53 protein-coding genes and 5 tRNA genes (1 of these 58 running past the window's edge) are annotated in these 57,671 nt (G+C 48.7%); 7 read left to right on the top strand and 51 right to left on the bottom strand.

Annotation, left to right across the window (positions count from 1 at the left end):
• The 11 genes from ruvX to cymR form a co-directional block, all read right to left on the bottom strand.
• Window positions 1-35, bottom strand: the beginning of a protein-coding gene (gene ruvX, locus ACXX53_RS09660; protein WP_458568732.1) for a Holliday junction resolvase RuvX. It extends 382 nt beyond the left edge of the window; the window shows 35 of its 417 coding nt (coding positions 1-35); the start codon lies at window positions 33-35; the stop codon falls past the left edge of the window.
• An 84-nt stretch (window positions 36-119) separates the two neighbouring features.
• Complete coding sequence (locus ACXX53_RS09655; protein ID WP_458568435.1) at window positions 120-380, bottom strand: IreB family regulatory phosphoprotein; 261 nt, start codon at window positions 378-380, stop codon at window positions 120-122.
• 74 nt (window positions 381-454) lie between these two features.
• Complete coding sequence (alaS, locus tag ACXX53_RS09650) at window positions 455-3,088, bottom strand: alanine--tRNA ligase (RefSeq protein ID WP_458568434.1); 2,634 nt, start codon at window positions 3,086-3,088, stop codon at window positions 455-457.
• A 416-nt stretch (window positions 3,089-3,504) separates the two neighbouring features.
• Window positions 3,505-6,891, bottom strand: coding sequence for a SwmB domain-containing protein (locus ACXX53_RS09645; RefSeq protein WP_458568433.1), 3,387 nt, complete (start codon window positions 6,889-6,891; stop codon window positions 3,505-3,507).
• A gap of 203 nt (window positions 6,892-7,094) precedes the next feature.
• Window positions 7,095-8,165, bottom strand: a complete 1,071-nt coding sequence (locus ACXX53_RS09640; RefSeq protein ID WP_458568432.1) for an AI-2E family transporter — start codon at window positions 8,163-8,165, stop codon at window positions 7,095-7,097.
• A 65-nt stretch (window positions 8,166-8,230) separates the two neighbouring features.
• Window positions 8,231-8,698 carry an anaerobic ribonucleoside-triphosphate reductase activating protein gene (gene nrdG / locus ACXX53_RS09635; RefSeq protein ID WP_458568731.1) on the bottom strand — a complete coding sequence of 156 codons (468 nt, stop codon included), beginning with the start codon at window positions 8,696-8,698 and terminating at the stop codon, window positions 8,231-8,233.
• Window positions 8,699-8,700: 2 nt separating this feature from the next.
• A complete protein-coding gene (locus ACXX53_RS09630; protein WP_458568730.1) occupies window positions 8,701-10,551 on the bottom strand; it encodes an anaerobic ribonucleoside triphosphate reductase in 1,851 nt (616 codons plus the stop codon).
• Between the two features lie 260 nt (window positions 10,552-10,811).
• A complete protein-coding gene (locus tag ACXX53_RS09625; protein ID WP_458568431.1) occupies window positions 10,812-11,033 on the bottom strand; it encodes a hypothetical protein in 222 nt (73 codons plus the stop codon).
• Between the two features lie 86 nt (window positions 11,034-11,119).
• Window positions 11,120-11,593, bottom strand: coding sequence for a PRC-barrel domain-containing protein (locus tag ACXX53_RS09620; protein WP_458568430.1), 474 nt, complete (start codon window positions 11,591-11,593; stop codon window positions 11,120-11,122).
• 143 nt (window positions 11,594-11,736) lie between these two features.
• On the bottom strand, window positions 11,737-12,909 hold the full coding sequence (locus tag ACXX53_RS09615) for a cysteine desulfurase family protein (RefSeq protein ID WP_458568429.1): 1,173 nt from the start codon (window positions 12,907-12,909) through the stop codon (window positions 11,737-11,739).
• Between the two features lie 31 nt (window positions 12,910-12,940).
• Complete coding sequence (cymR, locus tag ACXX53_RS09610) at window positions 12,941-13,360, bottom strand: cysteine metabolism transcriptional regulator CymR (protein WP_458568428.1); 420 nt, start codon at window positions 13,358-13,360, stop codon at window positions 12,941-12,943.
• Between the two features lie 199 nt (window positions 13,361-13,559).
• Here cymR and mnmA point away from each other — a divergent pair, with 199 nt between their 5' ends.
• Window positions 13,560-14,678 carry a tRNA 2-thiouridine(34) synthase MnmA gene (mnmA, locus tag ACXX53_RS09605; RefSeq protein WP_458568427.1) on the top strand — a complete coding sequence of 373 codons (1,119 nt, stop codon included), beginning with the start codon at window positions 13,560-13,562 and terminating at the stop codon, window positions 14,676-14,678.
• A 110-nt stretch (window positions 14,679-14,788) separates the two neighbouring features.
• Here the strand turns inward: mnmA and ACXX53_RS09600 are convergent, their stop codons facing one another.
• The 12 genes from ACXX53_RS09600 to ACXX53_RS09545 all read right to left on the bottom strand — a co-directional run bounded on the left by ACXX53_RS09600 (window position 14,789) and on the right by ACXX53_RS09545 (window position 28,419).
• The gene (locus ACXX53_RS09600; RefSeq protein WP_458568426.1) at window positions 14,789-16,114 is read right to left on the bottom strand and encodes a hemolysin family protein; all 1,326 of its coding nucleotides are present in this window, start codon (window positions 16,112-16,114) and stop codon (window positions 14,789-14,791) included.
• A 228-nt stretch (window positions 16,115-16,342) separates the two neighbouring features.
• Complete coding sequence (locus tag ACXX53_RS09595) at window positions 16,343-16,663, bottom strand: ArsR/SmtB family transcription factor (protein WP_458568425.1); 321 nt, start codon at window positions 16,661-16,663, stop codon at window positions 16,343-16,345.
• 157 nt (window positions 16,664-16,820) lie between these two features.
• Entirely contained in the window at window positions 16,821-17,183 is a 363-nt protein-coding gene (gene crcB, locus ACXX53_RS09590; RefSeq protein WP_458568424.1) for a fluoride efflux transporter CrcB, read from the bottom strand.
• A complete protein-coding gene (gene crcB, locus ACXX53_RS09585; protein WP_458568423.1) occupies window positions 17,183-17,617 on the bottom strand; it encodes a fluoride efflux transporter CrcB in 435 nt (144 codons plus the stop codon). The genes crcB (ACXX53_RS09590) and crcB (ACXX53_RS09585) overlap by 1 nt, the downstream gene beginning before the upstream one ends.
• A 23-nt stretch (window positions 17,618-17,640) precedes the next feature.
• Window positions 17,641-18,960, bottom strand: a complete 1,320-nt coding sequence (locus ACXX53_RS09580) for a replication-associated recombination protein A (protein ID WP_458568422.1) — start codon at window positions 18,958-18,960, stop codon at window positions 17,641-17,643.
• Window positions 18,961-19,129: 169 nt separating this feature from the next.
• Window positions 19,130-19,900, bottom strand: coding sequence for a tRNA threonylcarbamoyladenosine dehydratase (locus tag ACXX53_RS09575; RefSeq protein ID WP_458568421.1), 771 nt, complete (start codon window positions 19,898-19,900; stop codon window positions 19,130-19,132).
• 18 nt (window positions 19,901-19,918) lie between these two features.
• Window positions 19,919-21,703 carry an aspartate--tRNA ligase gene (gene aspS / locus ACXX53_RS09570; RefSeq protein WP_458568420.1) on the bottom strand — a complete coding sequence of 595 codons (1,785 nt, stop codon included), beginning with the start codon at window positions 21,701-21,703 and terminating at the stop codon, window positions 19,919-19,921.
• Window positions 21,704-21,740: 37 nt separating this feature from the next.
• Window positions 21,741-22,988, bottom strand: coding sequence for a histidine--tRNA ligase (gene hisS, locus ACXX53_RS09565; RefSeq protein ID WP_458568419.1), 1,248 nt, complete (start codon window positions 22,986-22,988; stop codon window positions 21,741-21,743).
• A 666-nt stretch (window positions 22,989-23,654) separates the two neighbouring features.
• Entirely contained in the window at window positions 23,655-25,256 is a 1,602-nt protein-coding gene (locus ACXX53_RS09560) for a coproporphyrinogen III oxidase (RefSeq protein ID WP_458568418.1), read from the bottom strand.
• Window positions 25,257-25,477: 221 nt separating this feature from the next.
• Window positions 25,478-25,621 carry a hypothetical protein gene (locus tag ACXX53_RS09555; protein WP_458568417.1) on the bottom strand — a complete coding sequence of 48 codons (144 nt, stop codon included), beginning with the start codon at window positions 25,619-25,621 and terminating at the stop codon, window positions 25,478-25,480.
• A 99-nt stretch (window positions 25,622-25,720) separates the two neighbouring features.
• Window positions 25,721-26,167: a D-aminoacyl-tRNA deacylase gene (gene dtd, locus ACXX53_RS09550; RefSeq protein WP_458568416.1), complete on the bottom strand. Its 447-nt coding sequence runs from the start codon at window positions 26,165-26,167 to the stop codon at window positions 25,721-25,723.
• Between the two features lie 62 nt (window positions 26,168-26,229).
• A complete protein-coding gene (locus ACXX53_RS09545; protein WP_458568415.1) occupies window positions 26,230-28,419 on the bottom strand; it encodes a RelA/SpoT family protein in 2,190 nt (729 codons plus the stop codon).
• Between the two features lie 282 nt (window positions 28,420-28,701).
• On the opposite strand from ACXX53_RS09545, the gene uraA reads away from it, so the two are divergent.
• Window positions 28,702-29,967 carry a uracil permease gene (gene uraA, locus ACXX53_RS09540; RefSeq protein ID WP_458568414.1) on the top strand — a complete coding sequence of 422 codons (1,266 nt, stop codon included), beginning with the start codon at window positions 28,702-28,704 and terminating at the stop codon, window positions 29,965-29,967.
• Window positions 29,968-30,021: 54 nt separating this feature from the next.
• Here the strand turns inward: uraA and ACXX53_RS09535 are convergent, their stop codons facing one another.
• The 5 genes from ACXX53_RS09535 to ACXX53_RS09515 form a co-directional block, all read right to left on the bottom strand.
• Complete coding sequence (locus ACXX53_RS09535; RefSeq protein ID WP_458568413.1) at window positions 30,022-30,534, bottom strand: adenine phosphoribosyltransferase; 513 nt, start codon at window positions 30,532-30,534, stop codon at window positions 30,022-30,024.
• Between the two features lie 81 nt (window positions 30,535-30,615).
• Entirely contained in the window at window positions 30,616-32,967 is a 2,352-nt protein-coding gene (gene recJ, locus ACXX53_RS09530; protein ID WP_458568412.1) for a single-stranded-DNA-specific exonuclease RecJ, read from the bottom strand.
• 269 nt (window positions 32,968-33,236) lie between these two features.
• On the bottom strand, window positions 33,237-34,145 hold the full coding sequence (gene secF / locus ACXX53_RS09525; protein WP_458568411.1) for a protein translocase subunit SecF: 909 nt from the start codon (window positions 34,143-34,145) through the stop codon (window positions 33,237-33,239).
• Window positions 34,135-35,400 carry a protein translocase subunit SecD gene (secD, locus tag ACXX53_RS09520; protein ID WP_458568410.1) on the bottom strand — a complete coding sequence of 422 codons (1,266 nt, stop codon included), beginning with the start codon at window positions 35,398-35,400 and terminating at the stop codon, window positions 34,135-34,137. The genes secF and secD overlap by 11 nt, the downstream gene beginning before the upstream one ends.
• 165 nt (window positions 35,401-35,565) lie before the next feature.
• On the bottom strand, window positions 35,566-35,835 hold the full coding sequence (locus ACXX53_RS09515) for a post-transcriptional regulator (protein WP_458568409.1): 270 nt from the start codon (window positions 35,833-35,835) through the stop codon (window positions 35,566-35,568).
• Window positions 35,836-35,995: 160 nt separating this feature from the next.
• Between ACXX53_RS09515 and spoVB the strand changes: the two genes are divergently transcribed.
• The gene (gene spoVB, locus ACXX53_RS09510) at window positions 35,996-37,558 is read left to right on the top strand and encodes a stage V sporulation protein B (protein ID WP_458568408.1); all 1,563 of its coding nucleotides are present in this window, start codon (window positions 35,996-35,998) and stop codon (window positions 37,556-37,558) included.
• A 29-nt stretch (window positions 37,559-37,587) separates the two neighbouring features.
• Here spoVB and ACXX53_RS09505 read toward each other — a convergent pair whose 3' ends face one another.
• Window positions 37,588-38,433, bottom strand: coding sequence for a DUF421 domain-containing protein (locus ACXX53_RS09505; RefSeq protein WP_458568407.1), 846 nt, complete (start codon window positions 38,431-38,433; stop codon window positions 37,588-37,590).
• A gap of 259 nt (window positions 38,434-38,692) precedes the next feature.
• Between ACXX53_RS09505 and ACXX53_RS09500 the strand changes: the two genes are divergently transcribed.
• A complete protein-coding gene (locus ACXX53_RS09500; protein WP_458568406.1) occupies window positions 38,693-39,091 on the top strand; it encodes a TIGR04086 family membrane protein in 399 nt (132 codons plus the stop codon).
• Window positions 39,092-39,207: 116 nt separating this feature from the next.
• Window positions 39,208-40,065, top strand: a complete 858-nt coding sequence (locus ACXX53_RS09495) for a phosphatase PAP2 family protein (RefSeq protein WP_458568405.1) — start codon at window positions 39,208-39,210, stop codon at window positions 40,063-40,065.
• A gap of 92 nt (window positions 40,066-40,157) precedes the next feature.
• On the opposite strand, the gene yajC is transcribed toward ACXX53_RS09495, so the two are convergent.
• From yajC to ACXX53_RS09395, 20 genes are all read right to left on the bottom strand, one after another.
• Entirely contained in the window at window positions 40,158-40,472 is a 315-nt protein-coding gene (yajC, locus tag ACXX53_RS09490) for a preprotein translocase subunit YajC (protein ID WP_458568404.1), read from the bottom strand.
• Between the two features lie 83 nt (window positions 40,473-40,555).
• Window positions 40,556-41,692, bottom strand: coding sequence for a tRNA guanosine(34) transglycosylase Tgt (gene tgt / locus ACXX53_RS09485; RefSeq protein ID WP_458568403.1), 1,137 nt, complete (start codon window positions 41,690-41,692; stop codon window positions 40,556-40,558).
• Window positions 41,693-41,779: 87 nt separating this feature from the next.
• The gene (gene queA, locus ACXX53_RS09480; protein WP_458568402.1) at window positions 41,780-42,811 is read right to left on the bottom strand and encodes a tRNA preQ1(34) S-adenosylmethionine ribosyltransferase-isomerase QueA; all 1,032 of its coding nucleotides are present in this window, start codon (window positions 42,809-42,811) and stop codon (window positions 41,780-41,782) included.
• Window positions 42,812-42,824: 13 nt separating this feature from the next.
• Window positions 42,825-44,999: a SpoIID/LytB domain-containing protein gene (locus ACXX53_RS09475; RefSeq protein ID WP_458568401.1), complete on the bottom strand. Its 2,175-nt coding sequence runs from the start codon at window positions 44,997-44,999 to the stop codon at window positions 42,825-42,827.
• A 56-nt stretch (window positions 45,000-45,055) separates the two neighbouring features.
• Window positions 45,056-46,060, bottom strand: a complete 1,005-nt coding sequence (gene ruvB / locus ACXX53_RS09470; protein WP_458568400.1) for a Holliday junction branch migration DNA helicase RuvB — start codon at window positions 46,058-46,060, stop codon at window positions 45,056-45,058.
• A gap of 13 nt (window positions 46,061-46,073) precedes the next feature.
• On the bottom strand, window positions 46,074-46,700 hold the full coding sequence (ruvA, locus tag ACXX53_RS09465; protein WP_458568399.1) for a Holliday junction branch migration protein RuvA: 627 nt from the start codon (window positions 46,698-46,700) through the stop codon (window positions 46,074-46,076).
• Window positions 46,697-47,200, bottom strand: a complete 504-nt coding sequence (ruvC, locus tag ACXX53_RS09460) for a crossover junction endodeoxyribonuclease RuvC (protein ID WP_458568729.1) — start codon at window positions 47,198-47,200, stop codon at window positions 46,697-46,699. The genes ruvA and ruvC overlap by 4 nt, the downstream gene beginning before the upstream one ends.
• A gap of 269 nt (window positions 47,201-47,469) precedes the next feature.
• Complete coding sequence (locus tag ACXX53_RS09455) at window positions 47,470-48,642, bottom strand: cation:proton antiporter (protein ID WP_458568398.1); 1,173 nt, start codon at window positions 48,640-48,642, stop codon at window positions 47,470-47,472.
• A gap of 180 nt (window positions 48,643-48,822) precedes the next feature.
• Window positions 48,823-49,554 (bottom strand): BofC C-terminal domain-containing protein, encoded by a 732-nt coding sequence (locus tag ACXX53_RS09450; RefSeq protein WP_458568397.1) that lies wholly within the window; start codon window positions 49,552-49,554, stop codon window positions 48,823-48,825.
• Window positions 49,555-49,646: 92 nt separating this feature from the next.
• Window positions 49,647-50,459, bottom strand: coding sequence for an ABC transporter permease (locus ACXX53_RS09445; RefSeq protein ID WP_458568396.1), 813 nt, complete (start codon window positions 50,457-50,459; stop codon window positions 49,647-49,649).
• Window positions 50,456-51,373, bottom strand: coding sequence for an ABC transporter ATP-binding protein (locus ACXX53_RS09440; protein ID WP_458568395.1), 918 nt, complete (start codon window positions 51,371-51,373; stop codon window positions 50,456-50,458). Before ACXX53_RS09440 ends, ACXX53_RS09445 begins: the two co-directional genes overlap by 4 nt.
• A gap of 1 nt (window position 51,374) precedes the next feature.
• Window positions 51,375-51,584, bottom strand: a complete 210-nt coding sequence (locus tag ACXX53_RS09435; RefSeq protein WP_458568394.1) for a PLD nuclease N-terminal domain-containing protein — start codon at window positions 51,582-51,584, stop codon at window positions 51,375-51,377.
• Between the two features lie 21 nt (window positions 51,585-51,605).
• Window positions 51,606-51,818 (bottom strand): sigmaY antisigma factor component, encoded by a 213-nt coding sequence (locus ACXX53_RS09430; RefSeq protein WP_458568393.1) that lies wholly within the window; start codon window positions 51,816-51,818, stop codon window positions 51,606-51,608.
• Window position 51,819: 1 nt separating this feature from the next.
• Window positions 51,820-52,173: a DUF5345 family protein gene (locus ACXX53_RS09425; protein WP_458568392.1), complete on the bottom strand. Its 354-nt coding sequence runs from the start codon at window positions 52,171-52,173 to the stop codon at window positions 51,820-51,822.
• The gene (gene sigY / locus ACXX53_RS09420) at window positions 52,166-52,684 is read right to left on the bottom strand and encodes an RNA polymerase sigma factor SigY (protein WP_458568391.1); all 519 of its coding nucleotides are present in this window, start codon (window positions 52,682-52,684) and stop codon (window positions 52,166-52,168) included. Before sigY ends, ACXX53_RS09425 begins: the two co-directional genes overlap by 8 nt.
• Before the next feature lie 299 nt (window positions 52,685-52,983).
• A tRNA-Pro gene (locus ACXX53_RS09415) sits at window positions 52,984-53,060 on the bottom strand.
• Window positions 53,061-53,066: 6 nt separating this feature from the next.
• A tRNA-Leu gene (locus tag ACXX53_RS09410) sits at window positions 53,067-53,148 on the bottom strand.
• Between the two features lie 15 nt (window positions 53,149-53,163).
• Window positions 53,164-53,240, bottom strand: a tRNA-Arg gene (locus ACXX53_RS09405).
• Window positions 53,241-53,246: 6 nt separating this feature from the next.
• Window positions 53,247-53,321, bottom strand: a tRNA-Gly gene (locus ACXX53_RS09400).
• 259 nt (window positions 53,322-53,580) lie between these two features.
• Window positions 53,581-53,931 (bottom strand): DUF1360 domain-containing protein, encoded by a 351-nt coding sequence (locus ACXX53_RS09395; RefSeq protein WP_458568390.1) that lies wholly within the window; start codon window positions 53,929-53,931, stop codon window positions 53,581-53,583.
• Window positions 53,932-54,082: 151 nt separating this feature from the next.
• On the opposite strand from ACXX53_RS09395, the gene ytxJ reads away from it, so the two are divergent.
• On the top strand, window positions 54,083-54,457 hold the full coding sequence (gene ytxJ / locus ACXX53_RS09390; RefSeq protein WP_458568389.1) for a bacillithiol system redox-active protein YtxJ: 375 nt from the start codon (window positions 54,083-54,085) through the stop codon (window positions 54,455-54,457).
• Window positions 54,458-54,529: 72 nt separating this feature from the next.
• Here the strand turns inward: ytxJ and ACXX53_RS09385 are convergent, their stop codons facing one another.
• Window positions 54,530-56,506 carry an alpha-amylase family protein gene (locus tag ACXX53_RS09385; RefSeq protein WP_458568388.1) on the bottom strand — a complete coding sequence of 659 codons (1,977 nt, stop codon included), beginning with the start codon at window positions 56,504-56,506 and terminating at the stop codon, window positions 54,530-54,532.
• A 127-nt stretch (window positions 56,507-56,633) separates the two neighbouring features.
• Between ACXX53_RS09385 and ACXX53_RS09380 the strand changes: the two genes are divergently transcribed.
• Window positions 56,634-57,506 carry an AraC family transcriptional regulator gene (locus ACXX53_RS09380; protein WP_458568387.1) on the top strand — a complete coding sequence of 291 codons (873 nt, stop codon included), beginning with the start codon at window positions 56,634-56,636 and terminating at the stop codon, window positions 57,504-57,506.
• Window positions 57,507-57,567: 61 nt separating this feature from the next.
• Here the strand turns inward: ACXX53_RS09380 and ACXX53_RS09375 are convergent.
• Window positions 57,568-57,651: transfer RNA gene (locus ACXX53_RS09375), tRNA-Leu, on the bottom strand.
• Between the last annotated feature and the right edge of the window lie 20 nt (window positions 57,652-57,671).

The following is a 57,671-nucleotide window of genomic DNA, read 5'->3' as shown; positions in this document are numbered from 1 at the left end:
TTACGGTCGCCGTAATCCAAGCCTAAAATCTTCATCATCGTCTCCTATTGCTCATGTTCACCATCACGCAAGAAACAGACTCGCCTTAAACCTAAGAAAGAGCAAAGTCTGCTTCTTCCTTATCGATGATGGCTCAGGTAGAACCGGACCAACTCCTCAATCAGCTCATCCCGTTCTTTCTTACGCACAAGACTTCGAGCGTTGTTATGACGCGGAATATAAGCTGGATCTCCAGAGAGGAGGTAGCCGACGATTTGATTAATAGGATTGTACTCCTTCTCTACAAGCGCATCATAGACAGATAACAATATTTCTTGACTTGACGCTGCTTGTTCATCGGGCTGAACATTAAACTTCATCGTTTTATCCATGGAACTCATCGTCGTCACCTCGCTTTACTCTTATCATAACACATACCCTCTCAAACTAAAAAATATTCCTCGGATTGACACAATTACCCATTCAATTGTTCACTGACCAGCTTCTCGACGAGCGCGAGCGCATCATTCAGTTTATCCGCATTTTTACCACCAGCTTGAGCCATATCTGGACGGCCGCCTCCGCCACCGCCGGCAACAGATGCGATTTCTTTAATCATTTTTCCCGCATGATAGCCTTGTTTAACCAATTCCGCAGGTACGGATACAACAAAGTTTACTTTGCCCTCATGAGCTGCTCCCAACACAATGATCGCAGCAGGCAGCTTCGACTTCAGCTCATCCGCCGTCGTACGGAGCGCATCCATACCGTTTGCGTTCACTGCAGCCGCAAGCACTTGTACACCCGCAATGGTGCGAACTTGATCCGTCAAGCTTCCCGCTTCGATACTGGACAGCTTCGCATTCAAGGATTCGTTCTCGCGAGCAAGCTCTTTCTCGCGTGCAAACATCGCCTCTACGCGCTTCGGCACATCATTAACGTTGGATTTAAGCAAAGCTGCTGCCTGCTTAAGCACTTCCAATTGGCTCTCCATATATTGATACGCATGACGACCCGTTACGGCTTCAATTCTTCGCACACCAGATCCGATTCCGCTCTCGCTGACAATCTTGAACAGTCCAATCTCGGACGTATTGCTGACGTGACAGCCGCCGCACAGCTCGATGCTGTACGATCCGACTTGAACGACGCGCACAACATCGCCGTACTTCTCGCCGAACAACGCCATAGCGCCCATTGCCTTGGCTTCATCGATATTCTTCTGTTCAATCTTAACCTGTGTTCCCTTCCAGATCTGCTCGTTGACACGACGCTCGATGTCTTGAAGCTCTTCAGGCTGAATGCTGCCCAACTGGGTGAAGTCAAAGCGCAAACGATCCGGCTCTACGAGAGATCCCGCTTGATTAACATGCTCACCGAGCACATCCTTCAACGCGCGATGCATCAGATGTGTCGCTGTATGGTTCTTCACAAGATCCTCGCGCTCTGCGCGGTTAACAGCAGCTTGAACTGTCGTTCCTACAGTGATTACACCTGACTCAACTTGAACGGCATGCACATGCTGACCATGAGGCGCTTTCTTCACATTCGTTACTTCAGCCTTCATATCTGCGGTATGCAAGGATCCATTGTCACTTACTTGACCACCGCTCTCAGCATAGAACGGAGTGCGGTCGAGTATGATCTGAGCTGTCTGCCCTGCTTCAGCGGAATCTACAAGCGCATCGTCAACGATAATCGCAACAACTTTAGCGTTCGTCACATTCAATTCATCGTATCCGACGAACTCGCTCTTATCCGTCAATTCTGCAAGCGGTCCGCCTTGAACCTTCATGCTCTCCGATTCCTGACGTGCGGAACGAGCGCGTTCACGCTGCTCTTCCATCGCGCGATCGAAGCCATCGCGATCTACAGTCAATCCATGCTCAGCTGCATATTCTTCTGTCAGATCGAACGGGAAGCCGTAGGTATCGTAAAGCTTAAATGCCTCAGCGCCATTAATCTGCGTATGGCCCTCTTGCTTCGCAGACTCTGCCATCTGGGACAGGATAGCCAATCCATCTGTCAGCGTCTCATGGAAACGCTCTTCTTCGTTCTTAACGACCTTCTCGATGAATTCGCGCTTCTCTACAACTTCTGGATAGTACGAGCCCATCACGTCGCCCACAGTCTTCACGAGCTCCACCATAAATGGACGCTCAATGCCGAGCATCTTGCCGTAACGCACCGCGCGGCGCAGCAAACGGCGAATGACGTAGCCACGGCCTTCATTGGATGGCAGAACCCCGTCGCCTGCCGCAAACACCACTGTGCGGATGTGGTCAGCGATAACCTTGAATGCGACGTCCCACTCTTCCTTCTCTTTGTATTTCACACCTGCGATACGGCTCGTAGCTTCAATAATCGGCATGAAAATGTCAGTATCGAAGTTCGAATCCACATCCTGCAGGATGGAAGCGAAGCGCTCCAGACCAGCGCCTGTATCGATATTCTTATTCGGAAGCGGTGTGTAGCTGCCGTCCTTATTGTGATTGAACTGTGAAAATACTAGGTTCCATACTTCCAAGTATCGCTCATTCTCGCCGCTTGGATAGTTCTCTGGATCGTCAGGGTCACCATAGGACTCGCCGCGATCGTAGAAGATCTCCGTACAAGGACCGCAAGGACCCTCACCGATATCCCAGAAGTTATCTTCCGTCTTAATGATGTGGTCAGCAGGAATGCCGATCTTCTCATTCCAGTAGCGATAAGCTTCTTCGTCTTCAGGGAATACCGTCACATACAAGCGGTTCGGATCAAAGCCGATCCATTCCTTGCTAGTGAGAAACTCCCAAGCCCATGTAATAACTTCTTCCTTAAAGTAGTCTCCGATCGAGAAATTCCCGAGCATCTCGAAGAACGTATGGTGGCGGCGTGTCTTGCCGACATTCTCGATGTCGTTCGTACGGATACACTTCTGTGAGTTGGCAATACGCGGATTGTCCGGCTTCACGCGTCCGTCAAAATACGGCTTCAACGGAGCCATACCCGCATTGATCCAAAGCAAGGAAGGATCGTTATGCGGAACAAGAGATGCGCTCGGCTCCAGATGATGAGCCTTGCTTTCGAAAAATGCTAACCACTTTGCGCGAATATCACTAGCTTTCATGTATTAAGAGCCTCCTGAATGTAGAATTATTACGAAATTCCTCGTAATACCCCTATATAAAAATAAATCGCCCCTGTATATACAGGGACGATTATAATCGCGGTACCACCCTAGTTATCACCTAATCAGATACGAGCCAGCAATAATCATCAGCTGTGCAGCATCCAGGCGATCGCCTCAGCGTTGATAACGGGTACGACCCGGTGAAGTACATTCACACTCTGAAACTAGCCTTCGGCAGTTCTTCAAGGGGATGATTCTCTCAGCCTAGCAGCATCTGTATCCCATCCCTTATAAGGAATGATCAACAGGGTAACCGCACGGAATCGTCTCTCTGGCCCTGGGCTTCAGCCTACTCGGTTTCTTCATCGATTTGAAGAGTGATCAATTATAGGTTTACCAATAATATCATTCGATTAGGACCTTGTCAAATATTCAACATGCTCCAGCAATCTCTTCAGCATAACGACCGCTTGGGCGCGTGTTGCTTCACCTTTCGGATCGAACGTATTCGCGTTCACACCAGTGATGAACTCAGCAGATACAGCTTGAATGACTGCTTCGCGTGCGTAGCTGCTGATGCTGCCGCGGTCCTTGAACTTCGACAATGCCGTGCTGTCGTAAGGCGCCTTCTGACCGGCTGCTTCCACAGCGCGCACCAGCATCACTGCCATCTGCTCACGAGTGATATTATCGTTCGGTCGGAACGATCCGTCCTCGTAGCCGCTGATAATGCCTGCTCGCGTAGCTGCGCCGATGCTCGCTGCCATCGGATGCCATGAACCGATGTCGCGGTAGCGGCTAGCAGCGTCAGCATCACCCGGAAGCCCGAACGAGCGCGCAAGCAAGGTAGCGAACTGTCCGCGAGTCAGCTTATCATTCGGCGCGAAGCGATCGCTCGATACGCCCTCGATGATATACTTCGAAGCAAGCTCTTCGATCGCTGCGCGCGCCCAATGCGAGCTCGTATCCGAGAAGCTGCGCTTGCGCTCTGCGGCTGCGTAGATATCATTGCCGCTGCTGATCAAGCGGAATACGGATGTGCCGCCGCTCTGCTTCAATGTGTTTGGCACATATTGAATGCGGTCGGCTCCCTCATCGTAACGGACAACGGTTGAACGGTCGCCTGCAAGACTGTTCGAAGTGCGGAAGCGCGCTTCATAGCTCGCAGTTACCGACTTCGTATTCGTTGAGCTGGTGTACGCCGATAAGTAGAAGTCAACTGGCGCTGCCTTCATCTGACCGCCTGTTGACCGCACTTCTCTAACAAGCTCAGACCCTTTCGACACAGAGCCTGCGGATTCCAGCTGGATAAGCAGATACACGGACGAGTTGGAGCTAAAGTCTTTCTTGATATCGCGGGTATCTAAAGTATCAAGCGGCAGCGTGTACAGTACATCGCCATAGCGTACCGAGAAACGAGCATTGCTGGATTCTTGACGAATATCGTCAAGCACATTGACCGGAACAGCTACCATCGCCGCCTTCTCGGAGGTTGGAACGTTAAACATCAGGTGCTTGCTGCTGCCATAGCGCACGGCGTAACGCAGCGCTTCCTTCAACTTCGATTCCTGGAGCGTATATTTCTTGATCGATTCTCCAAAACGTGAACGATCGCTGCTCGTGTTGGCTGCCGCTGTCTCCAGGTAGTACATGCCGTTCTCCAGGAACCAATCATACGGCACTTGCTTTACATCCGCTGGAAGCCCAACGGAGCCGTCTGTCTGGTTCGATAAACCGTAGTCCGCAAAAAGCTCCACACGATTCCCGCTCTCATCCTGCAGCGGATTGTTGCCAGGCGCATACGTTAATCTAACGCTTGCAACAGAGCTCACCGCGGATTCAAGTGTCAATGTCACTGTGTCTCCATTCAAGGATGTCGATGTAATCGATCGATTCGTGCCATCGACAAACACATAGAAGTTTCCGAGCGGAGAAGTATTGTTAGCCAGCTTCAGCTTCTCCGAGAACTGGAGCGTGATGATCGCATTCTTCACGACGCCCTGCTTCAGAACAGGAACCGTGTTGTCTGAACTATTCGCGACAACAGCAAATGAGAAAGCTGCCGCTCCATTGCCAGACAAATCAGTAAGCCGCGGCTCACCAGGAACATAGGAGAGCAGCACACTGTCAGAGCTGTTTACCGCGGAATTCAACGTCAGCACGACCGAATCGTTTACAATCTCCACTTTATCCACATAACGGGCAGCATTGTTGACGAGCACGGAATAATGGCTGCGCAGCGGAATGCTGTCCGTCTTCAGCGCCTCATTATATTGAATCGTCAATTTATTGCCGCTAACGGTTGATTTCTGATACACGGGCGCTGTTGAATCGTTGCCGCCGCGCGCATAACGATCGCGAAACGCCTGAAGCGGATTGCCTGTTTCATTTTGAAGCGGATATTTGCCTGGTGTATAGTCAATCTTCACCGACTTATTGGAGGCGATCGACTCACTCATGACTAACGTTACCTGCGAGCCGCTATGCTCGATGCGGCGAATGCTCTTCTCTTTGCCGTCTACCCACACCGTAAACTGCTCATCAGCGGATGAGGATACGCTCGCCAGCCGCTCATTGAACTGCAACGTAACACGCGCACCTGAGAACGTTGCGTCAGTCACCTTCGGAGCAGTAACCTCCATATCATTTTTCACCTGAATACCGGAGATGGCTGCTGCGGCATTGCGATCATTGTCTTCAATCATGCGTGTACCTGGTTGAGGTGCATAATATAATATTACAATCTGACCAGCAGAAACACCGCTCGAAAGCTCGATGTCCACTGCCTTCCCCGTAACTGCGGTGCTCTTCAATGCGCGCGCCTCGCCGTTTACGTATACGAGGAAGTTAGAGATTGGCGGCACAGAGCCTTCTCTCAAATTCTCGTTATATTCGAGTCTAATCTTCTTTGAGGTGTCCATACGAGCCTGCTGCAGTACAGGTGCGGTAGTATCCGCGGAAGCCTTCACCGTAAATCTCCAGGCGTTGGTATTAGTTAGGCCTGCGTATGCCATATAGTCCGCGTCTCGGAGCGCATCATCCGTAACAGTAACTCCATACACTTCGCCGCTTCTAAACGTAATATTAGGATTGATATTAATGACCTTCGTACCGCTGCCTGTGACTTGATCAGAAGTAATCGGAATCCGTTCCTCGAGCGTATTGCGTGTTACATTAATGAGCAGGATCTCGCCCGTGTTCTTCCATACCTCTTCATCAAAATAAAGCTGCAGATCCGCATTAGCCGCTACTTGTGTCTCACCATTGGCCGGAACGAGCTTTACCAGCTCAGGAGCCTTCTGCACACCAGCAGTCGTGAACCTCCACTGATTCGCATCATACAGTCCTTGGAATTCTCCTCGCTTGCCTACAAATGTTCCATTATCCAACTGAACACTATACGTTTTGCCAGCCTCTAATCTATTGCGCAGCACCCACTCCACATAGCTTCCATCTACCGATACTCGTTTGCTGCCTACGTCGGTTTGTTCAACCACGTTTCCGTTGCTGTCACGAATAACGAGATTGCCCCCGCCTTTACTGACATTTTCACTAAATGTAAAGCTGATCAGCGAATCTGTCGCTACTTGTGTCGCGCCATTAGCCGGGTACATTTCCTCCAGCACCGGAGCACGCTTAACTGTATCAGGATCTAATGCAACAACGGTGGATGCTTTCAGTGCTTTCTCCGCCCTGCCATGATTGGCATTCATATTGACAGCAGCCTCAGCATACGCCGTCGCAGAAGCGGCTTCCAACATCAGGGTAAAGGCTAGTAACAATGCTGTCGTCTTTTTCAAGTTTAGCTCCTCCTTCAATTCATGAAATCCAATTCCTCTATATACACCTGACGCTGTGAAGGCGAGATAAGTTTCTCTCTTAATTCCAATTTAAGAAAAAAGTACCTTACCCAATATGGCGTGATTGACATAAAAAAAGCACCCTTTTACAAAGGGTGACAGTTAATCAAAAGAATCGACATCAATCAATATTTATCTTATGGTTATGTCGTCTTTCTCCATATGTAATAAGTAAACAGATGCTGCAGCACAACCTTCAACGCAGCGAAGACCGGCACTGCTAGAATCAACCCGATTACTCCCGCGATCTCCCCTCCTACGAGCAGGGCAAAGATGATGGCGAGCGGATGCATATGCAGCGTTCGACCTACAACCTGAGGTGAAATAATATTGCCTTCAAGTATTTGACAGAGCGTATTGACAACTGCAACGAGGATCATCATCTTAACGGATATCGTGGACGCCACAATGAGCGCGGGCGCCGCGCCAAAGTACGGACCGAGATAAGGGATAATGTTGAATATCGCTACAAATAAAGCCAGCAGAAGCGCATATGGCATGCCAATTACGGTATAACCGATGTAAGCCAGCACACCGATAATGACGCAAACGATAAACTGCCCGCGTATGTAATTGCCGAGCGCTGTATCAATATCTTTAAACATCATGACCATATACTTGCGATGACTCTTCGGCACATAGGCAATGACTGACCGCTCAAACACATCAAAGTCCTTTAATATATAGAAAATGAGAAACGGCACGATCAGTGCAATAAACAGAAAGTTCAGCGTGGCTCCGATATTGTTCATGAATTCGGACATCGCAATGCCTAAACGACCCTCCATCGTGTAGATCCACTCATACACACTGGAACGAACGGAGGACGGAAGCAGCGAGGATTGATTAATGCCGTCAATGATATCCTCCGCCTTTGCATTAAGCTGCGGCATCTGAGCGTTTAATTCCTCAAGCTGCTTGATCAGCATCGGAATAATGTTCATCAGAATGACTGTAATCGATATAATGAACACCGCATAGATAAGCAGCACCGCGATCGTGCGCGGTACCTTGCGATCATTCAAGAGCGTAACAATCGGGTTCAGCACATATGCTATGATCATTGCAACAAGAAACGGTGCTAGTATCGCCTTCAGAAAGTCATAAACATTGCCGATAACCGGCCGAAGCAGATACAGCATATAGAGAATTACTAGCCCAAGCAGCGTATATATACCATAGACAAACAGACGATTTTTAAATAGTCGCTCCACCTTTATCCCACACCCCACGTTCGGACATGCATCACACAGTAGAGTATATGTTAACTATTGAAAAATTAACCCGATTGGTTCGCCTGCTTCATCCTCCATATTCGTTGATTGCTGCTGCCGCGGAACTCAAGCCCAAGAGACTTGTGTTCTAGCTGAAATGGTCCGTCTACCAGCACATCAATCTCCGCGAGCAAGTCCAGCATATCTTTATTGCCTATTTGCTGTATCTGCTCCAAGGTATAGCCTGTATACGCCCATATATGGCGCCCATGCTCACGCAGTATACGGGCCAAGCGCTTCACATGCCTGGCCTGCATAAAGGGCTCTCCACCAGACAGCGTTACATCGGTCAGCGGATTAGACAACAGCTCCGCTGCCACCTCTTCTACGCTCATGGGCGTTCCCGCGCTGTATGCCCATGACTGCGGATTGTGGCAGCCTGGGCATTGGTGAGGGCAGCCGCTGAAGAAGACGACGGAGCGAAGTCCTTCGCCGTCCACGACGCTGTCGTGGACGATGGACATGACGCGCAGGCTCATTGATGCTTCACTCGCTCGGCTTCTTCCGCGCGCTTCGCCGAATTCCACTTATCCATGCTGCCGACCAAGTAACCTGTAATGCGGCGAATCCGTTCAATATGCTCGGAGTCCGCGCCGCAGGCAGGACAAGCATCCTCAATCACCGCTTGATAACCGCAGCATCGGCAGCGGTCAACCGGATGATTGATTGAGCCGTAGCCCACGCCGCTCGCAGCCATCGCGCGCACGATTCGATCGAGCGCCTGCGGGTTGGAACGAGCGCTGCCATCGAGCTCCACATATGTGATGTGCCCCGCGTTGCACAGCTCATGAAACGGTCCTTCTATGCGGATCTTATCGTAAGCTCTCGCATTCGCATATACCGGCAGATGGAAGGAATTCGTATAGTATTCCCGGTCTGTCACTCCCTGAATGGTGCCGAATGCGGCGCGATCCTGCTTCGTAAACTTACCGGACAGCCCTTCAGCTGGTGTAGCAATCAGCGAAAAATTAAGTCCTGTACGCGCGGCAGCTTTATCCATCCGCTGACGCATATGCTTGACGATGTACATTCCAAGCAGCCGCGCTTCTTCGGATTCACCATGGTGGCTGCCCGTTAATTGGAATAGCGTTTCTGCTAGGCCGATGAAGCCGATACTCAAAGTCCCCTGCTTCAGCACCTCATGCAGCGTATCATCAGGCTTCAATTCTTTGCTGCCTCTCCAGACACCTTGCTGCATGAGGAAGGAGAAGTCACCAGCTCGTCTGGATGCCTGATAGGACATCCGCTCAAGCAATTGACGCTCCGCGATGTCAATCAGCTTATCCAAGCGCTGCATAAAGTCATTCGTGTCACGGGACAGCAGGCTTAATCGCACAAGATTCAGCGTAGTGAAAGACAGGTTGCCTCGACCGATAGCCGTTTCCGCTCCGTTGACATTGCCCATTACCCTTGTACGGCACCCCATGTAGCAGGCTTCGCTCTCGGCTGTGCCATCATTGTACTGCGCATTGAACGATGCATCTAGAAACGCGAAGTTTGGAAATAACCGCTGCGCAGTCGTTTCAAGCGCAAGCTGGTACAGTTCGTAGTTCGGATCGCTGGGCTCAAAGTTAACCCCGGACTTGACCTTGAAGATCTGAATCGGAAAGATCGGCGTTTCGCCATTGCCTAATCCGCTCTGCGTCGCAAGCAGCAGCTGACGAATGAGAAGTCGTCCTTCGCGAGAAGTGTCCGTTCCGTAATTGATCGAGATAAACGGCACTTGACCGCCGCCGCGTGAATGCATCGAATTCGCGTTATGGATAAATGCTTCACAAGCTTGATATACATCTCGTTCTGTAAGTCTCCAAGCTTCTGCTTCTCTATCAAACGTCTCGCCAAGCGGAAGTGAGCTTAGATAAGCAAAGTGCTTGTTAAACGTCTTGCCCACATAAGGCGCCAGATCATAGTCGAACATCGGGTATGCTTGTCCGCCGTGCTGCTGATTCTGATTCGCCTGCAATATGATCGAAGCGAGTGCCAATGCACTCTTAATATCCTGCGGCTCGCGCATATGACCATGTCCCGTATTGAAGCCGCTTTGCAGCAATTGACCGAGCGGAATCTGGCAGCATGTCGTCGTTCCCGTTGCGTAGAAATCCAGATCATGCGGATACAATAGATTCGCTTCCATCGCTTGACGTGCTTCATCGCTGAGAAGATGGTTGATCGCGTACCAGCGCGAGCTTTCGCTCGCCATTTTCCCCATGATGCCCATTGGAGAACATCCGTCCACATTCGCATTCTCCCGCATAAGGTCGCGATCTGTTCCATCCAGAATACGATCTAATGAGGCTGATAATTCCTGTTCAGGACTGCTGAACATGGTTACTGAGCCTTTCTTAATTCTAGGCTGTGGTCTATGTATATACTGCATGGATTCATCATGCAATGCAGATGCCGTTGAAGTTCTATGTCCCAAACTAATCGCCGCCCCCTCTTTAATAACACAATATATAGTATCTACAATAAACCATCGACACAATATGTATTATGTCACAGCCAAAACAAAAAAAGCGCCTATCCCGCTCCGCAGAGTGAGATTGGCGCTTACACAGTCCAATTCTAATCCTATTGAACATTTTGTTAAGATGTTGCTTGTGACTCCGTAAACCCAGGAGACGCAGAAGATGCCCAATCGTCGCCGAAGAAGAGATCATCTAACGAACTTAACGTTCCATCTTCCTCCACTTGAAACACCGACATCTTATCACCGTTCACCGATAATTCAATATAACAGCCCCAGCAATAAAACTGATGGGAACCAATCTTGCCAATATCCTTAGAATTGCAATTCGGACATCGCATACTCTCACCATTCCGTCCATCCACTATAGATTTGAACTGCCGTCTAGCGAAACAGACTTCATGGACGTGATTCAGTTCCTATCGTGTCAGGTCACGATAATGGCGTCCGTCCCCATAAGGCCTGTCCCTTCGAATTGTATCCTACCTTCCAACAGGTCGGACAACAATCCGTCTGTTATTTCCAGTCCTGTTATTGTATTGCCCAATTGCGGCTGAAAATAAACATCTGCCACTCTTCCAAGCTGGCTTCCTTCAGTTGTGATGACTGGCAATTCCTTAATTCGGTGTGGACCTTGCAGGAAGGTTCGAGCTTGCTCTGTCGAGTTCCCCTTCACCTTATGAACGAGCTCTTGGCTCTTCAGCATAACGGTCTCTTCTCCGCATGCAACCACATGCTCCCACGCGACAACAGGTATGGTACGAGAATATATGGTCCGTCCTTCTAATTCCAGATGAGTAATCTCCCACTGCTCTGACAACCATATATCCCTCACTTTGGACAATCGCTTACCGGTTTCGATATCATACACCGGAAGGCCTATTAATTCGAGCAACTTCAAGGTCAAGCCTCCTCGTGGCTGTTCATGATGATCAAACGAGCGAAGATTGTCGTCTCTTCCATTCATCAGATATGCCGCGAATTTGCTGCGAAGCGAAGTATGTGTCCCATTCCTTGCGTCTGTCCGAACAAGATGTTATCCAGCTAATTTCTTGTACGCACACGCGAAACAATGGTTTCTATATGTTTCACAACTGCTTCAGCTTGTTCCTTAGTATTGCCCATTCCGAGACTGAATCGAACAGCGGTGCTCGTCCGTTCAGCAGAAAGCTTCATCGCTTGAAGAACATGAGATACTTCTAGTGAACCCGATGTACAAGCCGAGCCGCTGGATACTTGAATACCGAGCATGTCCAGATTCATGAGCATCGTTTCAGTTGGCACATCTAGTATACTAACGTTCAAAATATGCGGCACGCTGTGATCTTCATCGCCGTTCAGCACGACGCGATCGCCAAGCAGCGACTTCAACCCGTTCCAGAGCGCGGCACGAACCTCTCTAATGGTAGTTAGCCGCGCGTCAAGTGATTCATAGGCCTGTGCTGCAGCTGCGCCAAAGCCAGCGATACCGACAATATTTTCCGTACCGGCTCGCCGTTTGCGTTCTTGACTGCCCCCGTAGATGAAGGGTTCCCACTCCGCCCCATGCTTGCAATACATAGCGCCGATCCCTTTCGGACCGTTCACTTTATGCGCAGAGAAGCTGGCGAAATCGATAGGCAGCTCGTTCAAATGAAGAGGCTCTATCCCTAGCGCCTGCACCGCATCAGTGTGCATGAGGATGCCGCGTTCCCGCGCCATGCGGCCGATAGCTTCAATCGGTTGGATCGTGCCTACCTCATTGTTCGCATACATCACGCTGATCAGGCATGTTTCTGCCTTCACGGCAGCTTCAATGTCCTCTAGTCGGACGAAGCCTGTCTGATCCGGCTGCACATAAGTAACTTCAAAGCCTAATCGCTCCGCCTGCTGCGCAGCATGCAGCACCGCATGGTGCTCAATCGCAGTCGTGATCATATGCGGTTTCTTATCGCTGATTCCTTCTCTTTGAAGCTTCAGCCAGCGTGACCAGAGCACGCCGAAGATTGCCGCATTATCGCTTTCGCTGCCTCCGCTCGTAAAGACTAGCTCATTCGGCGAACACCCCAGCCTCATAGCAATACTGTCTCTCGCCTGACGCACGACTGCCTTGGCATCTCTCCCCGCTCCATGTACGCTGGAAGGGTTTCCATACACATCTAGGCTTGAGGCCATCGCTTCGCGCACTGCCGGATGCAGCGGTGTTGTAGCGGCGTGGTCCATATATATGCGATTCATTCGTATTCCTCGATTCTACACGATAAAGATGTTAAATATAGAACATATAACTGTCTTGATCGCCTTCATCTTTATATTGGATCAGATCAGCTAATGTCGTTGAATCAAGCACCTCAGCAATGCTGTCCCGTATTCGCATCCACAAGTTGCGTTTAGCAGGGTCATCTTCTTCTGTAAAGTCGACAGGAGAGATCGGACCTTCCAATACGCGAATGATCTCGCCCGCGCTTACATGCTCAGGGTCTTGAGCAAGTATGTAACCGCCATATGCGCCGCGAATGCTCTTCACAAGTCCGGCGTTGCGCAACGGGGCAATCAGCTGCTCCAAGTAATGCTCTGATAACTGGTTCTTGTCCGCGATGCTTTTCAGCGAAGTCGGACCATCTCCGAAACTGCGCGCGAGCTCCATCATGATGGTTAGACCATAGCGACCTTTTGTGGATATCTTCATAAACACACCTCAATAATGTTAATAAAATTCATGGTATTCCTATATGCCACCAAGTATATCCTATCATATATACACCCGTTATGTGCAATTTCGTCCACGTTTATTCCTGAACGCCCTCTTTTACACGTATTATTTCTGAATCTGTACAACGTATGTTACAATACGAATATTATCGAAGAAAGGATTGACGGTGACTCACATGAATAAACCACCAGAACAGACACGCGTAGTCGTCGGCATGTCCGGCGGTGTCGATTCGTCCGTCACAGCGCTGCTCTTGAAGCAGCAAGGATATGATGTCATCGGCATCTTCATGAAGAACTGGGATGATACCGATGAGTTCGGACATTGTACTGCTGAAGATGACGCCGAAGATGTGCGACGCGTCTGTGAACATATAGGTATTCCTTATTATACAGTCAACTTTGAGAAGCAATATTTCGAGAAAGTTTTTGAATATTTCCTAGAAGAATATCGGAACGGCCGGACTCCCAATCCCGATGTGATGTGCAATCGCGAGATCAAGTTCGGGGAGTTTCTCCGCACGGCGCTCGATCTTGGAGCCGAGTATGTCGCAACTGGACACTATGCTCGTGTAATCGAAGAGGATGGCAAGTTCAAGCTGCTGCGTGGAGTTGACAGCAATAAAGATCAGACGTATTTCTTGAATGCGTTGAATCAGGAGCAGTTGTCTCGCGCGATGTTCCCAATCGGACACCTGCCGAAGCCGGAAGTGCGACGTATTGCTGAGGAGGCGGGACTTGCAACTGCGAAGAAGAAAGACAGCACTGGAGTATGCTTTATCGGAGAGCGCAACTTCAAGCAGTTCCTCAGCCAGTACCTTCCTGCGCAGCCTGGCAATATGGTGGATATCCGAACAGGCGAGATAAAAGGGAAGCATGACGGTCTGATGTATTATACATTAGGGCAACGTCAAGGCTTAGGCATTGGCGGCTCTGGCAACGGTCAGCCTTGGTTCGTCGTCGATAAGGACTTGAAGACGAACACGTTGTACGTCGTCCAAGGTGACGATCATCCATGCCTGTATTCGGTCAGCCTTGAGGCTGTTGGCATCAATTGGATTGCAGGCGATATGCCAGAAGGACCTATCCGCTGCAGCGCGAAGTTCCGGTACCGCCAGCCTGATCAAGGCGTTACCTTATCGAAGCTGCCGGACGGCACAGTCCAAGTGGAGTTCGATAAGCCGCAGCGCGCGATTACGCCTGGACAAGCGGTCGTATTCTACCAAGACGAGGTATGTCTGGGCGGCGGCACGATCAATAAGATCAACAAGCTGGAGCCTATTGTACTGCCTTAGAGCACAGCTAATATAACCACCAAAAGAGGCTGCAGGATTAGCTCATCGCCAATCCTACAGCCTCTATTTTATGCAGTATATAATTCAGTTTGATTATTGGAAGTATGAGTTCAGGAAGCTTCTTCAATCACAGTACTACTCTTCATTCTCTTTACAATCAGTCGAGTGATCCGCAAATGGTACGTATCTTCCACGATGAATTCAAATTCCTGATTATACGCAATTCGCTGCCCTTTCTTCGGCGGCAGCTCGACTTGTGAATACATCCATCCGCCTATCGTATCGAAATCCTCCGAATCGATATCCATTCCGAAGTAAGCATTCACTTCTTCAATCAGCATTTTGCCATCAATAGAAAATACATTCTCTTCACGTTTCATAACGGCAGGAAGCTCTTCATCGAACTCATCCTGAATCTCGCCGACAATCTCTTCCATGATATCCTCTAACGTGACCAAACCGGCTGTACCGCCGTATTCATCAATAAGCAGAGCGATCTGCATCTTATTCTTCTGCAGCAGCTTCAGCAATGCGCTGATGGCCATCGATTCAGGCACGCTTAGGATCGGACGAATCAATTCTCGAATATCGGCTACATCGTCTGCAGCTTTAACTAAGTCTTTAATGTGCACGAAGCCAATAATGTTATCCTTATCAGGGTCGCACACCGGATAACGAGTATGCATCTCGCTATACGCAGTCTCGCGATTCTGTTCGAACGAATCTGTCGTATAGATACATACCATTTCAGTACGAGGTATCATAATTTCACGGGCATGTGTGTCTGAGAATTCAAATATGTTGTCCATCAATGTCAGTTCCGTGTTATCGATTAGGCCGCTCTCATGGCTCTCCTTCACTAAGATACGAATCTCTTCTTCTGTGTGGGCATCATTTTCACCAGCAGGCTGTACTTTGAGCAAACGCAGCAGTGAATTGGCAGATCCGTTAAGCAGCCAGATGAACGGAAACATCAGCTTATAGAATGCCGTCAGCGGAATCGCAGTCCACAGTGTGATCTGCTCCGCCTTGCGGATTGCTAATGTTTTAGGCGCCAATTCGCCAAGCACAATATGCATGATCGTAATGAAAATAAATGCAATTGCAGTAGAAATAGTCGTAATAAGTGCTTCTCCCGCTCCTAATGCAGCGAGAGGATCATGAAGGAGCTCGGCGATCGTCTGTTCCCCGATCCAGCCCAAGCCGAGTGAGGCTAACGTAATACCTAACTGACACGCCGATAAATAGGCGTCCAAGTTGTTCGTCATGTTGCGTGCGAACTTAGCTCTCTTGTTGCCGTCCATTACTAAGGCATCGATGCGGCTTCCGCGTACTTTTACCATCGCAAATTCTGCAGCTACAAAAAAACCATTCATAAATACAAGCAATACAACAAACAACAATCCCCAAATAATCGGTAACGGGTCACTATCCAAATTAATTCCCTATCCGCCTCCCATTTACACGGATAGGTACACCTCCCCATATAATAAGATATATAAACCAATACATATCATTATAAACCTTTTGCACCTAACGTCAAACTTACAAGCTGCTATCTCTTGTTGTCACCGGCAGGCAGCACCTCCATACAGAAGGGATTGCCACTATGTATATTCGCTGCATACGCAGTCCTATCACCACATAGCTAATCCTTTGTGCCGTTATTTATTTTGCGATTCTTCCAGAGCATGTCGAACCGCTTCATTCAACAACCCGATGATATGGGCATCATCGCAGGAATACAAGATGTTCTGACCTTCTCGACGGTAGCGTACAAACCGATATGCACGCAGCGTCTTTAATTGATGTGATACGGCAGACTGCGATAGCTGCAAAGCGTCCGCAATCTGATTAACAGCACATTCATCGCGAGCTAGAAGCGTCAGAATCCGAATTCGCGTGGGATCACCCAAAGCCTTAAAGGTTTGAGACACTTGCTCTAGCACGTCTGCTCCCCATTCTTTGCTTTCCAATACATCCATAACATCCGACTCCTTATACTGAACATAACCACATATGTGGAGGATGATTCATGGTTGTAGGATGTGACAACGCGCCGCAAAATAAACATCAACCTACGATGACTTATAAAGTAGGCATTGGTGTAGGCGTTGGCTTAGCGTATCGACACGATTATCCTTATTGTAAAATGAATGACAATTGAAGTCCTATAGCGGCACACAGCAAGCAAACAACGGCAGAAGACAGCATATATAGTGCTGCCGCTCTAAACCGCCTTGCTTGCAATAGCTGCAGCGTCTCAACTGTAAATGTAGAGAAGGTCGTGAAAGCTCCGCAAAAGCCTACTCCAAGCAGTAAGTACACACTTGCAGGCATTGTATACCGCATACCCGCCAACAGCCCGAGCAGCAAGGAACCGCATACGTTAATGATCCATGTCGCCCATGGGTATCGCTTGGAGGTCTGCGCAAGTCTCCCGCTCACATAGAATCGAAGCCAAGCTCCTGCTGCGCCTCCCAAGCTGACAAGCAGCCAATTCATCAGCGATCCCCCCTCGCCTCGTCTAATGGCCTGCTGCTTGCCCTACTGCGTGTTCCTAATGTATAGCCTAACCATGCTGCCGACACGCCACAGGCTATGCTTAGCACTTGATAGAGCAGCGCCATTTCCCATCTGCCTTCCGTCAGAAGCGTGACCGTCTCCAACGAGAAGGTAGAGAAGGTCGTCAACGCACCGGCCAGCCCAGTGCCGAAGGTCAGCTTCCATAACGGCGATAAGCCCTGACGTTTAGCCAGCCATGCCGTCAGCCAGCCAAGAAAGCACGCGCCCACGATATTCACGGCGAATGTAGCGGTTGGAAATGCGCTCTGCGGCTGAAATGGCAGCAGTAAGCTGATGCCATAACGGATATTCGCGCCAATTACGCCGCCAAGCGCGACAGCAAGCGAGGAGCGGGGATTCAAGAAGCTGTTCATTGTAGTGCGCCCTCTTTCCATCATCAACTGCTGTGATCCAGCTTGCGTCTTATTTCCTGATTCACCTTCATCTTTGATTCAGTCCCCTGGTCGCTTGCCATGAAAAATACCCGATTCTTGATCGCGTCAGGCAAGTACTGCTGACTGACATAATGACCTGGGTAATCATGCGGATACTGATACCCTTTATGTCCGAGCTTATCCGCTCCTTTATAATGTGTATCGCACAAATGAAGAGGTACCTCAGCCGAGCGGATCTCCTCGATCGCCTGCATAGCCCGCTGCAGCGCCATCGGAATCGAGTTCGACTTCGGACTCTCAACCGCGAACAGAATAGCCTGCGCGACAATATATTGGGACTCCGGCCAGCCGATTCTATGATAGGCTTCCAACGCACTAACCGCCTGCACCATCGCTTGCGGATTCGCTAGTCCGATGTCTTCGCTGCAAGCCACCGTCAATCGGCGAATAAAGGTCATTGGATCCATTCCGAGCTTCTCGACAGCGTACAGGAACCAGAAAAGCGCAGCATCGCTTGAACCCCGTATGCTCTTATGGAACGCGCTCAATACGTCGTACTGTGTAGACTCGTCAGCGCGCACCGTCGGCCGGCGCACGGATTCCTCCGCCTCTTCTAAGGTGACATGCACGGTGCCGTCCTGCTCCGGCGTCGTCGTCATCGCTGCCAACTCGAGCGCATTCAATGCGCGTCTGATATCTCCGTTAGCCATCTCAGCTATATGACGGATGGCATCCTCATCTACCTTCAGCGGCATGAAGCCTAAGCCGCGTTCCTTATCCTCCATCGCATGCCTCATGGCGGTTATGCAATCTTCCGCTGTTAATGCCTTCAATTGAAACAGAGTAGAACGACTGATTAAAGCTCCGTTTACATGATGAAACGGGTTCTCCGTGGTCGCTCCGATAAAGATAATCGTCCCTTTCTCAACGGCAGGAAGCAGTGCATCCTGCTGTGAGCGATTGAAGCGATGCACCTCATCCAGGAACAGAATTGTCTTCTGCCCGTATAAGGATTTGCGGGATTCCGCCTGCTCGATGACAGCTCGTACATCTTTAACGGAAGCGTCAACCGCATTCAATCGAATAAATTCGCCCTGCGTGCGCTCTGCAATCACATTCGCAAGCGTTGTCTTGCCGCAGCCGGGAGGACCGTACAATAATATCGATGACACGCGATCCGCCTCGATGGCCCGGCGAAGCAGCCGTCCTTGTCCCACTATATGTTCCTGTCCCACATACTCATCCAATGTTCTGGGCCGGATTCTGTCGGCCAACAACCGCATGCCGGGCTGATGTTCTTCTTGATAGGAAAATAAATCCACCGATGTTTCACCACGCTTCTATCTCGCCGCTCTATAGATTGCGGCTGTATTATACTTCATCATTTTACCATAAGACGAGCCTCTTGCATAACACACGAGAACACACGTTCCTGTAAATGTCACAGAAAAAGCCGCTCCCTCATGAAGGGAGCGACTGCTTCAAATACACTTACTGATCTGATTGTTCCTTCTCTTGATCCAATCGCTTCAGCATATCCTTTACGACTACACTGACCATGATCAGACCGGCTACCGGCGGTACAAACGCGTTGCTCGCTGGCGGCTGCTTCACCTTGCGGCGATCCGGAGCGTCCTCAGGAACGATCTTCTCCGTCACATCCATGCGCGGCTTCATCGGCTCTTCCGTCGAGAATACGACCTTGACACCCTTGCGGATGCCTTCCTTGCGCAGCTTCTGGCGAATGACGCGCGCGATCGGGTCAACTGTTGTCTTAGAAATGTCCGCTACCTGGAACCGTGTAGGGTCCATCTTGTTCGCAGCTCCCATGCTCGAGATGAGCGGAATCTTGCGCTTCAGACATTCCTTAATCAGATGAATCTTGTACGACACCGTATCGGAAGCGTCTACGACATAGTCCAGATCGTACTGGAACAGCTGCTCATACGTCTCTTCTGTATAGAACATATTGAGGGCGATTGCATCGCATTCCGGGTTGATCAGCTTAATGCGATCCCGCATTAAGTCTGCTTTCAACTGGCCTACTGTCGTCGTCAAGGCATGAATCTGGCGGTTCACATTTGTGATGTCTACGACATCCTTATCGATTAAGATGATGCGTCCGACCCCGGTACGCGCCAGCGCCTCGGCAGCGATCGAACCGACACCGCCGATTCCAAGCACCGCAACGGTGCTGCGCTTCATCATCTCAAGCCCTTCAGGACCGATAGCCAGCTCCGTACGGGAAAATTGGTGCAGCATAAAGGCTACCTCCTGCTTCTATTCCTTTGATGCTTCTTTCTTCTCTTTCACCTTCGTCTTGATGTGCAGCATGTCGAGCTGACCATCATCAACTACGTTCGGCGCATCCATCATCAGGTCAGTCGCGCTGGCCGTCTTAGGGAATGCGATCGTTTCACGCAGGTTCGTGCTGCCTGCAAGCAGCATCACAAGACGGTCGAAGCCGAATGCGATACCGCCATGTGGAGGCGTGCCGTATTCGAATGCGTTCATCAGGAAGCCGAACTTCTCTTGTGCTTCTTCAGGCGAGAAGCCAAGAGCGTTGAACATCTTCTCTTGTACTTCGCGTTTGTAGATACGCATCGAGCCGCCGCCTACTTCGTAGCCGTTCAGCGTCAAGTCGTACGCTTGTGCGCGGATCTGACCTGGATCTGTGTCGAAGTAGTGCAGATCTTCGTCCTTCGGACGAGTGAACGGATGGTGCTCCGCTACATAACGCTTCGCTTCTTCATCATAGCCGAGCAATGGGAAGTCTACGACCCATGCGAATTTATACTTGCTGTCGTCGATCAGGTTCAGGCGACGTCCTACGAGCAGACGCAGGTTGCCAAGAACATCGTATACGACTTTCTTCATATCTGCGGAGAACAAGAGCAAGTCCCCGTCTTCAGCGCCTAGACGTTCACGCAACGCAGCGATTTCTTCTTCGCTGAAGAACTTCACGATAGGGCCTTTGAATTCGCCGTCTTTCACTTGAACCCAAGCAAGGCCTTTAGCGCCATAGCGTGCCGCAAATGGAGCAAGATCATCGATCTCTTTGCGGCTCCAAGTGCCGCAGCCTTTCGCGTTCAATACTTTAACGACTCCACCTTTTTCAATAACGGAAGCGAATACTTTAACTCCTGAATTCGCTACGATATCGCATACGTCTACCAGCTCTAGGCCGAAGCGCAGGTCCGGCTTGTCGGAACCGTACTTGTCCATTGCATCTTGATACGTGATGCGTTGGAACGGTGTAGGCACATCTATGTTTTTGATCTCTTTGAACAAGCGCACCATAAGCTGCTCCATCATGCCCAGCAATTGATCTTGGGACAAGAAGGAAGTCTCGATGTCGAATTGTGTGAATTCCGGTTGACGGTCTGCGCGAAGGTCTTCGTCACGGAAGCAGCGTGCCATCTGATAGTAGCGCTCCAGACCGGAAACCATCAGCAATTGCTTGAAGATCTGCGGTGATTGCGGCAATGCATAGAATTCGCCTGGGTGCACACGGCTTGGCACCAAGTAGTCGCGAGCGCCTTCCGGCGTGCTCAACGTCAGGATTGGCGTTTCCACCTCGATGAACTCATTTTCATCCAAGTAGTCGCGGAACACTTTAGCCGCTTTGGAACGCATCCAGAGCGTCTTCTGCATTTCTGGACGGCGAAGGTCCAAGTAACGATACTTAAGACGAAGTGTCTCATCGATCTCAATACCGTCTTCGATGAAAAACGGAGGGTTCTTCGCTTGGTTCAGTATTTCGATTTCCGTTACGCGAACTTCGATCTCACCAGTTGGCATATTCTTGTTTACAGTTTCCGCATCGCGTTCTACAACTTTACCACTAACAGCGATAACGAATTCATTGCGGGCACGGTCGCCGATCGCATGAGCTTCTGCTGAAAATTCCGGATTGAATACAATTTGCATCAGACCGCTGCGGTCGCGCAGGTCGATGAACAATACGCCGCCAAGGTCGCGGCGACGCTGCACCCAACCGTTTAATGTTACAGTTTCGCCAATGTTGGCTTTCGTCAAACTTCCGCAATGATGTGTTTTGTGCATCATATGGTACTCCCCATTTCAAGTAATATATTGTTATCTATCCGTGAATGGCTGCCGCCAATTCATCTAACTTCACGATGCGCTGTTCACCTGTGGCCAGCTCTTTCAGCGCGATCTCGCCGCGATCCAGCTCGTCGTCACCGAGAATAGCCGCAAAGCGCGCCTGCATGCGATCGGCTGATTTCATCTGTGCCTTCATCTTGCGGCCCTGATAGTCCTTCTCAGCCGCAATACCTGCTACGCGCAGTTCATTCAAGAGCGCGGTCATCTTCGCTTCTGCTCGTTCGCCCAGCGCGATCATGTACACATCAAGCGGCGGTACATGGTTGCCGCCTACTCCCTGCTTGTCTAGCAGCAGAGCGATGCGCTCCAGTCCGATGCCGAAGCCGATGCCCGGCTCCTCTGGACCGCCGATATCCGCGACAAGCCCGTTGTAGCGTCCGCCGCCGCCAACCGTATCGATGGCGCCGATCCCCTGCGCTTTGTACTCGAACGCGGTATGCGTATAATAATCCAGACCGCGCACAAGGCGGTGATTGATCGCATAATCCACGTTCATCGCGCTGAGGTGCTCCTGCACCTTCTTGAAATGAGTCGAGCACTCCTCATCCAGACTATCGATGATTGAAGGCGCGTCAGCGAACTTCGCTTGGTCAACCTTGCAATCAAGCACACGCAGTGGATTGCGCTCCATGCGCGATTGACAGTCCTTGCACAGCGTTTCCTTCATCGGTGTCAGGAAGTCGATCAGCGTCTGGCGGTAAGCCGCGCGGCTAGGCGCGTTGCCAACGGAGTTGATCTCAACCGTTACTCCGGTTAACCCAACTTCCTTCATAAACTGATAGCCAAGCGCGATCACTTCCGCATCCAGACTTGGATCTGCGGAGCCGAACGCCTCAATGCCAAATTGATGGAATTGACGGTAGCGGCCTGCCTGCGGGCGCTCATATCGGAACATAGGTCCGATATAGTAGAGCTTCGTCAAGTCGGGTTCTCCGTACAGCTTATTCTCCACATAAGAGCGAACAACGCCGGCTGTGTTCTCTGGACGCAGCGTCATGCTGCGGTCGCCCTTATCTTTGAACGTGTACATTTCCTTCTCGACGATATCCGTCGTTTCACCCACTCCGCGCTCAAACAGCTCAGTCGATTCAAAGATCGGCGTACGGATTTCTTTGTAGTTGTATCTGCGGCACAGATCGCGCGCTTTTCCCTCTACCATCTGCCATGTTTCCACCGCGCCCGGCAAGAAATCCTGCGTGCCTGTAGGTTTTTGATATGCCATGGTAATTCCCTCCTAACCTCTATTGCCATGCAAAAACTAGTCTGATACAGAACCAGTGTCAAACTCTTGTCATACTCATCGCGAATTCGCGTCTAACTCACAGGCTGCCGCCTGCGAAAACAGCGCTAATAAACAAAAAATCTCCCGTCCCGCGCAATTGCGCAAGGGACGAGAGATTGGTCGTTTCCATTCACCCGTGGTGCCACCCAAGTTCCGAAGAGTTCGGATGCATCAGCACTGTGCTTATCAGCAACTCGGCTATGCTTCGCGTTCTTCGCTTCAAAGCGTGTAACGTACGCTCTACGCCTAACGGCTACCGCAGAATCAGGCCTATATGCCTGCTGTTTCGCCGCCGGTTCTCGGGGGTGTCATTCAGATAATACTTACATAGGTTCTTCCAGCCTAAGGAACCTATCTCTGCATGTAAGCCATTAACTTACTTCTTCCCGTCATCAAATCGGATATGTGAAGATATAACAAACATTGTAATGATGGAATACTCTAAAGTCAAGTACCGTTCACACAAAGAAAATAACCTACATCGCAAGATGTAGGTCGTCAATAAGTATATATTCTTAAAAGGGGGTCATGTCACTTATTATAGGATTGGTTTATTAAAGGAACATGAAACGAAGATTACAGGAATATTACATTTGTGAAAACGTTTTATTTTGAACACTCCAATTCTAACCCCTGCTCCTGCCCGTACAGCTCCCGCAGCATATCCAGCTTCTTACGCGTTACCTCTACGTAATTGTCATTGTACACCTTTGGTTCTTTCGGGTTCGCAAAGCGCGTAATGACACCTGTTTCAGGATGGACCCATTTGGAGGATGCGCCGCAGCCGAGGCCAAGTATCGTATGAATCTCTTCGATAATCAAGATGTTGTACAAGCTCTCAGCCTCAGGAAGCGAATAGCCTACATTCTCCAAATTGCCTAAAATATTTTTCTGACGGTACAAGTAATAAGGGTTATAGCCGTGCCCATCCGCCCACTCGCTCGCAGCTGTCATCATCCGTGAGATTTCTTCACGATCAGCGACCTTATACTTCGCCTCTCCTCTATGACGAGTCATCTCTGAAGCCCGCTTGAAGGAAAGAGTGTGCACCGTCAGCGATTCCGGCATCAGCGTCTCTGTTTCACGCAGGGAATGCTCGAATTCTGGCAAGCCTTCTCCTGGAAGGCCAATGATCAGATCCATATTGATGTTGTTCATGCCCATTTCACGAGCCAGCTTATACTTCTCAATCGTCTCCTCAACCGAATGATCGCGTCCAATTAACTCCAACGTTTCTTGGATATACGACTGCGGGTTGATGCTGATCCGGTCAATATTCCACTTCTTGAGCACATCTAATTTATCGGGAGTAATCGTATCTGGTCGGCCCGCTTCTACCGTAATCTCTCGAACCTGCTCCACATGCGGGAAGGACGTCACCATCTCTTCATACAGCATATCCATCTCTTCTGCCGTGATGCTGGTCGGTGTGCCGCCGCCGAAGTAGATCGTCGTGACGCGAACTCCCAGCTCCTTCAGCAGCTTGCCTGTTTCACGCATCTCGTAGTGCAGGCCTCCCAGGAACGATTCAACCGTGCCTTGACGACCGTTGATATCATACGCAGGAAACGTACAGTACGCACATTTGGTTGGGCAAAATGGAATACCGATATAGATGCTCAGCTCCTTATGAAGCTGATCGAGATCTGGCAGCGCAGTCAGCTGCCGACGAACGATGCGCTCCATAAGCGCAATCTTATCGTCCGTGACCATATAGTCTTCCTTCAGCATGCGCTTCGCTTCTTCGCTCGAGAGTCCGCGTCGTCTCGCGTCATGCATCAGCTTAGTCGGACGAATACCCGTCAAGATCCCCCATGGCTGCTCAATGTTAGTCCAATCGGTGAGCACGCGCAGCAGTGCCTGACAGAGACTGTTCTTCACCTGCTTGCGGTAGGCTTCATAAGAAGACCCTGATGGCACGACTCGAACATGCTCCATTCGGTACGTTTCATCTTCTCTGCCCTCATGATGCAAGATCAAGGTCCCTTGTGCCAGCAACCGATGCTCAGCCGTCGTTTCTTGACCCTCGGTCAGTACACCCGCCTCATCACGAACACTTAAACGAATCTCAGCATCATAGCCAGGATCAGGAGCCATTTCACCATCATCAACAATATATACAACTTCCGGCTGTTCTACGTACAGCTGGACAATATGAACAAGCGAGCGTTCAAATGCTGCGTCGCTTGCTGTTAAACGTATACGCATATGCGGTTCCTCCATAATGAACAAAAAACCTCTGTCGCAGCGCTCACGCCAAGAAGCAGCCGCGAAAAGAGGTACTTTACAATAAACAAACGCTACAGAAAATAATAACTACAATTTAAATTTAAAGCAATCGCTTCTCCTAAATATGTTCCATGTGTTCACACAGGTAGAAACATCGCAAAAGAGCCGAAGGAGTGATCCTCAGCCCTAACATTGCGTGTTTATTTGCGCTGCCCGGGCTGATCACGTCTAGCTTGATGTTCCTCAGGGCAATCGTTTCGATGCTGATGAAGCGATTCTCTGACGGATTGCTGAAGATCATATCGTCCATATTGAATCGCAAGCTGCTGCAATGACTGACGCATACAGACACCACTTTCACCATGTAAAATGAAAAACTGATGCCCCTATTATGCTCAAATGTGCTGCGTCATACGCTTAGCCCACCAATATGAATCCCGTAATCAACGATTGTGGCTGTCAAGAATAATCGTGACTGGTCCCCAATTCGTAAACTCTACATCCATCATTGCGCCGAATACGCCAGTTTCAACCTGCAAGCCGTGACTTCTCAGTCTGTCGTTAAACTGTTCATACAGACGTTCAGCCATTTCTGGCCGTGCCGCTCCGACAAAGCTTGGACGCTTGCCTTTGCGGCAATCCGCATACAGTGTAAATTGGGATACGGACAGGATCTGTCCGCCGATATCCTGAACCGAGAGATTCATCTTCTCTTCCTCGTCTTCAAATATGCGCAGTCCTGCCACCTTGTCAGCAAGCCATATCAGATCCTGCTCTGTGTCTTCATGCGTAACCCCTACGAGAAGCATCAAGCCCTTGTCAATCGCGCCCACTGTGCTGCCGTCAACTACAACTCGCGCAGCTTTGGATCGTTGTAATACCACTTTCATCAGTAGTCCTCCTCATGCAACAACAGGCCGTCTCTATGTAGAGGCAGCCTGCAGCCTTATAATTATTGCATAATGCGCTGAACCGTATATACGTCTTTTACACGCTTAATCTTCTCTACGACAGCATGCAGATGCTCCGTATTGCGGATAAGTACGGTCATGTGGATCAAAGCGAGCTTATTCTTATCCGAGCGACCGGATACCGCAGCAATATTCGTCTTGCTCTCCGATACGACCTGCAGCACTTCATTGAGGAAGCCCCTGCGGTCCATTCCGGTAATCTCAATATCGACGCTATAATTAGCTTCAATCGAGTCTCCCCATTCCACCTCGATGATACGTTCTGCTTCACTTGCTTCCAGCTCGTTGCGCAGATTCAAGCAATCGGAACGATGCACCGATACCCCGCGGCCGCGCGTGACATATCCAACAATATCATCGCCTGGAACCGGGTTGCAACAGCGTGCAAACCGTACGAGCAGATTGTCGATCCCTTTGACGCGCACACCGTTCGTCGGACGCTTCTTGCGGTCTTGGTCTTTATCCTTCTTAACTTCCTTCACTTCGTTTGTCAGCTCAAGAAGCTTCTCTTCCTCCGCTTCCTTGCGAAGCTTCTCCGTCAGCCGCGTGCACACCTGTGCTGCCGTCAAGCCGCCGAAGCCGATGGCAGACATCATATCCTCAACATCATTGAAGTTGAATTTGCGGCACACTTCCAGCAGTTTATCGTCTGTCATCCACTGCTGCGAATCAAGCGCCAGCCGCTTCAGCTCCCGTTCAATCATCTCTCGACCCTTTTGAACGTTCTCCTCGCGCTTCTCTTTCTTGAACCACTGTCTAATCTTCGATCTGGCATGAGAAGATTGCGCGATCTTTACCCAGTCCGCACTCGGTCCGTAGGAATGCTTGGAAGTGAGAATCTCAACGATATCGCCTGTTTTCAGCTTATGATCGAGCGGCACGATCCGCCCGTTCACCTTCGCGCCTATCGTGCGATTGCCGACCTCTGTATGAATGCGATAGGCAAAATCAAGCGGCACCGAGCCTGCCGGAAGCTCAATAACTTCTCCTTTCGGAGTAAAGACAAACACCAGGTCAGAGAAGAAGTCCATCTTCAGCGATTCCACGAACTCGCTCGCATCCTTCGTTTCCTGCTGCAGATCCAAGATCTCACGCAGAAACGTCATCTTCTCTTCGAAGCTTCCGCCTACCAGGTTCGTATTGCCTTCCTTATAGGCCCAATGGGCGGCGATACCGTATTCAGCAGTACCGTGCATTTCCCATGTGCGAATTTGCACTTCCGTAGGTTCGCCAGTCGGCCCGATAACCGTCGTATGCAAGGATTGATACATATTCGCCTTCGGCATCGCAATGTAATCCTTGAATCGACCAGGCATTGGCTTCCATAACGTATGAATGATGCCCAATGTGGCGTAGCAATCTTTAATATTGTCAACGATGATGCGAATAGCGAGCAGATCATAGATCTCATTGAACTGCTTGTTCTTGTTCGTCATCTTGTTATATACGCTGTAAATATGCTTCGGGCGACCGGACAGATCAGCTACAATCCCCATCTCGTCCAGCTTCTCCTTGATCCGCGCGATGACATCCGTGATGAACATCTCGCGTTCAGCCCGCTTCTTATGCATCAGATTAGCAATACGGTAATACTGCTGCGGGTTCAAGTAACGAAGCGCAATGTCCTCCATCTCCCACTTAATCGCCGATATACCTAAGCGATGGGCAATGGGACAGAAGATCTCCAGCGTTTCATAAGCGATCCGCCGCTGGCTCTCTTCGGACTGATATTTTAATGTCCGCATGTTATGCAATCTATCCGCAAGCTTAATAACGATCACGCGAATATCGTTCGCCATCGCTACAAACATCTTGCGGTAATTCTCGTTCTGCTGTTCTTCCTTCGATCGGAATTGGATTCGTTCCAATTTCGTAAGACCGTCAACCAGCATCGCGCATGTCTCGCCGAATCGCTTATCAATTTCTTCAAGCGAAACAGAAGTGTCCTCAACCACATCATGAAGCAAAGCTGCAACGACGGACGTTGGGTCCATTTGCATACTTACGACGATATCCGCCACCGCGAGCGGATGCAGAATATAAGGTTCACCAGACTTTCTCACTTGTCCCGAATGGGCTCTCTCCGCGAACTCGTAAGCTTCACGTATGCGCGCCAGATCCGGTTCTTTCATATATGCTGAAGCTTTCGTAATTAATTGTTCGATTCCCATTGGACTAGTCTCGATTCCTTTCTATCGGGTCGTTTCTCGTCCCTGTTTACAGATTATCCTATAATTATGCCTTTGAACCGCATCGTTCGTCAATGGTAATCGAGGTTTTTCAATTTAACCATGTCGCTATCTGTCGAAAACGATGTCGTAATGTGTCAAAAAATAGGACGTATGTTATTTTATCTGACGTGAAATAAAAAAAAGGGTTGTGCAAAATAGGCTAATGGTTGTAAATTATATAGTTAGGTTCGACAAGATACAATTCAAAGGAGTGCACCCTAAATGCAACGCGAAATTCAAGTGCTTGAAAAGCCGCCGCTGATTCCTGGCACGCTTCTCAGCCTCCAGCACCTGTTTGCCATGTTTGGCTCAACAGTGCTCGTGCCGAATTTATTCGGTGTCGATCCAGGTATTGTTCTCTTAATGAACGGCTTGGGTACATTGTTCTACCTCATCTTATGCCGCGGGCTCATTCCCGCATACTTAGGCTCAAGCTTTGCCTTTATCTCACCAGTAACTGTTGTATTAGCTGGATCTGCAGATAACTACAGCGAAGCTCTCGGCGGCTTCATTGCTTCTGGTATTGTATTCATCTTAGTCGCATTAATTGTCAAGTGGGTCGGTACTCGTTGGCTGGACGTATTGTTCCCTCCGGCTGCTATGGGTGCGATCGTTGCCGTTATCGGTCTTGAGCTTGTACCTGTTGCGGCTAATATGTCTGGTTTCTTTCCAGATAAAAATGGCGTTTACGACAGCACCAGCATCAAGCTTGCGCTGATCACATTGTCCGTAACCGTAATCGGAAACGTCATGTTCCGCGGTTTCTTTAAGATTATTCCGATCCTGATCGGTATTATTACAGGTTATGTCGCAGCTGTAATGATGGGTGTTGTTGATGTTGGTGCTATCTTGGCTGAAGCTCCGCTTTTCAAAATGCCGACAGTCACATGGCCAACATTTAATATAAACTCCATTGTCATCATTCTTCCAGCAGCATTGGTTGTAGTCGTTGAGCATATCGGTCACTTGATGGTAACGAGCAACATCGTTGGCAGAGATCTGTCCAAAGATCCAGGCCTTCACCGTTCCTTGCTCGGCAACGGTATCTCGACCATCATTTCCGGCTTTGTCGGTTCCACTCCGAACACGACTTATGGTGAGAACATCGGCGTTATGGCACTGACTCGCGTATACTCCGTTTATGTAATAGGCGGTGCAGCTATCATTGCTATTATTATGGCATTCTTTGGAGATGTATCCGCGTTGATCGCAAACATTCCAACACCGGTAATGGGCGGCGTATCTTTGCTCCTGTTCGGTATAATCGCGGCTTCTGGCTTGCGCATTCTCGTTGATTCGAAGGTAGATTTTGGTAAACCGAAGAACATGCTGATGACGACACTTGTTATCGTCATCGGTATCAGTGGAGCTAAGCTAACATTTGGCGCAGTAGAGCTGAAAGGTATGGCATTGGCAACCGTGCTGGCCATCGTACTGAACGTGTTCTTCATGATTATTGACAAGCTTAAACTTAGCAACGGCGAATAATTATTAAAAACGGTATGTCCGCTCACAGCAGGCATACCGTTTTTAGTATAAAACTTAATATTTCATCAAGGAGAACACGTCAATGCCGTTCAGCTTGTCACGACCGTTCAGATCTTCCAACTCGATCAGGAATGCAGCACCGACGACTACCCCGCCTAATTGCTGGATCAGCTTAACCGATGTTGAGATCGTACCGCCTGTTGCGAGAAGATCATCCGCAATTAATACGCGTTGTCCAGGCTGAATCGCATCAGCATGCATAGCCAATCGATCCTTGCCGTACTCCAGATCATAAGCTTCTTCAATCGTCTTGCCAGGCAGCTTGCCGCTCTTGCGAATTGGCACGAAGCCGCAGCCTACTGAGAGTGCGAGCGGAGCGCCTACTACGAAGCCGCGCGCCTCTGGACCTGCGATAAGATCGATTTCTTTATCAATAACGAGCTGATGCATCGCCTTAATCGCTTCCCGGTATGCCTCTCCATCCTTAAGGAGAGTCGTTATATCCTTGAAACTGATGCCTGGTTGCGGGAAGTCAGGAATGACCCGAATGTGAGATTTGAAATCCATGCTTGTATCCTCCTCAAAAAATGACCATGAACTTATCATGATTGCAATGGGTTTATACTGCCATCAAATATTAGGATGGACTTAATTAAACATTTTAGCAATGTCTAGAGCGTCAGCGCTGTACCAGCAAGCTTCCCATTCACTTGCTTCCTGCCACTGTTGGAATGTAGGCGAAGCATCGAGTGAAGTCTTCTGCGGTGATTCAACCATCTGATACGTGTGAACGGAACCCTCTGTACTCACTGTCATGAAGTTCAGGTCCTCGAACATCCGCAGCAGCAGCTCCGTTTCTCTTAGGCTGAAGCCGATCCTCACAGATAGTGCCCGCGGTGACAGCTCATCATCTGTCCACGAACGAAGCTTCTTCATTTCCGCATATGCCGGAATGATTCGCTTACGATCCGGTTGACTTAATCGTCCATTATGCAGCTCGCGAGGCAGAATGAGATGAAGACGTTCCATCTGCGGATACATGCTCTGCAACCACTTCACTGCTTCCAGATCGTTTGGCGCCTCCGTCAGAATGACATCTCGAACGGACATCATCGGCTCACATTCATCTAGGCTGTCTTCATTGACTTTCACGTAAGGTTCAGCTGCAAATACTCCAGCATTCGTGCGTGAAGCTACCCACACTGCTTCGTTCGGACGATCTCCATTCAGCTTGCGCGCTAACTCAACAGCCTTCGCTGTAGGTTCACTCGCGCCGCGGCGATCCAGCACTTGAAACGCGCGGATGCGTATATCCTGCAGCATCATTTGCGGCTTCCGTCTCCCGTTCCATTCATTCACCTGCAGCTCACCAAGTACATCAGCGACAGCTGCTGACGCGATTCGATCGGCCAACATGCCCTTATTAAAAGCCACCGCATCCAATGTAGCACGCTCTTGTGTCAAACTCAACTTCAAATGCTGATTTTCTTTCCCCATCGTTCGTTTCTCATCCACAATGACGTCACGAATGATGACTCTCGGACTGGAATTGCCCATTCCGAACGGCTCAAGTTTGCTAAGCTCATCAATAACCTTCAGCGGAATATCCTGCAGAGTGCATTCAACGTCAACCTCTGTGCTTGGTATCAAATGATCTTGCGACAGCTCTCGATGCGCAATTTGATTCAACGCTCGTTCAAGATCATCCAGCCGATCGGCTGCAATCGTCATTCCTGCAGCTGCGGAATGCCCGCCGTAATGATCGAACAGTTCCGAGCACTCTGTCATTGCTTCATACAGATCTAGTCCCTCGATTGAGCGTGCAGAGCCCTTGCACAAGCCGGTCTCTTCATCGATACCTAATATAAATGTCGGTCGATAATATCGTTCCACGATCTTCGATGCTACGATGCCGATAACGCCAACATTCCAGCCCGCCTTCGCTAGAACGATAACATGAGGCGGCTTCCCGTTCTCGTCAAGCTTGTCCGCAATGAGCTCTTCCGCTTCTTTCACGATAAGCTCGACGATCTTCTGCCGTTCCTTGTTCAAGCGGTCCAGTTCTTCAGCGCAGGCTAGAGCAGCACCTTCATCATCGGTCGTCAGCAGTTGAACCGCTGTATCCGCATGATCCAATCGACCGCTGGCGTTAATGCGCGGAGCCATCGAGAAAGCAATATTCGTTGAAGTCACTTGACCCATATCTACACCGCTAACCTGCAGCAGCGCCTTGATCCCTGGATACTGTGACTTCCGCATCCGCTTTAACGCCTCGCTCACGATAATGCGATTCTCGGACGTCAGCGGCATAAGGTCAGCTACGGTACCGATCGCCGCCAGCTCCAGCAAATGTTCCGGCACTTGACCAAGCAGCGCATGAGCAAGCTTAAACGCAACACCTACACCGGCTAATCCTTTAAAGCTATAAGTGCAATAAGGAAGCTTAGGATTAACTAATGCGAACGCCTCTGGCAACACGTCCGGCGGTTCATGATGGTCCGTCACGACTACATCAATGCCCAACTGCTTAGCATACGCAATCTGATCAACTGCGCTGATGCCCGTGTCCACGGTAATGATCAGTGTAACGCCATCCGCTTTCGCACGATCGATTGCCGCATGGTTTAACCCGTAGCCCTCTAAGGCACGGTGGGGAATATAATAGTCAAAGTTGGCACCCAGCTGCCGCATGAGATAGATCATAAGCGATGTGCTGGACACACCATCCGCATCGTAGTCTCCATATATCCATAATCGTTCTTCCGTCTGCAGCGCCTTCCGGATTCTCGCAACAGCTTCAGTCATTCCAGCGAGATCGAAGGGATCCAGCATCTGGTCCAATGAATCATACAAGAAATGACGCGCGTGTTCGGCATTCTCGATGCCGCGAACGAGCAGCAGCTTGGCGAGCAGCGGGGATGTGCCGGTTTCCTGGGCAAGCTGCTGAGCATGTGCTTCGGATACTTCTGCGCAGCGCCAGCGGGTACGTGCTTGAAGCATAGTGTTCTCCTTTAATCGTTACTTTTGATATCGTTAATAAAAAAATAATGCTATACCAGACTTGCAGCCGCGTCAATGATCAACGTTGATATTTACAAAATCTAACACGATAGTATTATAGTCATTCCATCCATGAAAGAGAATATCGAAATGCCAAGACCGCGTCGACAGCGACGCGGTCTTGGTTTGAGATGACCATTACTACTTCATCTCATTTATCAGTAATAGAAATTCCGTTAGTTTAGAAGAAGTGTAAGAACACGCTTCTGTTAAGCCTTCTGCACTTTCTTACCTGCTTTTTGCTTAATAAGCTGTTTGTTCTTCAACACAGCCCACAGCGGGCTCGCGATAAAGATCGAAGAATACGCACCGAATGCGAGACCGATTAAGATGGCAAGCGAGAACATCCGAATCGATTCGCTGCCGAATATGAACAGGCATAATGCTGCTACTAACACAGTCAATACGGTATAAATCGAGCGTGTCAATGTTTGGTATATACTGCCGTTCACAAGATGTGCCAGATCATCGTAATTGCGAAGCTTCGAAAAGCGCATGTTCTCACGGATACGGTCAAAGATAACGATCGTATCGTTGATCGAGTAACCGATGATGGTCAGTATGGCAATAATGAACGGAAGATTAACCTCCAGACGGAAGATCGAGAACACGCTGATGACCATGAATGCATCGTGCAGCAATGCGATAACCGCAGAGATCGCAAAACGCCATTCAAATCGAATACTTACATAAATGATAATCCCGATTGAAGCAATAAGAACCGACCACAATGCATTTCTCTGCAGCTCACGTGCCATTTCCACGTCAACTGTATTCGATTCGAAGGAAGCTCCAGGCGAGATCTTCTCGATATCAGCCTTCAGTTGGTGTTCCATCTCATTGGTCAGCACATCCGTAAATCGGATTGTCATCCGTTCACTGCCTTCCGTAATGATCGGAGGCTTGGACAAATCATAGTTCTTCAATATTTCTTCAACTTGCTGTTTGGATACTTGCTGCTTCATCGTGATATCGACGTTCGTTCCTGCACTGAAGTCAACACCATAGTTCAAACCGAAGATGGCAAGTGTAGTGACGCCTAAAATCGTCACTACAATGGAAAAGATGAAGAAATACTTGCTTGCATGTACGAAATTGAAATTACCTTTAAAGCGCACGTATTTCACTCTCCTTCACACCGAAGTATTCCGGCTTCAGCTTGTTCTTATCAACCAACAGGTGAAGGAAGCGACGAGACAAGAATACATTTGTAAAAATACTTACGATTACAGTCATCATCAGGATCAGGGCAAAGCCCTTTACTTGGCTTTCACCAAGCACATACATGACAACACCTGCAATCATAGTCGTTACATTCGCATCCATAATCGTGCGGAACGAGTTCTTCGATCCAGCCTTGAGCGAGGATTGAAGCGATTTACCGCTGCGAAGCTCTTCCTTGATGCGTTCATATGTGATGATGTTGGCATCGACCGCCATACCGAGACCGAGAATAAAGGCCGCAATACCCGGCAATGTCAGTGTGATCTGCGCTGCCCAGAATCCTAGCAGCAGAATCCATGTAAATAGAACGAGCGAGAAGCTCGCGATAATACCTGGCAAACGATAAACCACAATCATAAAGATCAGAATAAGCGCTGTACCGATTAATCCAGCAGTGATCGTTTGGTTCAACGATAATTGTCCTAATGTAGCGGATACACTCTGTGAATATTTCTCTGTCAGCTTGAGCGGCAGCGCGCCGAGATTAATCTGATCTTTCAGCTCGTTGGCTTCCGCCACAGTACGCGATCCAGTTATCGTTGCTTCACCGCCGGTAATCTCAAACGTTACCGCTGGTGCCGAGATTAAATCCTCGTCCATATAGATCGCAAGATGATTGCGTCCCTCTGCTTGTAGACCAGATAAACGTTTAGTAATTTCAGCAAATTTATCAGCGTCTTTAAGCTTGATCGCGACTTCAGGCTGCTGCAATTGGTTGTATACTACACTTGCGCCGCCCTCGACAAAGTCCGTACCCTGTAATTCTACTTTGCAGTAATCATCAGCTTTCTCACAACCATCGGAGCTGCGGAATGTAAGTACAGAAGGTTCCTTTAACTTCTCACGCAATGCTTCCTCGTCTTGAACATCAGCGATCTTGACGCGGATGCGATCCGTTCCTTCTGTCGTAATTTCCGGTTCGCTCGTACCTGTTGCATTAATTCGTTTCTCTAAGCTCTTTGCAGTCTGTGTCAACGCATCTGGCGTAACTTGCCCGCCTTCTTCGAGTGGAGAGGCTTGATACAATATCTCGAAGCCGCCTTTCAGATCCAGACCGAGACGAATGTTGTTGATGATCTTCGGACTTGTCCATGCGATGACGCCGAGAGATACGACAACGATGAGCAGAAAAGCCATTACTCTTTTCATTTCGTCCCATTCCCCTTTCCTATGTCAATATTCCAATATTCCTATTATATCTATCGAGAAAATTCGAGTCAATTTAACCTATGAATAACTGACTTTTTATGTTATCCATTTCAAGCACCATATTCCAAATATCATGCCCGAAACAAAGAGAAAAAGTCTCGCCTTCTATAAGGGAGACCCGCGATAAGCTTCCATCGTCATGTAATTCATATATTGAGTCGGCTTCAACGACAATATATCATTTACAATTTGATGAAGATTCGGTTGACCGGTTTTCTTATACTTGGAGCTTACGCAAGCCCATATATCCTCTGCAGATACATATTCATAGCCAAGCATCTGGAATTCCTCCGCCTTACTCTTGCACAACAACGTGACATCCTCTGACGAGATAGGTGCGTCCCTTTCTGTAATAACCTGATTCTGTTCGCTCATGTCAGGACCTCCTTTCTATTGCCTCTGTCGTCATATTCGCTATTATACGGCTGTGTTCCTCCTTGTACAAGCAAAAAAAGTCCTGCATGGAATGTGGACAACCGCATATGTATGAAAGAAATGAGATGTTGACTACAACTGCCTGAAGCGAGGAAACGATGTGAAGAAGCAAACCTTTATCCAAGGCACATTAATCCTGCTGGCAGCCGGATTAATAAACCGAATACTCGGATTTATCCCCCGCATTATGCTGCCGAGAATAATCGGAGCAGAGGGCGTTGGCATATATCAGCTTGGATACCCATTCCTGCTCGTTATGCTGACGCTCATAACTGGCGGAGTACCGCTCGCTGTCTCTAAGCTGGTTGCGGAGTCAGACTCCCGAGGAGATACTGCCCGCTCTTATCAGATCATGCGCACCGCTCTGCTGCTTACCACTACTGCGGGGGTCATCTTATCAGGTATCTGCCTTCTGCTGGCGCCGTGGGTTACTTCCCATCTCTTGACGGACAAACGAGTTTACAACACGTTTATGGTCATGACCCCTATCATTGTCTTGGTCGCGATATCTTCTGTGCTGCGCGGATACTTCCAGGGAAAGCAGAACATGATTCCGACTGCGACTTCACAGGTCACCGAAACGTTGATACGGATCGTTGGCATTATCGCCTGCGCTTACTTGTTGCTGCCTTACGGTCTAGAATGGGCGGCGGCGGGAGCAATGATCGGTGTTGTTCTTGGCGAGCTTGGCGGGCTTGGCGTGCTAGTGTACGAGCTGTACCGTTCCCGAAGGTCATCCGCGCCGCATGCAGCTGTGCAACCAGCTCATCGCGAATCGCGCAGCATCCTTAGAATTGCGCTCCCGGTAACAGGTGGCAAGCTGGTTGGATCCTTGTCCTATCTCCTGGAGTCCATCACGATTGCGCGAAGCCTAGTCATTGCAGGCATTGCTACAACTACTGCCACAGCACTGTATGGCGCGCTGCAAGGAATGGTCATGCCTCTGCTGCTTCTGCCTGGAGCGCTGACCTATTCGCTCTCCGTATCACTCGTGCCTTCTCTCTCGGAAGCTTACGGCAGAAAAGACATGAAAACAATTCATTTGAGACTGCATCAAGCTATTCGCTTGGCCCTTGTTTCCGGTGCTCCCTTTGCGGTAGTCATGTTCGTGTTGGCACTGCCTATATGCACACTGCTCTATAACGACCCCTCAGTAGCACCTATGCTTCGCTGGCTAGCACCGATTGCCATCTTTATATATGTGCAATCACCTCTGCAAGCAGCCTTGCAAGCCTTGGACCGACCAGGCACCGCACTTATAAATACACTGATCGGTGCCGCAGTTAAGATCATCCTGATCCTCCAGCTGGCTTCACTGCCTTCATTAGGGATGAAAGGCGCTATCTTAGCTATCTGTGCCAATACGATCCTTGTTACGGTGCTGCATTCCGTCTTCATCATGAGCTCCATCAAGCTGAAATTTCCATGGATCGATCTGTTTAAGATCCTAATCGCCATGATTATTATGGCGGGAGCGGTGCAATATGTGTATATCCACCTCCCCTTTGGCGATAGTCATGTCATCCTTCGGTTCATTAGTGCTTGTACAATCGGCTTGCTCCTCTATCTGTTGCTGCTCGTCATCATGAAATTAATCGATCGTGATGATCTGACAAGAGTACCCATCATCAAACGATGGTTCGTTAAGAATACGACAACCTAATGCTCCGGCACCCCAAAGATGCGCTCCCCTTACTTGAGCGCATCTTTCTTATCTACATATATGTAACCTTTGTGGTCAATTGAGCAGAGAAATACTTCTTTGAAGTCCCTTACGCCTTTCTGATGGATCTGACCCTTGAGCCAGAATCGAGTCTTATTGATTCGTTCTAGATTCTCATCAATAACTCTACCGTCCATGATGAGCGGCAGCGGCAGCTCTGTAAACCGAACTTGTTTCGAATTACGGATAACAGGCTGTGAACCGCTTGAACGCTTTCCCTTTCCATTGCTGTTCTGATCCGCAGCACTGTTCAAAGAACTTGATTGACTAGCTGTCGAGCATTTTCCATCCAACATCTCCAAGCTGCCGCTTATCCCGGATGTGTTCTGTTCTCCGCTATTATCATTGACTGAATCTGGAGAGTTCGTATCTTTCATAAAGAGCGTCAGCTTGCCAGTCGACTCCATAATTGCGTATTCAATGAGATCCAGGTTGTCCACACCTTGTTCTCTAAGCTGCTGCATCAAGTCATTCAGGTTATAGCGCAGCCTTTTCATTTCGTCTCGATTCAGATGTCCTTGCGCAATAATAATGCTTGGCTTGCCATCGAACCATGTTCTTGCACGATTGTTCTTTAGCGTTACCCAAGCAAGCGTTATTTGCACGATCACGAGAACAACCATCGGTACGATGGATTCCCACAACGGCTTCTTCGTATCCTCAATAGCAAATACCGCAATTTCCGCAATCATGATGGAGATAACGAGATCGAACACGGACAGCTTGCCGATTTCTCGCTTTCCCATAATTCGAAGTATGACAAATACAATGAAATACATGAGAACTGTATGCCATACGTGATTCCAAAGCTCCATCAACAGCGTCCTCCTCACTTACAACATGGTGTGAATGATCATGCCTCGGTTCATCGCTTTCAATGGTATTCTGACCTCGTGTTATAAGGGTCATACTCCCTATCATCATGTGATTATTGGCAGATGTATCATAGATTCTGTCCGTTCAGATGATCAAGCTCTAATGAAGCATTTCCTACTAAAGAAAGCGCCTACTTGTACTATTTTCAACAGCTTGACCATACGATGGATACAAAGAGCAAGTAAGGGAGGATTCGCCATGAATTCCATACAGCGTGTCACGCAAGGACCATTGAAGCATCCATTGGTGGCAGGTGTATTTTATGGTTTTATTTGGTTGGCGCTAGAAGCTCTAGCATTGTCCATATTGTTATCAACTGGCTCTGCGGGTGAGGACAATCTTGTGCGCTATACGTATCTGGTACACAGTATCGCATGCTTATTCGGAGGCTTTACATCTGGAAGGAGAAGCGGTAAGAAAGGATGGTACTTTGGCGGCATAACAGGGGTAATCTATATGCTGCTTGTACTCATCATTGCCTTTCTGGCGGTCGATGTTAAGCTCGGGCTGGATAAATGGCTGCTCGTGTTAGCAGCGTTCGCAGTAGGGTCGCTGGGTGGAATAATTGGTGTAAACATGAAGAAAGGGCGTAAATAAGGATGTATACCTAATATTTAGCAAAATATATACATTATTTTCACTAATCCCTCTTTACTCTGTGATATACTTTGTTAGTTAACACCATAAGAAACAGATAAATTAGGGGGATCTTAATGTTTCAATTCCAATCCTTACAGACCGTCTCGATCTGGACAGCGATTGTTGTTGTACTGTTCATTTGGTTTGGCACTCTAAAGAATCCTATTGCAGTCATTTCTGCGTTTATTCGAACGTTGCGAACGTCTAAGGCATTTTTAATTGCTGTTATTGGAATGCTGCTCATCTTACTAATCAATAATGTCGAGCTTCATCTCGAAAAACTTATTCCCGTCACATGGGATTTTACACCTGTCATTTATAACCTTGAAGGAGACTTCGTTCTCTCGTTGCAGAAGCTGTTTTCTAACCCTTATGTGACTAGAATTGTTGGCTTTTTCTATCTAGTTGTTTTTCAAGCGCTAATCGTTAGTTCACTCGGAATTTATGTCGCTTCAGGCCAAACGAAGCTGGCAACCGCTGTCTGCTATGCGGTTACGCTGAATTATTTGATCGCGATACCCTTTTACTTGTTCGTACCGGTTAATGAAGTCTGGTCCTACTCTCCAACTGGCGTAACATTTCAAATGTTGGACGTGTTCCCATCCTTTGAGGAACAGTACAGACAATTGTCCGGACTCGACAACTGTTTCCCAAGTCTTCACACCTCGATCTCGGTGACAGTCGCTCTACTAGCGCTTCGTTCCGGAATTCGGCGTTGGCAGTGGGTTGCTAGCATTAGTGCAGTTGTGATTCTATTTTCGATCTTTTATTTAGGCATTCACTGGCTCACAGATATGGTCGCGGGTGTAACCCTAGCTGTGTTTGCTAGCTGGGCAGGCATGAGATTGGCTGGAGTTCGTGCATCCGAAGGCAGCTTATTGCAGACAGACACAGTGGCTCAACAGCAGTATAGCGTAGACCGTTCCAGCTGAATCTAATAAAGTCACTTCTAGACGAGTACCCTATGAATAGCTAAGGGCCTCTCCCTATACGGGAGAGGCCCTTTATTGACTATTGGTCATGATTAAGCTGTTGTGCTCTCTTCGGAAGAAGTGACATGGCTGATCGAGCTGCGATCAAACGTCAATTTCGTAACATCATTAACACGCAGAATCACAGTATCTTCTGTCAGCTCCAGAATGGTGCCGTGAAGTCCTCCGATTGTGATTACTTTATCGCCTTTCTTAATCGCACTCAACATCGCATTGCGCTGCTTCTGCTTCTTCTGTTGTGGACGAATAAGCAAGAAATAGAATACCGCGATCATCAGTACGAATGGCAGTAACATCGTAAAAATGTTACCTGTTGGTGCTGGTGTTCCTGCTTGAGCTAAAAACATTTAAATTTTCCCCTTCCTCATTACGATCTGTGTAAAGATATCAAGCTGTCCGATAGTTCGGCCAGCTTGTCCATCCTGAAAGATTAGAAGCCGCTCTCATTACGGTCCATGCCGTAACTTTCAAAGAATTCGTCACGGAAATCTCGCAAGCGATCCTCTCGGATAGCTTCTCGAACCTGACGCATCAAGTTCAGTAAGAAGTGCAAATTATGATACGTTGTCAGTCGCAATCCAAATGTCTCATCTGCTTTAATCAGATGACGCAAATACGCTCTGGAATAATTGCGGCATGTATAGCAATCGCACTTCGGATCCAGCGGCCCAAAGTCGCGAGCGTACTTGGCATTGCGCACGACGAGTCGGCCTTCGCTCGTCATCGTCGTACCGTTGCGGGCAATTCGTGTTGGAAGCACGCAGTCGAACATATCGACACCGCGCATCGCTCCCTCGATCAGCGCATCAGGTGATCCGACTCCCATCAGATAGCGAGGCTTGCCAGTTGGAAGCAGCGGCATCGTGGAATCGAGCACCTCATACATCAAATGCTTCGGTTCACCTACGCTTAATCCCCCAATAGCATACCCTGGAAAATCCATCGAAGTCAAATCCATGGCGCTTTGTTTGCGCAAATCTTCATACATTCCACCTTGCACAATCGCAAACAAGGCTTGGTCATGCGGTCGCGCATGACTCTTCAAGCATCTTTCCGCCCAGCGAGTCGTTCTCTCCAGAGAATGCTTCACGTATGCGTGATCAGCAGGATAAGGCGCGCACTCGTCAAATGCCATCATAATATCCGGCCCGAGCGCATTTTGAATCTCCATTACTTTTTCCGGGGACAAGAACAGCTTGTCTCCATTCAGATGAGAACGGAAATGTACGCCCTCTTCTTCAATCTTACGCATATCACTCAAGCTGAATACCTGAAATCCGCCGCTATCTGTTAATATTGCGCGATCCCAGTTCATAAACTTATGCAGACCGCCCGCTTCGCGAACAATCTCATGCCCTGGACGCAAGAACAGATGATATGTATTGCTCAAAATAATACGCGCTTCCATGTCTTTGAGCTCTTCAGGGCTCATCGTCTTCACAGTTGCAAGTGTACCAACCGGCATAAAGATCGGAGTTTCAAAAGAGCCGTGCGGCGTATGCACACGACCAAGACGAGCACCGGTCTGCTTGCAAGTCTTAATTAACTCATATGTTACTGCTGCCATGTATGCCATCATCCTCAATTAATTGTCGTTCATCAACATCCTAGTATATCGAAAAAAGAACGATGTGCCAAACGTTATCGCGACAATTTAGTAAATAAACATTGCATCTCCGAAGCTAAAGAAGCGGTACTCCAGCTTAACAGCTTCCTCATAGGCAGCCAGTATCCGTTCACGACCGGCCAGCGCGCTGACGAGCATCACTAATGTCGACTTCGGCAGATGAAAATTCGTGATTAATGCATCTACAACCTTGAACTCGTACCCAGGATACATAAAGATATCGGTCCAGCCGCTGCAAGCCTGCATATGTTCTGCATCTGAGAAGCGTCCTGCCGCTGTTTCTAACGTACGCGCCGAGGTTGTGCCCACAGCTATAATACGTCCGCCGTTTCGCTTCGTTTCATGAATAAGTTGTACAGTTTCTTCCGGTACTTCATAGTATTCCGCATGCATGACATGCTCCTCTACCCGCTCTGCAGACATTGGACGGAATGTGCCGAGTCCAACATGCAGCGTAACCGCCGCGATCCGTACGCCCTTATCCTTTAATTGCTCCATTAATTGCGTCGTAAAATGAAGACCTGCCGTAGGCGCCGCTGCTGATCCTTCATGCTTCGCATATACGGTCTGATATCGTTCCTTATCTTCCAGTTGCGCTTTAATATAAGGAGGGAGCGGCATCTGTCCGAGTCGATCCAATATTTCCTGGAATATCCCTTCATATTCAAACCGAAGCACGCGTCCGCCCATATCACGCTCTTCTTCCACTGTCGCTTTGAGCTCATCGCCAAACATAACGACTGCGCCCTTCTTCATACGCTTAGCAGGCTTTACGAGAGCTTCCCAACGATTCTCTCCTTCCTGCTTCAGCAGGAGCACTTCAACCTTTGCCCCTGTGTCAGGCTTCACTCCGAACAGTCGAGCCGGAATGACTCTGGTGTCATTAACGACCAATAGATCCCCAGGCTCGATCATATCCACGATGTCCGCAAAATGATAATGTCCAATTTCACCTGTGCCGCGATTTAAGGTTAACAGCCTCGAAGCTGTTCGATCTAGAAGCGGTGTTTGTGCGATTAAATGTTCTGGTAAATGATAATCAAATAAGTCCACGTTCATAATTTTGACCGTCCTATCGTTTCACTAACTCTACATCTTTATAATAGTATTTCAATATTTGCTCGTAGTCATACCCTTGATCTGCCAATCCTTTAGCGCCCCATTGGGATAAGCCTACACCGTGGCCATATCCTTTCCCTTTGAATACAAAGGAAGGCTGTGAAGTCAATACTCTAGCTTCACCATTGCCATTCAGCACGACCGTGCCGTCCTTAAGCGCTTGACTGCCTGATGCGCTCGCACTGACAGCAGCTTTACCGCCTATGCCATTCATGTCAACCTTCTTGCCGCCTGCGCCTACTACCGTATAACTACTGCTTGATTCTACTTCGAACAAGGTGCTTGGCAACCCGCCAAATGCGCCTCGGAAGCTATCCGGCGAGCTGACTTCAATGTTGACGCCATTGACTTCCATCTTCGTCACTCGGCCGGAAGGACCTCGTTCTGTTACTTCAAGCTTATATGCCGGACCTGAAAAATCAGTCTTCGTCTTCTTCAGCATTTGCGCAATCTCTTCCCCTGTATAAGGTCCGCGCACCCAGGAATACTCTGTAGATTCCGGCACTGTTGCCAATATAGTGAGCGGAGTTTGCTTGCTTACTTTTTCGACTGGCGCTACCGTGGATTGAACAGCCGGGATTGGCCGTATATTCGTGTCCTCTTCTACTGCATAAGCAATCTCGAAGCCGGCTCCGTTCTTCTTAGCCGCCTTCGTAACGACATCTTCACGAACATAGCCTACCTTGCCAGACGGTAATGCGACATAATACCAATTCTTCTTGCCGGCTTGAACGACATCATCAGGACTTTCTACTACTTGGAACCAGCCGTAGGAACCTCCCCACACCTCGCTCGGATCGGCGGTGATACCGCCTGCATTCGAATTGAAGATGGATTCGATCAGCTTGCCGTCCTGCATGAGTACCATACCCTCAGTCGCTTCAACCGCTTCCTTAACTCTAGGGTGCTCCTTCTCGACTCCATAATAGGCTTGGCTCAATGTCGTATCAACAACATTCGCGATCTCAAACTTGCCGTTCTGGTACAGGGCAAAGGTTCTTGCCGCTACAGCCTGTGCCTTCAACGCCTCTAATGGCCAAGAGGTGTAGACCTCTCCTCCTACAACCGACACCAAGTATTGCTCTAACGGAAGCTCGTTCACCAACGAGAGCTCGCCATTATGGGCGCCAACCTCCATCATGCCGCGATATGTGCGATCATAGCGCTCTTTTACTTTAATCGTTGATGAGCTCTGTACCGCCCATTTCTGATCTCCATATACTTTATATCGAGGTATCGTGCCAGATCCGGTATCTTCTAACGTATGTATGATTGCGCCTGTTGATTGTACCGAACTAACACTCACCGACCCTGCTTTACTGCTGATGCTTCCCTTCAGAGCTTCCAGCTCTGAAGCGGATGAAGCTTGTCCTACCCATACCGAAGTTACATGTTTGCCGCTGCTTACCATGGAAACGACGTAAGCGTCAAAGTCCGCGTCCAGCAGCAGCTTCTGAACTTTCTTAGCTTCATCAATCGAGCTATAGATACCAGCTTGCAAATAATTCGGACCTACTACCTGGGGTTGATATCCCTTTAATAAATTGCTTAAGGTGCTGTCGTTCTGCAGCTTCTTCAATTGTTCAGCAGCTTGACTCTGAGTTGAGTATTCCCCTGCGTATACAGCATAGAAGGTCGCGCCGCGTCTCGTAAATTGAAGCATGTAAGCTGAATTAGTGGCTTGTACACGCTTTAGCACTGCTTGCGCAGCGGCACGGTCTTTCGATTCGAATACTTTCACCTGATAGCTGTCCAAGCTGAATCTCGCTTGTTCGTTTCCAAGGTTGACTTGCCCATTCGCTGCTCGCGCTTTGAACGTCAATCCTTCTGGAGAAGACAAAGTAACCTGCTTTGCATGACCTGGAGAGCGGCTGCCTAGATTAGCAAACAGCGCAACTCGAATCATTTCACCTGCAGAAGCCGCCATTTCAGTTGTAGAGGCTCCTTGTGCTGTATCTCCTTCTTGAGCATAAGCTATTCCAGTGCCCGTGATGGGGGCCAGCGGGCCGCCAGTCAGAACTGTACCCACCAGCAGCACCGTGCCCATCACCGCACCTATTAAGGCATGACGCCAACTGCGTTTCTCCGCCTTGTACGTCGAATTCATCACTTTCATTGCCCGCTTCATTCCCTTCCTTCTATCTCAAGTATGTGTCACCCTAATTAGACGCGATTGCATGTCCATTAGTTCTTATCGGGGAATGGAATGCCCAGATGGGCATACGCCTTAGGTGTTGCTACACGTCCGCGCGGCGTGCGCTGCAAGAAGCCAATCTGCAGCAGATACGGCTCGTAAACGTCTTCGATCGTCTGACCTTCTTCACCAATTGTCGCCGCGATCGTATCTAGTCCCACTGGACCTCCGCGGAAGCTGTTGATCATCGCCTGCAGCATCTTATGATCGATCGAATCGAGACCGAGCGGATCGACCTGAATCAATTCAAGCGCCAGCTTGGCAAGCTCCGCGGTAATGATTCCGTCTCCTCTCACCTGAGCGAAGTCACGTACCCGCTTCAGCAAGCGATTCGCGATCCGCGGTGTTCCCCGAGAACGCACAGCGATCTCGTACGCTGCGTCGCCAACAATCTCGACGCCAAGAATATCCGCAGCGCGCGACACGATGAAGCTAAGCTCGTCCGTGTTGTAATATTCCAATCTGCTGACAACACCGAATCGATCCCGCAGTGGAGCAGAGAGCAAGCCGGCGCGAGTCGTCGCTCCGATCAGCGTGAACTTAGGCAGATCAAGACGAACTGAGCGCGCGCTCGGCCCCTTACCGATGATAATATCGAGCGCGAAGTCTTCCATTGCAGGATACAGCACTTCTTCTACCGTTCGGTGCAGCCGATGCACCTCATCAATAAACAGTACATCGCCTTCCTGCAGATTCGTTAATAGTGCGGCCAGATCGCCTGGTCGTTCGATCGCAGGACCGGAAGTGGTCCGAATATTAACACCAAGCTCGTTCGCGATAATATTCGATAAAGTGGTCTTGCCGAGTCCAGGCGGTCCATACAACAGCACATGATCCAACGCTTCCTTGCGCATCTTGGCCGCTTCTATAAACACCTTCAGATTGTCCTTAACTTGGGACTGACCGATGTATTCAGCCAGATAACGCGGTCGCAAGCTTAGCTCCACCGCTGAATCTTCCATCATAAAGTTGGCTGATATGATGCGTTCATCCATGTGTCAATCCTCCTTAACCGGTAAACAGCGCTTGCAGCGCCTTCTTCATCAAGGAATCAACGCTTTCATCCGCGTGAACGCGATGCTGCAGCTCATTCCATACCTTATCGAGCTCCACATCTCTATAGCCGAGCGCTTTCAGCGCTTCTCGCGCCTCGCCCCATGATGGATGCTCATCATCATTAACCATTACTGGCGTATCTACAAATAATGATTGGCCCATCTGCTGCAGATCCAAGCCGATGTTATCCAGCTTGTCCTTTAGATCCAGCACAAGGCGCTGCGCTGTCTTCTTGCCGATGCCAGGCAGCTTCGTCAAATAGGTCAGGTTATCCTGCTGAATCGCCATTACGAGCGTCTCCGGCTTGCCGCCAGCCAGCATGCCAAGCGCCACCTTCGGTCCGACTCCGCTTACTTCGATTAAGCGGCGAAACAGCCTCTGTTCTTCACGCGTGCTGAAGCCGAACAGCAGCATCGCATCCTCACGCACATGATGATGCGTATAAACTGTCACTTCCCCTTCAGACTTGCTGAGCACGTATGGATTCGGACAGAACACACGATATCCGATTCCATTAACATCGACCACTACACTATCGTTCTCCATATGGACTACGCGTCCGCGCACAAAATCTATCATCGCAACAATGCTCCGTTCACTTGATCTTGAAATCCGCTGAAATGGCCGTGACAGATCGCTACAGCGAGCGCATCGGCTACATCGTCCGGCTTCGGAACTTCCTTCAGCTTCAGGAAGATGCGCACCATCTCCTGCACTTGCTTCTTCTCGGCTTTGCCGTAACCGACAATCGCTTGTTTAATCTGCATCGGCGTATATTCTGCAATCGGTATCCCGCGCTTCGCTGCCGCGAGAATAATGACTCCGCGCGCTTGCCCGACCGTGAACGCAGTCGTCACGTTGCGATTGAAGAACAGCTTCTCCACCGCCATTACGTCAGGCTTGAACTGATCCAACAATTGCTCCGCTGCTTCAAATACTTGCAACAGCCTAATCTCAGGCGCAGTAGTGGAAAGCGTCTGAATAGAGCCGTATTGCACCGGCACCATACGGCTCCCCTGTTTATCCACAAACCCAAAGCCCACGATCGCGATCCCCGGGTCAATTCCTAAAATGCGCAAAAAAACCTCTCCCTTGCCGATATCCATGCCATATGCTGCATTCATCTTAGAATCATCAAATACGATCCTGGACGAATTCAGCACAAGCGAACATATGTGTTCACTCCATTATAGCATAGATCAGAAGGAAGAGAATGAAGCAGGATGCCTAAATGCAGTTTTTCTGTGCGTCAATATTTATAACGTCATTGCATTGCAAGCTTCTCCTTATACACAAAAAAAGGGCAGTCTCCCAGTCATTCATTGACCTTCAAGACTACCCTGCCTGATTATGAGGATTCTGCGATTGCTTCTTCTTCGCGAATCGTTTTGCGTTTGAAGCTGCTCTTCAGCATTGGCGGTGTTACCAATGTCGTCACGATGACGACGATGACCATCGGTGTAAAGTAACGTTGATCAAACAATCCGCCCGCCAAACCGGTTGTTGCTATAATGAGTGCAACCTCGCCGCGTGATACCATTCCCGCTCCAATACTGATCGAGCTCTTCATATCAAATCCTGTTAAGCGAGCTCCAAGTCCGCAGCCTGCCAGCTTCGTTAATATGGCAATCAAGGTGAACGCAATGATAAACCATGCATACTCACCGATTCCTACAAAGGTTACCTTAAGACCGACGCTTACGAAAAATACCGGAACAAAAATCGCATAGGCGATGGGTTCAATTCGATGTTCAACCTCATGCTTGAACTTCGTCTGCGATATCGCTATACCTGCTGCGAATGAACCAATAATCGCCGCAATCCCCAACTCTTCGGCCGCATATGCAAATGCAAAGCAGACGATTAGCGCCGCGCTGATAACCACTTCTGAAACGTTTAGTCTAGCCATCCATTTCATGACGCGTGGAACAACGAACCACCCGACCAACAATGCACCTGCGAAGAAAATAACTTTCGTACCTATAATGTATGCGATTGAAGTGTCCTCCGAACCGCCGAGAAAGCTCATCATAAATGCAAGCAAGATAACGACCAGCACATCATCTACAACTGCCGCACCAAGAATCGTCGTTCCTTCACGCGTGCTGAGCGCGTTCATTTCCTTTAACGTTTGGACCGAAATACTTACAGATGTCGCACAGAGCAGCAGCCCGATGAACAATGACTGTGTCTGGTCTAAGCCAAATGCAACCCCGCCCAAATAGCCGAAAATAAGCGGCGCAATAATTCCGCCAACCGCTACAGCAAACGAGGATTTCCAATTTTTCTTCAGTTCATCCAGATCTGTCTCAAGCCCCGCGATAAACATCAAGAGGATAACGCCAATCTCAGCAAGTTCCGTGATGAGATGATCTTCAGTTACCCAGCCGAGCACTGCAGGTCCCAGTATGATCCCGACGATTAATTTACCCAGAACCGCAGGTTGTCCTATTCGAAACGATAATTCTCCGGCAAGTTTAGTTGCTGTAATGATAATGAGTAATGTGAGTACCAAGTCCATTGGCATTCTCCTTTCCACATGAGTTAGTATTACCCCAATTATTTGTTGATGGTGTGATCGGGTTATATAATTTCTTCCAATGGTCAATCTACTCTCAATAGCAAGCTGCTGTTTTCAGCCAATAAAAAGAGGACATCGTTTACCGACGTCCTCGCACTATTGCCTACCGGTCTAAATTCGTTAAGGCATCTGTGATGGTTTCAATACCTCGCTGGTAGCCTCCACTGCGTAATCACTGAAAGTAGAAATGACACTATTGTATTCCTCAATGTCCGAGATGCGTATTCCAGCGCGCAGCTGTTTCAGCACTTGAGGCGGAAGCGAGCTTTCCATTGATTCTATATCCAATTGAAAGAAGGTTCGAATCACATTGTCCGATTCGGGCTCGCCGTCATACAGCGTGAGATTCCCCTCATTATCCATGCCAATAAAGGCATTATCCTTGCATGTCTCTGACAACTCATTGCGATGTTCTTCCAGCACAACTCGCCCAGCAGCATCTATAGACGCCTCCCAATCGGGATGTTCAAGTACGAGTTGAATGATATCCGTTGACGTTTTCTTTCCCATTACTGCATCACGCTTCCCGCATACATATTGTATGCGATGAACAACTGTATATTTTGAGTTTCTCTGATTCAGCTGCTTCATAACCTGCTGAGTAGCTTCTGAAGGCACTTTATCTCCTTCTTGCAGGAGCATGAACGTTTCTTGTGCGCGTTGTATCCTATTGTTCTCGCTATTCGCCAGCTCGCGTGCATCTTTCGTCACTTTAAGGCCATAGCCGAACGCTGTTAATGTAATAATAATTAGAGCAAGCGACCATAGCGGACGTTTCCAACGCTTCATTTTCTTCTTCAGCTGATTCAGTCGTGATGTTGCTTGGGAATTGGTATGATCATCATGTGCCATTACGATCCCCTTCATTCATCTTTTTTACTAGTGTGACCAGATGAAGGGGGTGGTTATACTTAAATCCGCTGCAGGTAAATGATATTGTTTCGCTAAATTGACGCAGACTGCTGCATCCAGCTGCTTCTATTCGTATTCCGGATCACCACTAGTAGCAATAATGCTGAACTAAGCAGTACAACGGAGAGAATCGGCCAAGCGATCGAATAAGATACCGGTTGCCCTGCCAACCCCATCTGCGCAGCATCGTTCAAGCGTGAAGGGATCCATGCCCAATCGGCTGGAAGATAGCTGCCCATGATCATCGTGACAAATACAAAAATTATAGTAACAACCGCACCAATTGCAGGCTGATCTATCATTCCGCTGACCGCAACTGCAAGTGTCGCAATAAACATGAGCCATAGTAAGGAATAAGCGCCGCCTTGCAAAGCTGGTGTCATACTAACTGTTCCGATGAGCACATTCGTATAATACCACGTTCCTGCATAACCAATTATAAATGAAGGAATCGTCAGCGACATTGCGCCCATCCATTTCGCTAGTACATAACGGTGCACAGGAATTGCCTTTACCATATAATGAAGTGCTACTCCATGTTGTATTTCCCCGGAAATAGTACCCATCAACGTGAGCGCTATGACGATAACTCCGACAAGATTGAATTGACTTAGTGTTTGTGCCAGTACCTCGCCAGGCGCAGGTGATGCTAGCTGAGCTAAAAGCTCTGGGGGAATGCTGCCTGCACTTGAGAGCAGTTGAGGCATAAGCTTGGTCGCAATCGGTTGTGATATACCGAGAACGAGGAACACTAATGGAACCCATATCAATCTGTAGCTGCGCCACAAGTACAGTAATTCCTTCTTATATATAATTGCTGTGTGTCCTCCCGAAGCCGACTTCATGATGTCACCGCCTCCATAAAGAATGATTCCAACCCCCCTGCTTCATATCGAAGCAAAGGAATATCATCCTGCGCCACGCGCTGCAATATTTCACGTCTAGCCGAGTCGATATCATTGACTTTGAGGGAAGCACTCGCGCCTTCGATCATAATTGAGGTAACACCTTGCACTGAACCCAAACCTTTGAGCCAGTTCATCGCAGCTTCTACTGCCTGCACCTCAACATTTAATACTTTGCTGTCCCCGCGCTTGCGAATCTCATTCCATTCTCCTTGCACGACGACCTTCCCGTTCTTCAGGATCACAAGGTCATCACACAGTTCCTCCGCATCATGTAAGATGTGCGTAGAGAACAGTACTGTTGTTTTCTCCTTTATGCGGCGCAGAAGCTGCATGACCTCCCGTCTCCCGAATGGATCTAATGCGGAAACAGGCTCATCCAATATGAGTAATTCAGGAGCGTGAATCATGGCTTGCGCAAGCCCCAGCCGCTGCTTCATTCCGCCTGAGTAGCCGCTGATCGATCGATTAGCGGCCTCACTTAAGCCAACCTGTTCGAGCCAATCCGCCGCACGTTTTTTTATCTCGCCAGCAGGCACCCCTGACAAGCCAGCCATCATCTCTAACCATTCTCTGCCCTTCATCCAGCCATGAAACTGCGGATACTGCGGAAGGTAGCCAATGTAGGGCCTTAGATCGCCGTCATATGCCTTCCCTACCGCGTCAAGTTTGCGAATAGCGCCTGATGTCGGCTTCAGCAGCCCAGCTATCATGTTCAAAGTTGTTGTTTTTCCTGCTCCATTTGGGCCTATTAGCGCAGTGCAGCGCCCTTGCTGAATCGTAAAGCTGACCTGATTCACAGACAGCTGATCGCCATAACGCTTACTCAAGGCTTCAATCTTGAATTGCCGCATGTTAACGCTCCTTCTTTCCAAAGATGAAGTACACGATGCTGCCAAACATTTGTCCCAACACAATAATGAGTGCCCACATCCATTTGGGGCCGTTTACCCGATCAGCTCGCACCAATGAAATGAGCGCAAATATGACCAATACCAACTGAATGACGATTAGCGGGGCTATTGCAGCCCATGGTACTTGGTCCAATGACTCCCATGTATTCATCTTTCTCTCACTCCTCAACGATTATTGTCGTTTACGCCAAGGCTTCGCTACAAATAAGAGATATAAGAGCCCTGGAGTAGGCACGTTAATAAAGCCCCACAGCGCCCATAGCCAAGGAAAATGCCCATTTTTGCGAGCATGAAGGAAGATCCAGGTCCCTTGAATGAGCAATGCAGCTATTATCGTAGTCCATAACCAAAGGGGAATATCATGTAAAGTATGTTCCGTATTCATGTTATTTCCCCTTTCTTAGATGCGGGAGAATGGTCGATCTCACAACAATAGCACCAACTCCCACACAGACTAGCACGGACTGGAATATGAGATACGCGTTAAGGCTTCGTTCAGCCAATAAGTAGCCGCCTGCCAGCAGTATGATAGCAAGCGTCCACAGCACGGCTAAGTCTCGCCATAGTTTGTACTTCATAATCTGACGCTGCTGCTTCAGTAACATGTTCAAATGAGCAGATGAAGGCGCATGTTTCTCATGGCTCCATCCGTCGACCTGCTCCCACGCTGCATTCAGCCGGGTATCTATCGCTGTGTCATGCTTCTCGACTCCTGTTGGTTCTTGCTGCTTGTCATTCATCTCCACCCATCTCCTTTCTCAGCTCTAGCAACGAATAATGTACGCGAGATTTGACCGTTCCCTCGCTGCACTTCATCATTTCCGCAATCTCGGGATAGGTATATCCGTAATAATGCTTCAACAATAAGGAAGCTCGATGTTCTGGCGACAGCCTGCTGAGCTGGTCCAGCGTCTCGCTCCACTCGTATCGATCAGCTTCCATCTGGAAACGCAACGCTCTTGCAGCCTGCTCCTGCCAGCGGTGCTCGACTCGCTTACGACGCAGCATATCCATATAGATGCGTGTCGCAATTGTAATCAACCAAGAAGAAAATCGCGACGTTCCATTGTATGTATAGAGCTTCTCCATGCTGCGCACCATCGTATCCTGTACGATATCTTCTGAAAGCACAGGATTCATCGTCAGCTTCAATACATAGCTTCGCAGAATGGGGTAATTGTCATGCAGAAGGAGTGCCAGTGCATCCGTATTCCCCCGCTTCGCTAACGCTATATTGTCCTGCTCATTCAACGGATGTCACGATCCCTTCCTGTATCTTTTGACTGCAGTCACCATTAATACGATTTGGTTCTAGCAATCGTTCAAAACCATAATCATTTATTTAGCAATTCAACAGTTCCATTCCATATAAATGATATTGATTCCTGCGAAATATAAAAAAAGAGTGCTCACTCGTACTATACTAATAGTCTAGTCGATTGAACACCCAATGCCTAACTTATGTTATTCCATGCTGTTAAATGAATATGCGCATTGATCCTATAAACAAACAAAAACCGTCGGCATATAACCAACGGTTTCTCATGTACTGGTCGGGATGACACGATTTGAACATGCGACCCCCTGGTCCCAAACCAGGTGCTCTACCAAGCTGAGCTACATCCCGAACTTATGGTGCCGGTGAGAGGACTCGAACCTCCACGGTTTCCCTCACGATTTTGAGTCGCGCGCGTCTGCCATTCCGCCACACCGGCATATGATATTAAAAGTGGCGTGCCTTGAGAGATTCGAACTCCCGACCTTTTGATTCGTAGTCAAACGCTCTATCCAGCTGAGCTAAAGGCACATATTCTGGAGCGGACAACGGGATTCGAACCCGCGACCCTCGCCTTGGCAAGGCGATACTCTACCACTGAGCTATGTCCGCATATCTTCTATTCTCTTCCATTATCTCGCTCGTTCGTATATTTCGTTCTCGCGAGGACAATAATTAATATAACAAATCCTCAGCCAAATTGCAAACTTATTTCCGAAAATATTTAATGGTATTTAGTACCACACATTGTTCGTTTTGCAAAAAGCATAAACCGTAACCTAATATCTCAACAGCACATATGTATGATTGATGACCTTCATGACTGGTCAACTTCTTGATATCACAAGGCCTGTAGGGCTTGGAGTTTACCTTATCCCTTCACAAACGACTCCAGAATACCTGCCGCACCCGCTACAGCTAATATCAAGGTAAATGGGATGGACACGATCTCAGGTACGAATAAATAAACGCCAACTATAAATACGGACGACCACACTCCCATACACCAGTAACAACTTAACAGCTTGCCCATAAAGGTATGGAACCATCCTCCCTTTTCTTCCATTACCGACATCAACTTTCCGCTCTCGTCTGTAACATACTGTTCTTTGATAAACGGACGGCGAATAAACGAAGTGATCTCATCAAACACAATTAAGCGGGTTAAACGATAACTGGCTAGCAGCAGCAATATAAATGTTAATCCATCTAAGCTCTTCATGCCGTCTCTCCTTTGGACCATCTCATTTCGGTTGCCATAAGTTTATGAGTTTGTCCACTTAGATAGAACGCTTATTTCAGCTCATTATCTATACGAATTACATTTACTTCAGTTGAGATCATGATCTCTACTTGGAATCAGGGGGTAAGTGATGACGGGAATGTTCATTATTCAATCTAGCAATCAATTGGAAGAGGTACTCGATCAATCCCATTTAAAGCCGCTGTTTTTATATAAACATAGCACGAATTGCGGCTCCAGCCGCGTGGCCCATACGGTAATCCATCAATTCATCATGGATCAGAAGCACATAGCTGACCACTTTCTATTCGCTATGATTCGGGTCATTGAAGAAAAGGCACTATCTATGCAAGCAGCATCCCTGCTTCATATTCCTCACTTATCGCCGCAAGTGATGTTAATTGTTGACCGTTCCTGCCTATGGCATGTTTCTCATCAGCACATCAATACTCCGAATCTGCATAATACCGCAGTGCATTATCTCTTACACGGGAAGAAACAATAGTAGGATATATGCAAACAGGGGCTATTTCTCCAGTTCGGTACTGAGAGAATAGCCCCATTTTTCTGAATATTCTTATTGGTAATCGATCACGACCATCTGGTGGCATTCCATCTGTGGAACCGTATAGCGAACTCCGGACGAAGTCTTGTCATAGCTGATATCTAGCATTTGCGGCGCCAAATATACTCTAGTAACCTCGTGCTGCGACAATTGCAGCTCCACTTCCACATTATACAGTGGATTAATATCTTCAATGATCTCGATTCTCTCCCCGCGTTTTACAGGTGAAGCGTACAGGAGGTGATGGATATAGCGCTTATCTTGCGCTTGATGCTGTACTGTCGTTACCCCCTGCGCAGGCAGCGTCGTCTTGAGAGTGAGATCGTCCCCAAGCAGGCGCCGCAGTGCGTACAGCACCATCTCCTTCAGGACAAGACTCCCCTTAGTCGCATAATCTTCGAATACGTTCCATGCGATATATATACCTTGGGCAGTCTCAACCATACCAGGACCGCCGTACTCTCCAGAATTCGGTGAATGTTGGTGCGAGCAGAAGCGGAATGCTTGGCGGTTGAAATAGGAATTCTCACGACTTCCAAGCTCTTCTCCATCGGTCAGCTCGATACGGCGGCCTTCACTGTACATGATAAATGCGGCTTCACCTAGATTAGGCAGTTTGAAATGAGGTCTGAAATAGTCCGGTCGAAGCGGATTTACACCTGCATCCTTGTAGCCAAGCGGCAGTACATTAGCTGTCATCTCTTCATTCAATCCGGATCTGCCTGACGCCAACACTTTACCACCATTATTCATAAATGCTTGAACCTTTGCGAGTATAGCTGGAGTCATAATAATAGCATCCGGTAATATAAGAACACGATAGCCGCTCCAATCCGATTCCACATCGACGATATTGAAAAGGATCTTGCCTTCCAGCAGCATACGGCTGACACCCATATCAATCTTGCCGGTAAACATGGCACCGTTATCCTGCGTTATACCAGCAGCTTCAACGGTTAATACGGCAACATCAGCTACATTGACTGTACCTGTACACCATGCTTCCTTCTGTTCAACTTCCGCGTATGCCTTTCCTATTAGCTCGTATGTCGCTTTATCCATCTCACCCTCAGGATGAAGCTGGTCGCCAATCGAGCAGCGAGCTCCGTTCGCCAGATTCAGAGCAGTCTCATAACGAAGCGCATTCGGATGCTTATATCCGCCGAATTCACCCCAGAACGTATGGAACTTGCCTGTCATCCCTAGGAAGTCCATCCCCATCTGCTGCACATAGCGTGCGGAAGAAGGAAAATGATCATATCCCCAACCACCAGTCGGCAGCGATTCAAGCTCAAGATGCGTGTTCATGCCCATGAGATCGCGGCGTCCTTGATGGATATGGCCTGCATTGTGAAACACGTTCAGACCTGGTTTAATCTCGTCGATCGCTTCACGAACGCGTTTCGTATAGTTGGCATAGATGCGGCGTCCATTTTCAATCACATGCTGCTTGTTCGTAGGATCCATGCCATCAGCAATCATCTGCTTCAAGCAGGTTGGACAATAGCATGTTCTTTCGCCGACAATATCGAGGAAGATGCCGTCAGCATCGTATTTGCGCACTACTTCTTGAATCTGCTTAATGACGATATCCAGGTAAGGCGTGTTCAAGCAAAACTGATGATATCCTGGCTGCAGCCACGAGCTGGACCAATTCGTACGATCTTCTTCGCTGCGCATCAGCCATTGAGAATAATCAACTGCACGTCTCTCATCCAGACCGACAGATAGATAGACAGGTACTTTGACGTTGATCTCATGCGCCGCTTCGATCTGTGCTGCCAATAGATCGTATGTAAGCTCTGGATGCATCACATTCTCTTCAGACGGGAAATACGCCCAACCATGATGACATTTAGCAAATACAGTTATGGAATCAACATGCCCAAGGCGAAGCATTTCCTGAAAATTTTCTTTGGAGAAATTTCTTCCGATAAACGGAATGTGTTCGGATGTGTGAAAATCGAGATGAACTTGTCTAAACCGCATCAGTATCCCCCTATAACATGACATTTTACACGATTCATTGTATCATCAACCTAGCAGCACGTATTTAACACAGCTTCCTCTTATTTATACAATATTCCGATGCTCGTGGAGTCACGGAGGTCATAACATGGGTCTACTAACTGAAATACAGCCGTATATCCGTGCAGCCCATAAATACAACTATAAAGGCTCGCGTGAAGAACAGCGGCGTAGAGGGTATACATACGCTTTCCATCTGTTCACAGATGGACATGGGCATATGGTCGTCAATGATGAACGGTATTCTGTGTCTTGCGGCACACTCATATTTGTACGTCCAGGCGAGCCTCATTCCTTCGAGCACATTCCCGGTGAGGCGATGGATGCCTGCAATATCTATTGCGATCTGTGGAGCGCTCCTGGCCCCGATCAGCCGACTTTTGCTTATGAGTGGAATTCATATGACGAGGGATGGCTGACAGAACGACAGCCCTGTGAGGAGCTCGATAAGATTCCAACGTGCATATCGCTTCGAGCCTACCCGCACTTGATTGAACTGTTGAATCAAACGCTTATTGCCTATAATCGTCAGGGAAAATATGCTTCAGAAGCTGCATCCTCGTGCTTCTATGCCTGGATGCTGCAGTGGAGTGATTGCATGCTTGAGGATCATCTTGCGGACTATCGCATTGCTCGAATCCTTGAGGAGATGGATCGGTATCCTGAGCAGCGGAAGTCCTATGAGTATTGGTGCGAACAGAGCGGACTTGAAAAATCGCAATTTTACCGTTTATTCAAGCTGGAGACGGGGATGTCTCCCAAAGCTTATATTCTCGACGCTCGTATGAAAAAGGCCGCCGTCCTTCTAATGGAAAGCAGCCGCTCCGTTACAGAAATCGCGTTGTCACTAGGGTATGATTCCGTGCATTATTTTACGAATCAATTCACTTCTATCTATGGGGTGAGTCCTACCTCTTACCGTTCAGGCCTGCGCAGCGCGGATACATTTCGTTGGAGTTGAACTGTATAGTCTTATAAACAAAAAACACTTACTCGATGAGTAAGTGTGTCATAGTCGATTATGGTGCGCGTGGAGGGACTTGAACCCCCACGGGAAACCCGCTAGATCCTAAGTCTAGTGCGTCTGCCAATTCCGCCACACGCGCACGATAAAAGTAATACTGGT

Source organism: Paenibacillus marinisediminis (assembly GCF_054343325.1).
Note: the sequence above shows the minus strand (reverse complement) of the source record. Positions and strands in the feature narration are given on the sequence as shown.

What these genes read in the sequence shown, in the direction of transcription:
- ACXX53_RS09500 (WP_458568406.1), top strand. Translation starts at nt 38,693, where the DNA reads ATGAATTCCATACAGCGTGTCACGCAAGGACCATTGAAGCATCCATTG.
- ruvB (WP_458568400.1), bottom strand. Translation starts at nt 46,060, where the DNA reads ATGGATGAACGCATCATATCAGCCAACTTTATGATGGAAGATTCAGCG.
- ACXX53_RS09545 (WP_458568415.1), bottom strand. Translation starts at nt 28,419, where the DNA reads ATGGGAATCGAACAATTAATTACGAAAGCTTCAGCATATATGAAAGAA.
- uraA (WP_458568414.1), top strand. Translation starts at nt 28,702, where the DNA reads ATGCAACGCGAAATTCAAGTGCTTGAAAAGCCGCCGCTGATTCCTGGC.
- cymR (WP_458568428.1), bottom strand. Translation starts at nt 13,360, where the DNA reads ATGAAGATATCCACAAAAGGTCGCTATGGTCTAACCATCATGATGGAG.
- ACXX53_RS09630 (WP_458568730.1), bottom strand. Translation starts at nt 10,551, where the DNA reads ATGTTCAGCAGTCCTGAACAGGAATTATCAGCCTCATTAGATCGTATT.
- secD (WP_458568410.1), bottom strand. Translation starts at nt 35,400, where the DNA reads ATGAAAAGAGTAATGGCTTTTCTGCTCATCGTTGTCGTATCTCTCGGC.
- ACXX53_RS09535 (WP_458568413.1), bottom strand. Translation starts at nt 30,534, where the DNA reads ATGGATTTCAAATCTCACATTCGGGTCATTCCTGACTTCCCGCAACCA.
- alaS (WP_458568434.1), bottom strand. Translation starts at nt 3,088, where the DNA reads ATGAAAGCTAGTGATATTCGCGCAAAGTGGTTAGCATTTTTCGAAAGC.
- ACXX53_RS09625 (WP_458568431.1), bottom strand. Translation starts at nt 11,033, where the DNA reads ATGCGATGTCCGAATTGCAATTCTAAGGATATTGGCAAGATTGGTTCC.
- tgt (WP_458568403.1), bottom strand. Translation starts at nt 41,692, where the DNA reads ATGGCAGCAGTAACATATGAGTTAATTAAGACTTGCAAGCAGACCGGT.
- ACXX53_RS09560 (WP_458568418.1), bottom strand. Translation starts at nt 25,256, where the DNA reads ATGCGTATACGTTTAACAGCAAGCGACGCAGCATTTGAACGCTCGCTT.
- ruvA (WP_458568399.1), bottom strand. Translation starts at nt 46,700, where the DNA reads ATGATAGATTTTGTGCGCGGACGCGTAGTCCATATGGAGAACGATAGT.
- dtd (WP_458568416.1), bottom strand. Translation starts at nt 26,167, where the DNA reads ATGAAAGTGGTATTACAACGATCCAAAGCTGCGCGAGTTGTAGTTGAC.
- ACXX53_RS09595 (WP_458568425.1), bottom strand. Translation starts at nt 16,663, where the DNA reads ATGGATGTATTGGAAAGCAAAGAATGGGGAGCAGACGTGCTAGAGCAA.
- ACXX53_RS09425 (WP_458568392.1), bottom strand. Translation starts at nt 52,173, where the DNA reads ATGAATGACAAGCAGCAAGAACCAACAGGAGTCGAGAAGCATGACACA.
- ACXX53_RS09450 (WP_458568397.1), bottom strand. Translation starts at nt 49,554, where the DNA reads ATGGCACATGATGATCATACCAATTCCCAAGCAACATCACGACTGAAT.
- ACXX53_RS09615 (WP_458568429.1), bottom strand. Translation starts at nt 12,909, where the DNA reads ATGAATCGCATATATATGGACCACGCCGCTACAACACCGCTGCATCCG.
- yajC (WP_458568404.1), bottom strand. Translation starts at nt 40,472, where the DNA reads ATGTTTTTAGCTCAAGCAGGAACACCAGCACCAACAGGTAACATTTTT.
- ACXX53_RS09515 (WP_458568409.1), bottom strand. Translation starts at nt 35,835, where the DNA reads ATGAGCGAACAGAATCAGGTTATTACAGAAAGGGACGCACCTATCTCG.
- ACXX53_RS09505 (WP_458568407.1), bottom strand. Translation starts at nt 38,433, where the DNA reads ATGGAGCTTTGGAATCACGTATGGCATACAGTTCTCATGTATTTCATT.
- ACXX53_RS09455 (WP_458568398.1), bottom strand. Translation starts at nt 48,642, where the DNA reads ATGGACTTGGTACTCACATTACTCATTATCATTACAGCAACTAAACTT.
- mnmA (WP_458568427.1), top strand. Translation starts at nt 13,560, where the DNA reads ATGAATAAACCACCAGAACAGACACGCGTAGTCGTCGGCATGTCCGGC.
- crcB (WP_458568423.1), bottom strand. Translation starts at nt 17,617, where the DNA reads ATGAACAGCTTCTTGAATCCCCGCTCCTCGCTTGCTGTCGCGCTTGGC.
- ACXX53_RS09575 (WP_458568421.1), bottom strand. Translation starts at nt 19,900, where the DNA reads ATGCTGCACCAATTTTCCCGTACGGAGCTGGCTATCGGTCCTGAAGGG.
- ACXX53_RS09385 (WP_458568388.1), bottom strand. Translation starts at nt 56,506, where the DNA reads ATGCGGTTTAGACAAGTTCATCTCGATTTTCACACATCCGAACACATT.
- recJ (WP_458568412.1), bottom strand. Translation starts at nt 32,967, where the DNA reads ATGCTTCAAGCACGTACCCGCTGGCGCTGCGCAGAAGTATCCGAAGCA.
- ACXX53_RS09380 (WP_458568387.1), top strand. Translation starts at nt 56,634, where the DNA reads ATGGGTCTACTAACTGAAATACAGCCGTATATCCGTGCAGCCCATAAA.
- ACXX53_RS09475 (WP_458568401.1), bottom strand. Translation starts at nt 44,999, where the DNA reads ATGAAGCGGGCAATGAAAGTGATGAATTCGACGTACAAGGCGGAGAAA.
- ACXX53_RS09495 (WP_458568405.1), top strand. Translation starts at nt 39,208, where the DNA reads ATGTTTCAATTCCAATCCTTACAGACCGTCTCGATCTGGACAGCGATT.
- ACXX53_RS09655 (WP_458568435.1), bottom strand. Translation starts at nt 380, where the DNA reads ATGAGTTCCATGGATAAAACGATGAAGTTTAATGTTCAGCCCGATGAA.
- ACXX53_RS09555 (WP_458568417.1), bottom strand. Translation starts at nt 25,621, where the DNA reads ATGCGTCAGTCATTGCAGCAGCTTGCGATTCAATATGGACGATATGAT.
- ACXX53_RS09435 (WP_458568394.1), bottom strand. Translation starts at nt 51,584, where the DNA reads ATGAATACATGGGAGTCATTGGACCAAGTACCATGGGCTGCAATAGCC.
- queA (WP_458568402.1), bottom strand. Translation starts at nt 42,811, where the DNA reads ATGAACGTGGACTTATTTGATTATCATTTACCAGAACATTTAATCGCA.
- ACXX53_RS09440 (WP_458568395.1), bottom strand. Translation starts at nt 51,373, where the DNA reads ATGCGGCAATTCAAGATTGAAGCCTTGAGTAAGCGTTATGGCGATCAG.
- crcB (WP_458568424.1), bottom strand. Translation starts at nt 17,183, where the DNA reads ATGAATTGGCTGCTTGTCAGCTTGGGAGGCGCAGCAGGAGCTTGGCTT.
- ytxJ (WP_458568389.1), top strand. Translation starts at nt 54,083, where the DNA reads ATGACGGGAATGTTCATTATTCAATCTAGCAATCAATTGGAAGAGGTA.
- ACXX53_RS09430 (WP_458568393.1), bottom strand. Translation starts at nt 51,818, where the DNA reads ATGAATACGGAACATACTTTACATGATATTCCCCTTTGGTTATGGACT.
- ACXX53_RS09395 (WP_458568390.1), bottom strand. Translation starts at nt 53,931, where the DNA reads ATGAAGAGCTTAGATGGATTAACATTTATATTGCTGCTGCTAGCCAGT.
- ACXX53_RS09445 (WP_458568396.1), bottom strand. Translation starts at nt 50,459, where the DNA reads ATGAAGTCGGCTTCGGGAGGACACACAGCAATTATATATAAGAAGGAA.
- aspS (WP_458568420.1), bottom strand. Translation starts at nt 21,703, where the DNA reads ATGCACAAAACACATCATTGCGGAAGTTTGACGAAAGCCAACATTGGC.
- hisS (WP_458568419.1), bottom strand. Translation starts at nt 22,988, where the DNA reads ATGGCATATCAAAAACCTACAGGCACGCAGGATTTCTTGCCGGGCGCG.